General features: G+C 57.1%; 54 protein-coding genes and 7 pseudogenes (2 of these 61 running past the window's edge). 22 read left to right on the top strand and 39 right to left on the bottom strand.

Annotated elements, in window-relative coordinates; translation table 11 throughout:
• The 3 genes from PSAKL28_RS15495 to PSAKL28_RS15485 form a co-directional block, all read right to left on the bottom strand.
• On the bottom strand, positions 1-1,408 hold the 5' portion of the coding sequence (locus tag PSAKL28_RS15495; protein WP_038612123.1) for an aldehyde dehydrogenase family protein. The gene continues 56 nt to the left of window position 1, outside the view; only the first 1,408 of its 1,464 coding nucleotides appear in the window; it begins with the start codon at positions 1,406-1,408; its stop codon lies beyond the left edge, outside the window.
• Between the two features lie 89 nt (positions 1,409-1,497).
• A complete protein-coding gene (locus tag PSAKL28_RS15490) occupies positions 1,498-2,520 on the bottom strand; it encodes a hypothetical protein (RefSeq protein WP_038612120.1) in 1,023 nt (340 codons plus the stop codon).
• Positions 2,521-2,567: 47 nt separating this feature from the next.
• Positions 2,568-3,101, bottom strand: a complete 534-nt coding sequence (locus tag PSAKL28_RS15485) for a cupin domain-containing protein (protein ID WP_257011808.1) — start codon at positions 3,099-3,101, stop codon at positions 2,568-2,570.
• A 715-nt stretch (positions 3,102-3,816) separates the two neighbouring features.
• Between PSAKL28_RS15485 and azu the strand changes: the two genes are divergently transcribed.
• The 4 genes and pseudogenes from azu to PSAKL28_RS28570 all read left to right on the top strand — a co-directional run bounded on the left by azu (position 3,817) and on the right by PSAKL28_RS28570 (position 8,264).
• A complete protein-coding gene (gene azu, locus PSAKL28_RS15480) occupies positions 3,817-4,263 on the top strand; it encodes an azurin (protein WP_038612117.1) in 447 nt (148 codons plus the stop codon).
• A 999-nt stretch (positions 4,264-5,262) separates the two neighbouring features.
• A pseudogene (locus PSAKL28_RS15475) lies at positions 5,263-6,318 on the top strand (methyl-accepting chemotaxis protein); the annotation flags it as partial.
• A 306-nt stretch (positions 6,319-6,624) separates the two neighbouring features.
• Positions 6,625-7,146 (top strand): annotated as a pseudogene (locus PSAKL28_RS28230) (acetyl-CoA C-acyltransferase); the annotation flags it as partial.
• A gap of 336 nt (positions 7,147-7,482) precedes the next feature.
• Positions 7,483-8,264, top strand: a pseudogene (locus PSAKL28_RS28570) (AMP-binding protein).
• A 129-nt stretch (positions 8,265-8,393) separates the two neighbouring features.
• On the opposite strand, the gene istB reads toward PSAKL28_RS28570, so the two are convergent.
• Together istB and istA are read right to left on the bottom strand one after the other, a co-directional pair.
• On the bottom strand, positions 8,394-9,149 hold the full coding sequence (istB, locus tag PSAKL28_RS15465; protein WP_003290589.1) for an IS21-like element ISPpu7 family helper ATPase IstB: 756 nt from the start codon (positions 9,147-9,149) through the stop codon (positions 8,394-8,396).
• A 17-nt stretch (positions 9,150-9,166) separates the two neighbouring features.
• Positions 9,167-10,681, bottom strand: a complete 1,515-nt coding sequence (istA, locus tag PSAKL28_RS15460) for an IS21-like element IS1491 family transposase (RefSeq protein ID WP_019364253.1) — start codon at positions 10,679-10,681, stop codon at positions 9,167-9,169.
• A 228-nt stretch (positions 10,682-10,909) separates the two neighbouring features.
• Here istA and PSAKL28_RS15455 point away from each other — a divergent pair, with 228 nt between their 5' ends.
• Positions 10,910-11,443, top strand: a complete 534-nt coding sequence (locus PSAKL28_RS15455; protein ID WP_038612114.1) for an AMP-binding protein — start codon at positions 10,910-10,912, stop codon at positions 11,441-11,443.
• A 211-nt stretch (positions 11,444-11,654) separates the two neighbouring features.
• Here PSAKL28_RS15455 and mobH read toward each other — a convergent pair whose 3' ends face one another.
• On the bottom strand, positions 11,655-13,508 hold the full coding sequence (gene mobH, locus PSAKL28_RS15450; RefSeq protein WP_038612111.1) for a MobH family relaxase: 1,854 nt from the start codon (positions 13,506-13,508) through the stop codon (positions 11,655-11,657).
• Between the two features lie 292 nt (positions 13,509-13,800).
• Between mobH and PSAKL28_RS15445 the strand changes: the two genes are divergently transcribed.
• Genes PSAKL28_RS15445 through PSAKL28_RS15435 form a run of 3 tightly spaced genes read left to right on the top strand, consistent with a single transcriptional unit; the run spans position 13,801 to position 14,968 of the window.
• Entirely contained in the window at positions 13,801-14,121 is a 321-nt protein-coding gene (locus PSAKL28_RS15445) for a type II toxin-antitoxin system PrlF family antitoxin (RefSeq protein ID WP_038612108.1), read from the top strand.
• On the top strand, positions 14,121-14,579 hold the full coding sequence (locus PSAKL28_RS15440; RefSeq protein WP_038612105.1) for a type II toxin-antitoxin system YhaV family toxin: 459 nt from the start codon (positions 14,121-14,123) through the stop codon (positions 14,577-14,579). The genes PSAKL28_RS15445 and PSAKL28_RS15440 overlap by 1 nt, the downstream gene beginning before the upstream one ends.
• Before the next feature lie 29 nt (positions 14,580-14,608).
• Positions 14,609-14,968, top strand: a complete 360-nt coding sequence (locus PSAKL28_RS15435; RefSeq protein ID WP_038616728.1) for a DUF3742 family protein — start codon at positions 14,609-14,611, stop codon at positions 14,966-14,968.
• Positions 14,969-14,976: 8 nt separating this feature from the next.
• Here the strand turns inward: PSAKL28_RS15435 and PSAKL28_RS15430 are convergent, their stop codons facing one another.
• From PSAKL28_RS15430 to PSAKL28_RS27025, 6 genes and pseudogenes are all read right to left on the bottom strand, one after another.
• On the bottom strand, positions 14,977-16,500 hold the full coding sequence (locus PSAKL28_RS15430) for a conjugal transfer protein TraG N-terminal domain-containing protein (RefSeq protein ID WP_038612102.1): 1,524 nt from the start codon (positions 16,498-16,500) through the stop codon (positions 14,977-14,979).
• 15 nt (positions 16,501-16,515) lie between these two features.
• Positions 16,516-16,866: a hypothetical protein gene (locus PSAKL28_RS15425; protein ID WP_038612099.1), complete on the bottom strand. Its 351-nt coding sequence runs from the start codon at positions 16,864-16,866 to the stop codon at positions 16,516-16,518.
• Positions 16,863-18,254 (bottom strand): integrating conjugative element protein, encoded by a 1,392-nt coding sequence (locus PSAKL28_RS15420; protein ID WP_038612097.1) that lies wholly within the window; start codon positions 18,252-18,254, stop codon positions 16,863-16,865. Before PSAKL28_RS15420 ends, PSAKL28_RS15425 begins: the two co-directional genes overlap by 4 nt.
• A gap of 10 nt (positions 18,255-18,264) precedes the next feature.
• Entirely contained in the window at positions 18,265-19,200 is a 936-nt protein-coding gene (locus tag PSAKL28_RS15415; protein ID WP_038612094.1) for a TIGR03756 family integrating conjugative element protein, read from the bottom strand.
• Positions 19,197-19,616 (bottom strand): TIGR03757 family integrating conjugative element protein, encoded by a 420-nt coding sequence (locus tag PSAKL28_RS15410; RefSeq protein ID WP_038612091.1) that lies wholly within the window; start codon positions 19,614-19,616, stop codon positions 19,197-19,199. Before PSAKL28_RS15410 ends, PSAKL28_RS15415 begins: the two co-directional genes overlap by 4 nt.
• A gap of 194 nt (positions 19,617-19,810) precedes the next feature.
• Positions 19,811-19,969, bottom strand: a pseudogene (locus PSAKL28_RS27025) (JAB domain-containing protein); the annotation flags it as partial.
• 488 nt (positions 19,970-20,457) lie between these two features.
• On the opposite strand from PSAKL28_RS27025, the gene PSAKL28_RS28225 reads away from it, so the two are divergent.
• The 4 genes from PSAKL28_RS28225 to PSAKL28_RS15395 all read left to right on the top strand — a co-directional run bounded on the left by PSAKL28_RS28225 (position 20,458) and on the right by PSAKL28_RS15395 (position 23,718).
• Entirely contained in the window at positions 20,458-21,138 is a 681-nt protein-coding gene (locus PSAKL28_RS28225) for a site-specific integrase (protein ID WP_257011806.1), read from the top strand.
• Between the two features lie 6 nt (positions 21,139-21,144).
• Positions 21,145-21,717: a tyrosine-type recombinase/integrase gene (locus PSAKL28_RS28220; protein WP_306452931.1), complete on the top strand. Its 573-nt coding sequence runs from the start codon at positions 21,145-21,147 to the stop codon at positions 21,715-21,717.
• Positions 21,714-22,622 (top strand): tyrosine-type recombinase/integrase, encoded by a 909-nt coding sequence (locus PSAKL28_RS15400; protein ID WP_257011805.1) that lies wholly within the window; start codon positions 21,714-21,716, stop codon positions 22,620-22,622. Before PSAKL28_RS28220 ends, PSAKL28_RS15400 begins: the two co-directional genes overlap by 4 nt.
• Positions 22,623-22,701: 79 nt before the next feature.
• Positions 22,702-23,718 carry a tyrosine-type recombinase/integrase gene (locus tag PSAKL28_RS15395; protein ID WP_038612088.1) on the top strand — a complete coding sequence of 339 codons (1,017 nt, stop codon included), beginning with the start codon at positions 22,702-22,704 and terminating at the stop codon, positions 23,716-23,718.
• A 223-nt stretch (positions 23,719-23,941) separates the two neighbouring features.
• Here PSAKL28_RS15395 and PSAKL28_RS28215 read toward each other — a convergent pair.
• Positions 23,942-24,037 (bottom strand): annotated as a pseudogene (locus PSAKL28_RS28215) (JAB domain-containing protein); the annotation flags it as partial.
• Between the two features lie 53 nt (positions 24,038-24,090).
• On the opposite strand from PSAKL28_RS28215, the gene PSAKL28_RS15390 reads away from it, so the two are divergent.
• The 8 genes from PSAKL28_RS15390 (at position 24,091) to PSAKL28_RS27700 (ending at position 31,899) form a co-directional block, all read left to right on the top strand.
• A complete protein-coding gene (locus PSAKL28_RS15390) occupies positions 24,091-24,486 on the top strand; it encodes a recombinase family protein (RefSeq protein WP_038612085.1) in 396 nt (131 codons plus the stop codon).
• A gap of 5 nt (positions 24,487-24,491) precedes the next feature.
• Positions 24,492-25,763, top strand: coding sequence for a recombinase family protein (locus PSAKL28_RS15385; RefSeq protein ID WP_038612082.1), 1,272 nt, complete (start codon positions 24,492-24,494; stop codon positions 25,761-25,763).
• A gap of 497 nt (positions 25,764-26,260) precedes the next feature.
• Complete coding sequence (locus PSAKL28_RS15380; RefSeq protein ID WP_038612079.1) at positions 26,261-27,637, top strand: hypothetical protein; 1,377 nt, start codon at positions 26,261-26,263, stop codon at positions 27,635-27,637.
• Between the two features lie 17 nt (positions 27,638-27,654).
• The gene (locus PSAKL28_RS15375) at positions 27,655-28,098 is read left to right on the top strand and encodes a hypothetical protein (RefSeq protein WP_038612077.1); all 444 of its coding nucleotides are present in this window, start codon (positions 27,655-27,657) and stop codon (positions 28,096-28,098) included.
• A gap of 103 nt (positions 28,099-28,201) precedes the next feature.
• On the top strand, positions 28,202-28,561 hold the full coding sequence (locus PSAKL28_RS28420; protein ID WP_306452869.1) for a DnaJ domain-containing protein: 360 nt from the start codon (positions 28,202-28,204) through the stop codon (positions 28,559-28,561).
• A gap of 98 nt (positions 28,562-28,659) precedes the next feature.
• Positions 28,660-29,292, top strand: coding sequence for a hypothetical protein (locus PSAKL28_RS27705; RefSeq protein ID WP_157687039.1), 633 nt, complete (start codon positions 28,660-28,662; stop codon positions 29,290-29,292).
• 430 nt (positions 29,293-29,722) lie between these two features.
• Positions 29,723-30,649 (top strand): replication initiation protein, encoded by a 927-nt coding sequence (locus PSAKL28_RS15360; RefSeq protein WP_038612071.1) that lies wholly within the window; start codon positions 29,723-29,725, stop codon positions 30,647-30,649.
• A gap of 869 nt (positions 30,650-31,518) precedes the next feature.
• Positions 31,519-31,899, top strand: a complete 381-nt coding sequence (locus tag PSAKL28_RS27700; RefSeq protein WP_157687038.1) for a hypothetical protein — start codon at positions 31,519-31,521, stop codon at positions 31,897-31,899.
• A 238-nt stretch (positions 31,900-32,137) separates the two neighbouring features.
• On the opposite strand, the gene PSAKL28_RS15355 is transcribed toward PSAKL28_RS27700, so the two are convergent.
• The 12 genes from PSAKL28_RS15355 to PSAKL28_RS15300 form a co-directional block, all read right to left on the bottom strand.
• Entirely contained in the window at positions 32,138-32,719 is a 582-nt protein-coding gene (locus PSAKL28_RS15355; protein WP_038612068.1) for a hypothetical protein, read from the bottom strand.
• 26 nt (positions 32,720-32,745) lie between these two features.
• Complete coding sequence (locus tag PSAKL28_RS28725; protein ID WP_051939406.1) at positions 32,746-33,147, bottom strand: JAB domain-containing protein; 402 nt, start codon at positions 33,145-33,147, stop codon at positions 32,746-32,748.
• A 175-nt stretch (positions 33,148-33,322) separates the two neighbouring features.
• Positions 33,323-34,072 (bottom strand): DsbA family protein, encoded by a 750-nt coding sequence (locus PSAKL28_RS15345; protein WP_038612066.1) that lies wholly within the window; start codon positions 34,070-34,072, stop codon positions 33,323-33,325.
• A gap of 16 nt (positions 34,073-34,088) precedes the next feature.
• Entirely contained in the window at positions 34,089-36,953 is a 2,865-nt protein-coding gene (locus PSAKL28_RS15340; RefSeq protein WP_038612064.1) for a conjugative transfer ATPase, read from the bottom strand.
• The gene (locus PSAKL28_RS15335) at positions 36,953-37,387 is read right to left on the bottom strand and encodes a TIGR03751 family conjugal transfer lipoprotein (RefSeq protein WP_038612061.1); all 435 of its coding nucleotides are present in this window, start codon (positions 37,385-37,387) and stop codon (positions 36,953-36,955) included. The genes PSAKL28_RS15340 and PSAKL28_RS15335 overlap by 1 nt, the downstream gene beginning before the upstream one ends.
• Positions 37,368-38,804, bottom strand: coding sequence for a TIGR03752 family integrating conjugative element protein (locus PSAKL28_RS15330; protein ID WP_038612058.1), 1,437 nt, complete (start codon positions 38,802-38,804; stop codon positions 37,368-37,370). Before PSAKL28_RS15330 ends, PSAKL28_RS15335 begins: the two co-directional genes overlap by 20 nt.
• Positions 38,794-39,702 (bottom strand): TIGR03749 family integrating conjugative element protein, encoded by a 909-nt coding sequence (locus tag PSAKL28_RS15325; RefSeq protein WP_038612055.1) that lies wholly within the window; start codon positions 39,700-39,702, stop codon positions 38,794-38,796. Before PSAKL28_RS15325 ends, PSAKL28_RS15330 begins: the two co-directional genes overlap by 11 nt.
• Positions 39,699-40,391 (bottom strand): PFL_4703 family integrating conjugative element protein, encoded by a 693-nt coding sequence (locus PSAKL28_RS15320; protein ID WP_038612052.1) that lies wholly within the window; start codon positions 40,389-40,391, stop codon positions 39,699-39,701. The genes PSAKL28_RS15325 and PSAKL28_RS15320 overlap by 4 nt, the downstream gene beginning before the upstream one ends.
• Positions 40,388-40,789, bottom strand: coding sequence for a TIGR03750 family conjugal transfer protein (locus tag PSAKL28_RS15315; RefSeq protein WP_028622317.1), 402 nt, complete (start codon positions 40,787-40,789; stop codon positions 40,388-40,390). The genes PSAKL28_RS15320 and PSAKL28_RS15315 overlap by 4 nt, the downstream gene beginning before the upstream one ends.
• Positions 40,790-40,799: 10 nt before the next feature.
• A complete protein-coding gene (locus PSAKL28_RS15310) occupies positions 40,800-41,126 on the bottom strand; it encodes a TIGR03745 family integrating conjugative element membrane protein (protein WP_228392642.1) in 327 nt (108 codons plus the stop codon).
• 52 nt (positions 41,127-41,178) lie between these two features.
• On the bottom strand, positions 41,179-41,412 hold the full coding sequence (locus PSAKL28_RS15305; protein ID WP_038612047.1) for a TIGR03758 family integrating conjugative element protein: 234 nt from the start codon (positions 41,410-41,412) through the stop codon (positions 41,179-41,181).
• Positions 41,409-41,765 carry an integrative conjugative element protein, RAQPRD family gene (locus tag PSAKL28_RS15300; RefSeq protein ID WP_038612044.1) on the bottom strand — a complete coding sequence of 119 codons (357 nt, stop codon included), beginning with the start codon at positions 41,763-41,765 and terminating at the stop codon, positions 41,409-41,411. Before PSAKL28_RS15300 ends, PSAKL28_RS15305 begins: the two co-directional genes overlap by 4 nt.
• 377 nt (positions 41,766-42,142) lie before the next feature.
• Between PSAKL28_RS15300 and PSAKL28_RS15295 the strand changes: the two genes are divergently transcribed.
• On the top strand, positions 42,143-42,466 hold the full coding sequence (locus PSAKL28_RS15295; protein ID WP_024718120.1) for a helix-turn-helix domain-containing protein: 324 nt from the start codon (positions 42,143-42,145) through the stop codon (positions 42,464-42,466).
• Positions 42,463-43,752 (top strand): type II toxin-antitoxin system HipA family toxin, encoded by a 1,290-nt coding sequence (locus tag PSAKL28_RS15290; protein ID WP_038612036.1) that lies wholly within the window; start codon positions 42,463-42,465, stop codon positions 43,750-43,752. The genes PSAKL28_RS15295 and PSAKL28_RS15290 overlap by 4 nt, the downstream gene beginning before the upstream one ends.
• Before the next feature lie 15 nt (positions 43,753-43,767).
• On the opposite strand, the gene PSAKL28_RS15285 is transcribed toward PSAKL28_RS15290, so the two are convergent.
• The 14 genes and pseudogenes from PSAKL28_RS15285 to PSAKL28_RS15220 form a co-directional block, all read right to left on the bottom strand.
• Positions 43,768-44,517 carry a TIGR03747 family integrating conjugative element membrane protein gene (locus tag PSAKL28_RS15285; RefSeq protein WP_038612033.1) on the bottom strand — a complete coding sequence of 250 codons (750 nt, stop codon included), beginning with the start codon at positions 44,515-44,517 and terminating at the stop codon, positions 43,768-43,770.
• Positions 44,510-46,684, bottom strand: coding sequence for a type IV conjugative transfer system coupling protein TraD (traD, locus tag PSAKL28_RS15280; RefSeq protein ID WP_038612031.1), 2,175 nt, complete (start codon positions 46,682-46,684; stop codon positions 44,510-44,512). Before traD ends, PSAKL28_RS15285 begins: the two co-directional genes overlap by 8 nt.
• Before the next feature lie 10 nt (positions 46,685-46,694).
• Positions 46,695-47,246 (bottom strand): integrating conjugative element protein, encoded by a 552-nt coding sequence (locus PSAKL28_RS15275; protein ID WP_038612028.1) that lies wholly within the window; start codon positions 47,244-47,246, stop codon positions 46,695-46,697.
• A complete protein-coding gene (locus PSAKL28_RS15270; RefSeq protein WP_257011804.1) occupies positions 47,243-47,773 on the bottom strand; it encodes a transglycosylase SLT domain-containing protein in 531 nt (176 codons plus the stop codon). Before PSAKL28_RS15270 ends, PSAKL28_RS15275 begins: the two co-directional genes overlap by 4 nt.
• A gap of 35 nt (positions 47,774-47,808) precedes the next feature.
• The gene (locus tag PSAKL28_RS15265) at positions 47,809-48,546 is read right to left on the bottom strand and encodes a TIGR03759 family integrating conjugative element protein (RefSeq protein WP_038612022.1); all 738 of its coding nucleotides are present in this window, start codon (positions 48,544-48,546) and stop codon (positions 47,809-47,811) included.
• A gap of 9 nt (positions 48,547-48,555) precedes the next feature.
• Entirely contained in the window at positions 48,556-49,173 is a 618-nt protein-coding gene (locus PSAKL28_RS15260) for a hypothetical protein (protein ID WP_257011803.1), read from the bottom strand.
• A gap of 35 nt (positions 49,174-49,208) precedes the next feature.
• Positions 49,209-49,793, bottom strand: coding sequence for a PFGI-1 class ICE element type IV pilus protein PilL2 (gene pilL2 / locus PSAKL28_RS15255; RefSeq protein ID WP_051939405.1), 585 nt, complete (start codon positions 49,791-49,793; stop codon positions 49,209-49,211).
• Positions 49,794-50,019: 226 nt separating this feature from the next.
• A complete protein-coding gene (locus PSAKL28_RS15250) occupies positions 50,020-50,328 on the bottom strand; it encodes a hypothetical protein (protein WP_038612016.1) in 309 nt (102 codons plus the stop codon).
• 728 nt (positions 50,329-51,056) lie between these two features.
• Positions 51,057-51,884: a DUF932 domain-containing protein gene (locus PSAKL28_RS15245; RefSeq protein WP_038612013.1), complete on the bottom strand. Its 828-nt coding sequence runs from the start codon at positions 51,882-51,884 to the stop codon at positions 51,057-51,059.
• 248 nt (positions 51,885-52,132) lie between these two features.
• Entirely contained in the window at positions 52,133-52,684 is a 552-nt protein-coding gene (locus PSAKL28_RS15240; RefSeq protein ID WP_038612010.1) for an STY4534 family ICE replication protein, read from the bottom strand.
• A gap of 319 nt (positions 52,685-53,003) precedes the next feature.
• Positions 53,004-53,847, bottom strand: a pseudogene (locus PSAKL28_RS15235) (adenine nucleotide alpha hydrolase family protein).
• 143 nt (positions 53,848-53,990) lie between these two features.
• Positions 53,991-54,353: a DUF3085 domain-containing protein gene (locus PSAKL28_RS15230; protein ID WP_038612007.1), complete on the bottom strand. Its 363-nt coding sequence runs from the start codon at positions 54,351-54,353 to the stop codon at positions 53,991-53,993.
• Between the two features lie 83 nt (positions 54,354-54,436).
• Positions 54,437-55,208: pseudogene (locus PSAKL28_RS15225) on the bottom strand (GTPase).
• 308 nt (positions 55,209-55,516) lie between these two features.
• A protein-coding gene (locus PSAKL28_RS15220) for a DUF5983 family protein (protein ID WP_038612004.1) crosses the window boundary here: on the bottom strand, positions 55,517-55,731 show its 3' end. The gene runs 499 nt beyond the window's last position; the window shows 215 of its 714 coding nt (coding positions 500-714); its start codon lies off the right edge, out of view; it ends in the stop codon at positions 55,517-55,519.

The following is a 55,731-nucleotide window of genomic DNA, read 5'->3' as shown; positions in this document are numbered from 1 at the left end:
CCTCGGTATAGTCGTGAATGGCGTCGAAACCCATCTCCCGGCCGTAACCGGATTGACCCAGACCGCCAAACGGGCTACCGGGGCTGACGCGCTTGTAGCAGTTGATCCAACACATGCCGACGTTGATCTTTTCCGCTACTCGATGGGCGCGCTGCAGGTCGCGGGTCCAAAGGCCACTACCCAGGCCGTATTCTGTGCCGTTGGCAATCTCCAGCGCTTCCTCTTCGGTCTTGAAACGCAGCACGGTCACGAACGGACCAAACACCTCTTCCTGGGCAACGCGGTCACCTGGCTTGGCTTCAACGACCGTCGGCTCGACATAAAACCCCGAGGCCAAAGCCGGATCATTCGGCGCTTTGCCACCGGTGAGAATCCGCCCGCCCTGCTGGCGTGCGATGTCGACGAACGACAGCACTCGATCGCGATGCAGCTCCGAGGTCAGCGGGCCCATCTCAGTATTCGGGTCCAGCGGATCGCCGAGGCGAATCGACCGGGCCAAGGTGATGAAGCGCTCGAGGAACTCGTCGGCGATGCTTTCTTGCAGTAGCAAACGCGAACCGGCGATGCAAGCCTGACCTTGGTTGTGGAAGATCGCCCAGGCGGCGCCGTTGACGGCGGCGTCGAGGTTGGCGTCTTCGAAAACGATGTTGGCACCCTTGCCGCCCAGCTCCAGCTGTACGCGCTTGAGGTTGCCCTGGGAGGCTTCGACGATGCGGCGCCCGGTGGCGGTGGAGCCGGTGAAGGCGATTTTGCCGACATCCGGGTGTTCAGCCAGACGCTGTCCGGCAGTATGGCCGTAGCCTGGAACGATGTTGACCACGCCGTCCGGGAAGCCCACTTCTTTCATCAGTTCGGCGATACGCAGTGTCGAGAGCGGCGTCAGCTCCGACGGCTTGAGTACCACGGTATTGCCCGCTGCCAGAGCCGGGCCCATCTTCCAGCTGGTGAACATCAGCGGGAAATTCCACGGTACGATCTGCCCGACTACGCCGATCGGCTTGCGCTGCACGTAGTTGAGGTACCCTGCGTCGACCGGGATCACCTTGCCTTCAATCTTGTCTGCGATTCCGCCAAAATAGCGGAAGCAAGCGGCCGTGCGCGGTACGTCAAGAATCCTCGAATCACGGAGCGGATGGCCGGTATCCAGCGATTCGAGGCGGGCCAGCTCATCGCTGCAGGCTTCGATGCGATCGGCCAGCTTCATCAGCAGCCGACCGCGCTCGGCGCCAGGTGTGGCAGCCCAACCGGGGAATGCACGTTTGGCTGCGGCCACAGCCAGGTCAACGTCTTCAGCCAGGGCCGCAGCGATGCGGGTAATCAGCTCGCCATTGGTAGGGTTGACGACATCGATCTCGCCGCCCTCAAGGGCTGAGACGAACTGGCCGTCGATGAACAATTGGTTTTGCATGAGCAAAGACTCCCTGCAGTGCCGACAATGGCACTGTCAAATAAACGGTATGAAGAGGCGGGCCCGACCGGAAGCGCGGGCCGCGATGATCAGAATTCGACGGGGTAGGGCTTTAGCTCGCCGCTTTCATAGCGCTGCGGCAGGTTAGGCGTGGCGTTCTCCCAGACCAGCAACATCGAGCGCTTGGTCGAGTAGCCCTGGTGGCGGATGTCGGCGGTCATCGCGCAGATATCGCCAGCGCGCATGGTGATCCGCGCACGGGGAGTGCCATCGTCCTTGTCGCCGATGTCCCAGATGATTTCGTCGCTGAGCTGCAGGAACCATTCAATCCGGTCGTTACCATGGACAATCGGCAAGACGAATTCTTCGGTGGTCGGGCAGAACAGGCTGGCGCCGCACACTGAAGTCACCGACGGGTTCCAGCTCACGTCAGAGCGCGACAGGTACTTGAACAGGCTGAAGGCGTGCAGTTGTCCTTCAAAGCCCTCGGCGGCGTGCACTTCGGGCTCGTCCTGGGAAACATCGGCAAAATGGCGGTTGACCGGCAGGTCGTCGCGCAGTGGCGAATCCCCCTCCAGGCCTGGCATACGCCGGGTGGCAACGCGGAAACGCTCGATCGCCTCGATGTTGTCGCCATGCTTGCGGCCGAACGCCGTACCGGTTTCGGAAGGCGCGGCAAACGGGTCAAAGCCTGCGTTTGTCCAGTCGTGCAGGATAGCCTTGAAGGTAGCCATGATCTGCGGTGTTTCGAACTGCTCGGTGTAGTCGACACCGGCCGCTTTCAGCACACCGTTGAAGGTGCCCGCGTACATGTCAACCTTGCCGTACAGATTGCGAGTACCGAAGACGTGGTCGAAATTGACCCAACCGTAGAAAAAGCCCCACGCCACGTCACGCATGACGGCGCGTAGGAAAGCATCTGCCGGAATCAAGTGGGAACGGCGCTCGCCTTTGGCCGGCCATTCGATACGGGCGAAGTATTCGTCCCGGGAGAGCTTAAAGGCACCGAGGGTATAAGCCTTATAGCCGGTGATCGGGTGGGCCGCGCTGGCACTCACAAGGTTTTCAAAAGACAACGCTTTCTCGGTTTCAACTACTTCGAGCATAGCCATGATTGGCTCCTATTATTTTTGGATTGATGTCGAGGGCAGAACACGGATCATTTCAGGCAGATGTCAGCCCACTTCTCAACACTGAGGGCGCCTTGCACGGTTTGCTGCAGCAGCACGCAGGGAACGCTGGCTTCGAAGCGATAGGCGCAGCCGGCAGGCAATAGTGCCTGGTGCCCGCGTTTGAGCAGCACGTAGCCCATTGGCCGACCTTTTGGCAGTTCGCCAGCCAGTTGGGTGCCGTCACCTTGCGCGGTTGCCGCGTCGAGCTTGAGGAAGTCAACGCGAACACTGCCGTCGACCGAAATGACGAACTCATCGTGGGCACAGGTGAACCACGGAGAAGTGCCCTCAGCGCGCAACGTTTCGATCACATAGCCGAGATTGAGCCCCACGACGATCTTCTCGTAGGGTGCCGATTGCCCGGCGACTTCAAAAATATTGGAGAAGGCGTAGTGGCTTTTCTTACCGGTGACTAGTTCGATCGAACCTTTGGTGTAATGGGATAGCGAGCCAAATACTGTTTCGAATACTTCGGTCTTAACGGAGGGAATTTTTATTGCAGGTTGAGTACTCATCGTCATAGTGAATAGCCCTGTTATTTTTGTGTTTGAGTGGCTCAACGGTAAGGCGCGCGCTCATCTCTAACAATGCCATTATGGGCGAAATGACTGTTCGCGAAATGCGAACAAAGGTGCGCAATGGCTTCTAATGAACGCTATTAGAGAGCTGGAGTAGGCGAGTTGTTCGATTTCTGCGAACTGTGTTTTCGCTCAGATTGCACTTGTTGAACGGGGACCATGAACTTACCGTATGGGTACTCAGCACGGCAGAAGCCGCGAACAAGCTACAGCTACGATACAAGCACTTTTTTACTTTTGACGACTGATCAGTCTGACCCTGAAACGTAATTTCTGCTAGGGCCTGTTGACGTTTCGCGTAGACAGCCATAGAAACCCGCAGGCTCTGGCTACCATGCTCCGTAATTTCGTTTCGGCTTGTCGTTACAAAACGCCAAGTGCAGATCACGGTGATGCCGACTGGTCAAGGGAGAGTCGGGTAAATTCGTGGGCTCTACAATATGGTAGGTAAGAAGTCTTCGAAATAGACTGTTGAGGTCTATGGTCTGTCAAGTTGATCGTCCAACCATAATGGCTCAACACATTACTGATCGATTGGTTAACTTGATGGGGACCAGAGAGGCAAAGACACTGCTTGAGCATCCATTGATGCAGGTCATTGGACCTGCTCAGGTGTCTGGCGGACTTCATTCCAATAAATCCTGCTTGGAGATGTACCATGCTTACCAAAATTGTAACATTTTCCGTCTTGACCATTGCCAGTGGCCAGTTGCTGGCTGCTGAATGCAAGACCACCGTCGATTCAACCGACCAAATGTCCTTCAACACCAAGGCCATCGAAATCGACAAAAGCTGCAAGACCTTCACCGTCGAACTGACCCACTCCGGTTCCCTGCCGAAAAACGTCATGGGCCACAACTGGGTGCTCAGTAAAGAAGCTGATATGCAGCCGATCGCCACCGATGGCCTCAGCGCCGGTGTTGATAAGGACTACTTGAAGGACGGTGATGCACGTGTCATCGCCCACACCAAGGTCATTGGCGCCAAGGAGAGCGACTCGGTCACCTTCGACGTATCCAAGCTGGCTGCAGGCGAGAAGTATGGTTTCTTCTGCTCGTTTCCTGGCCACATGTCAATGATGAAAGGCACGGTCACCCTGAAATAAAGCTTCAAATGGTCGCTGTAGTGCTCCCTCAACCTACTCTGTCCCGAAGAGCATGGGATCTACACAACTCAGATCCATCGGCCGGGTTATCGGCCGATGGCCTTTTTTGCTATTGCCTGCTGCCCTTTCGGTGTTTACTGCTGAAGTCACACAGAGATAGCAGAGCGCACAACCCACCCAGCAGGGTCTAGACGGTGACAGCTTGGATTCCGGCGCCGGGGTTGTTGCCTCTCCGGTTTTTCTAACCAAGCAATTCGGGGTCGGCAAGTGATGGTCGGGCCGTATTACTCTTCTGAACGTAAAGCCGCACTGCTGTTGGCGCTGACGCCGAATTGACCCAGTGGCCGATGCCACGCTGACCCAGTACCCAGGGGCAAAAATGCAGCCGTGGTAAAGCCTCACAAAGTTGGAGCTTGGGTCACTGAAATTTCGGTGACTGGGTCAATCTTGCGCTGGCGATAACACGCAGGATCAAGTACGCGGTGCAGTTGAGCAGCTCATTCGGCATTTTGATGACCTCCCCCGAAAAAGTAGCGCTGAGATCTCGATGCGCGATGCGTCCAGTGATTATTTAAACAATTTCTGAGTTATGCCGAGTCTCTTCAGCTAGCACGAGAGGCTCGCTTGCGCATGCAAACACTGGCGCAGACAGCGGGAGAAAGCTTCACGATGGTTTTTCTCGACCAGTTGGACACATTGAGCGCGCAACAGGAACAAGGAACCCCTCCAGGCAGCGGAAAACTGTTGGCGCTGGAGCAGACCACCGCTCTGCGTGACAAGCTGGTCAAGCTCCGTGACAGCGAGCTCTACTATTCGTTGGATGGTGAGGAGCACTTCCGTAGCGATTGGGAGATGCGCATGAGCGACCTGCTGTCTTCAATGCAGGTGCTCAATCTCGATGATCAGGAAGAGGTTTCGCTTCAGGCTGCAAGCAATGCATTGGGAGATTATCGAAAAGCCTTCGAACAGTTTGTCGCCAGCCGTAAACAAAGCGCTCGTAGTAGCGAAGCGATGAACACGCAAACCCAGCAAGTCAGCGAGTTGTTGGATAAGGCCAACCAATTTCAGAGTCAGGCGATTCAACGCGATGGTCGCAACGCGTACAGTCAGCTTGGCCTAATTAGCTTGCTGGCGTTAGCGCTGGGTATTGGTGCGAGTCTATTAATACGTCATTTGATACTGCAGCCGTTGCGTCGGGCTGTTCATTTGGCTCAGCAGGTTGCTGCAGGTGACCTGAGTTGTGCGCCTGATGGTGCAAGCGTTCGGCACGATGAGCTCGGGCAACTATTGGATACTGTCAATAGCATGCTTGGTAGCCTGAGAGGATTGGTCGGTCGAATTGGTACCGGGGTAGGCCTGCTCAACGGAACGGCAGGGAGCCTGGCCGAAGTCATTCAGCGCAGCAGCCAGGGAGTCGAGAGACAACGACAGGAGACTGAAATCGCCGCTACCGCGATGCAACAGATGACTACGATGGCCGGCGAAGTCGCACGTAACGTCAAGGACGCTAGTGCTGCAGTAGCTCTTGCAGATGACCAGGCGCGCGAAGGTGACGATTTGGCACGCCAAGCGGGCTCCAAGATCAACCAACTGGCTTTGGAAATGACAGGCTGCGCTGATGCAATGCAATCGTTACTGGCAGAAAGTACGGCTATTGGGGGAATTCTTGATGTGATTAAAGCTGTAGCAGAACAAACTAATTTACTGGCATTAAATGCGGCTATAGAAGCAGCGCGAGCAGGTGAACACGGTCGTGGATTCGCGGTAGTAGCTGACGAAGTTCGTGGTCTGGCACGCCGCACGCAGAGTTCTACCGCCGAAATCGAGGACTTGATCAGTCGCCTGCGTGGCGTCGCCCAGCAGGCAACTGATCGGCTACAAGGTAGCCATGCACTGACCGGTGAAACAGTGATCCTTGCCGGTCAGGCATCTCAGGCGTTGACACGAATTACTCGCGCCGTATCAAGTATTGAACGGATAAACAAACAAATCTCCGGTGCCGCGGAGCAACAGCGGTTTTTGGCGGAACAGGCTAGCCAGAACATCGTTCGAGTGCGCGAAGTGGCAGAGGAGAGCGCCCAAGAAAGTGTGAAGTTGCAGCTGTTGACGCTCGAACTCCAGCACGTGGATGGAGAGTTAAATGCTGCGGTTGGGCACTTTCGTACCTGAATTTAGCTTGCGAAGCTCGTCGCGCGATACTGGCCCAGTATGTTCCATGCCTCATTTTTCTCTTTGGCATATTCATAATGTCCATAATTTGAGGCGTACTAATGACATCCCCCTCTTATCCCCTTACGGGACATTCGATTCATGCTGGTTGATTGGTTGAAGGCCGACAGGCTGTATGGCAAGACACCGTTCGAAGAGCATTCCCGGGAGACTGCCGAAGCGGTGCTCAACCTGGCTGAGCAGTTGGCAGCCGACTGCTTCCTTCCGCATTACAAGCAAGCTGGCATCAACGATGCCGCTTCTGCTGTCGTATTGGCCACCAGTGAGGCGGTCCGTCGCTACGGCTTGCAACCCTTGGCGCGGCTGATCTCCTACGGCTTCGCTGGTGTGGATCCGGCACACATGGGGATCGGCCCGGTGCCGGCTACACGCATCGTGCTAGAGCGCGCGGGGCTGCATGTAGGTGATCTTGACGTCATCGAATCGAACAAGGCTTTCGCTTCGCAAGCGTGCGCAGTCATCCGTAGCCTGGGGTTCGATCCGGATTGGGTCAATCCCAATGGCAGCGGTATCTCGCTTGGTCATCCAGCGGGTGCGACTGGCGCCATCATCACTACCAAACTTGTGCATGAGCTGCACCGCAGCGGCGGCCGCTATGGACTCGCAACCATGTGCATCGGTGGTGGCCAAGGAATCGCAGCCATCTTCGAGCGCTATGAATTTTCAATTGAAATCGATTTTCGAGAACGGACAAATGACGATAAAACACAAGGGCGACCTTGCTCCGGAAGAGCGGGTTTTGGAGAGCAAGAAGAACACGCGCAGCCACTCTACCTGCGAAGCTAATGCCCAGGCGTTCGCGGAGTCGATTTTCGCAGTGATCAAAAGCCAACTTCTCGGTGAGCGTGTGCCTGCAGGCGCTATGCATACCACCCCGAGGTTTAAAGCGGGCTGGTGTGTTGCCGGCTTTGGTGTGGGAGGGTGATCGCATGTCTTTTCTTCGTGGATTGATGCAAGGCTGGCCATTAACGACTGACCACTTCATCGAGCATGCGGCGTACTCGCACGGCCATCGCCAGGTGGTCTCCCGTCTGCCAGACGGTACTATTGGACGCAAGACCTATGCAGAGGTCCAGCACGATGAAAAAACGCCAATCCAGTGCACTGATTGGCGCCGGAATAACACAAGGTGACTGTGTAGCAACGCTGGCGATGAATGGTGTGGAGCACCTTGAAGCGTGGTACGCAATCAGCGGTATAGGTGCCGTCTGCCATACGCTAAACCCGCGTTACACTGACGAGCAATTGGTTTACATCGTGAATCATGCCTCTGACCGTATGGTGTTCGTCGATGCTGCGTTTGCGCCGATTTTGGCGAGAGTGCTGCCACAATGTCCGACCGTAGAGAGTGTCATATATTTTTCTCAACCGGATGAGATCCTGCCACTTCCCGTGCGACAGACAACGCTCGCTCGATTCCTCGAGGGTTACGGACCTGAGGTGCAATGGGGTGGGTTCGACGAGCGTAGTGCTGCGGGACTTTGCTACACCTCGGTACCACCGGTAATCCCAAAGGCGTCCTGTACTCGCATCGCTCCAATTATCTCCATGCGATGACATCGTTGCAGTCCGACGTCTTCGGATTCAGCGTTCAAGATACGCTGCTACCGGTGGTGCCGATGTTCCGTGCCAACGCATGGGCCATGGTTTTTTCCGCACCTGCTGTCGGAGCTCGCTTAGTACTACCAGGTGCCCGGCTCGACGGAGCGTCTCTGTTCGAACTTATCGAACAGGAAGGCGTGACGGTCTCAGCCGGGGTACCGACGGTCTAGCTGCGGATTCCACGCCATCCGGCCACCCAGTCCGCTCTCATCTGGCCAGGCATTCCAGGGCCATCTGGCCACCTGTTCCACGGCCATCCGGCCGGGCAGTCGGAGCGCAGCGACGCAGGGGTGGCATTGTTAGTCCGGGTTGGCTGGCGTCGTCAATTTCTGCGTCCGTTTGCGCATTGATTCACCCTTCAGATTGATCCGGTAAGCGTTGTGCACCAGGCGGTCGAGGATAGCGTCGGCCAGGGTCGGATCGCCGATCAGTTCGTGCCAGTTGTCCACCGGCATCTGGCTGGTAACGATGGTCGAGCGCTGGCCGTAGCGGTCGTCCAGTAGCTCCAGCATGTCGCGCCGCTGTTCGGCGGTGAACGGGGCCAAGCCCCAGTCATCGAGGATCAGCAGGTCGGTCTTGGCGTAGCTGCTCATCAGCTTGGCGAAGCGCCCGTCGCCATGGGCCAGACCCAGTTCTTCCAGCAAACGCGGCAAGCGCAGGTAACGCACGCTGTAGCCTTCTCGGCAGGCCTGGTGGGCCAGGGCGCAGGCCAGCCAGGTTTTACCGACACCGGTGGGGCCGCCGATGATCAGGTTGAGGCCGTCGCGTAGCCACTGGCCGCCGCTCAGTTGCAGGATCAGCGCCTTATCCAGCCCGCGCGGGCTGCGGTAGTCGATGTCTTCGAGGCAGGCGTTGTGCTTGAGCCGGGCCTGGCGCAGGCGGCTGCTCAGGCGCTTGTCGTCGCGTTCAGTCAGCTCGCGGTCGACCAGCAGGCCGAGGCGTTCCTCGAAGCTCAGGCTGTCGATGTCCGGGGTTTTCAGTTGTTCGTTCAGCGCCTTGAGCATGCCGTGCAGGCGCAGGGTTTGCAGCTTGTCCAGGGTCGGATGGGGCAGCATGGTGGGATTCCTTGTGTTCAGTGGTAGTAGCCGGGGCCGCGCAGGTTGGCGTGGTCGTCCGGCAGCAGGGGCAGGTGCTGCTGGGCCAGCGGCAGGTTCTCCAGCCCCTGGCGCAGGATCGATTCGAGGCTCTTGTAGCTGCACGTGCCGAGGCTGATGGCGCGACGGCAGGCCAACTCCAGGCGCACTTCGCCGTGGGTTTTGCCCAGGCGCAGGATGCCCAGGCAGGCCCGGTAGCCCTGCTGCGGATGGATGCGCCGTTCGAGGATGTGCCGGATCACGCCGGCGGTGTTCGGCCCGGTCTGCTCGGCCCAGCGGATCAGCCGTTGTGGCGTCCACTCGGCATGCTCGCGATGGCTCTTGGGCATGTGCTCGGCCTGCGTGCTGTGCCGGCCCTTGTGCATTGAGCGCAGGTGGCTGGCCACTCGCTGGTTGGCGTGGAAACACTCGACGGTGCGCGCCGTCAGGCGCACCTCCAGCTGCTTCTTCACCAGTTGATACGGCACCGAGTAGTAATGCCCATCGACCTCGACGTGGTAGTCGATGTGCACCCGCGCTTTCTTCCACTCGGCGTAGACGTAGGGTTGCTCCGGCAGGGGGCGCAGCGCCGGACGATCCAGGCTGTCGAAGGCCGTCTGGCGCGAGCCCGGCAGCTTCTTGAACGGGCGTTGGTTGAGCCGCTCCAGCAACACGGAGATGGCGCTGTTGAGTTCGTCCAAGGAGAAGAACTGACGGTTGCGCAGGGCCGCGAGGATCCAACGCTCGACCACCTGCACGCCGACTTCGGCCTTGGCCTTGTCGCGCGGTTTGCGTGCCCGCGCCGGCACCACCGCCACTCCGTAGTGCTCGGCAAGGTCGCGGTAGCTGGGGTTGATGTCCGGCTCGTAACGATGGGCCTTGCTCACCGCGCTGCGCAGGTTGTCCGGCACCACGATCTCCGGCACGCCGCCGAGGAAGGCGAAGCAACGGGTATGCGAGCCTAGCCAGTCCGGCAGCTGCTGCGACCAGGTGGCTTCGGCGAAGGTGTAGCTGGACGCGCCGAGCACCGCGACGAACACCTGCGCCTGGCGGATCTCGCCGCTGTGGCGGTCGATAACCGGCACCGTCTGGCCGGCATAGTCGACGAACAGCTTCTCGCCGACGCGGTGCTCCTGACGCATCACCACGTCCAGCTTGCCCTGCCAGGCCCGGTAGTGCTCACAGAACCAGCTGTACTGAAAGCCCTGCGGCTGGCTCAGGCGGTACTCCTGCCAGAGCAGCGCCAGGGTCACCCCGGGGCGGCGCAGTTCGGCATGCACCCATGCCCAATCGGGTAAAGGCCGCTTCTCGCTGGCAACCGCCGGGGCCGGCGGGAACAGTTGCTGCTCCAACTCGGCATCGGACAACGAACAGGGCCAACTGAGACCACTGGCGGCAAAACGATTGAGGTAGTCGCCGACGGTGACACGACCGACCTGCACGCTGACCGCAATCTGGCGAGCTGATAGTCCGACCTCGAACTTGAGACGTAGTACTTCGCGAATCTTACGCATGGATAAACGCTCCACGACGACCTCTCTGCTTCGAAAAAGAGGTCGATGGTAGTGAAGAAATCCTGCGTAGCTGCCTGCCCGGTTGAGTGGCCGGATGGCCGTGGAATCAGTGGCCGGATGCGCGTGGAATGGGTGGCCGGATCAGCGTGGAATCGGTGGTCAGATGCTCATGGAATGGGTGGCCAGATGACCGTGGAATCCGCAGTCTAGCTCGGTCTACTGCAATACATGTCCGAAAAGGGTCTGCGCACCTCCAAGCTGCGCAAGGTCATTATCGGAGGGGGCGCTTGCCCTGAACGCGTCATCCGTGACTTCCATGCCTTGGGGATCGAGCCATTGCATGCTTGGGGGATGACGGAGATGTCGCCCATTGGTGGCGTGTGCACACTTACTCCTGAAGTGGCAGCCCTACCTTTTGAAGAGCAGATTCCTTGGCGACTGCGCCAGGGACGCACGCCTTGCGGGGTCGGCTTGAAGCTGCTTAGTGATGATGGGCATGTCGTATCCCATGACGGCGTCACTCCCGGCCGCTTGTTTGTGAAAGGGCCTGCCATTACTTCTTCTGATTTCAAAGATGAGCGCCAGCTTCTCAACGACGAGGGTTATCTGGAAACCGGAGATATCGCGACCATCGATAGTCAAGGTTTCATGCGCATAACTGACCGTGCCAAGGACGTTATCAAATCTGGGGGTGAGTGGATCAGTTCGTTGGATATTGAGATTCTTTCTCAAGTCCCTGCCGCAAACGTCAACAGGCCCTAGGAACATGGTTTGATAGCGGTTCTTTTTCGGACTGCCCTTTGCTGTTCAGTCAGTGATCCAACTTCAGCGCTACGGGCTTTATCCCACCTGGGTGATCCAGCTTAATGAGTGCTGGTCAAATCCATGCAATTGGCTGGTCAGTTCAGGTGCAATCAGGTGGTCAATAATATGCAATTACGCACCGGCCGAACAGCCTGCGAGAACCAACCATTCATATTGAGCCCGTGTGCTGCGCTGCAGAGTTTATCGTTGACAACACCGTGAGATAGGGGTTGTTCATAGGGACGTCATTGAACAGTCGACGAGGATCATTCAGCAGGTAACCATGCAGTCTGCGTGTTTTACGCGGGCCAATGACTTCACAGGTCCAGATGTTTAGGCCGTTCTCCTGCTTTCGGTGCAAGTCCAGCTTCTCGAAGCGCTTTTGCACCCACTGCCAGTCTGCCACCTTATCTTCTTTGGCGAAGACGGCTGACTGTGGGTGTTCCTGTGCGTAACGTTGAAACAGCCCAGGACTCACCAGATAGACGGTATTGGCCACGGTATGCACAAGTGCCTTCGCGTCATTGATAATCAGCTTTCGGTTCTCAATGTGCTGGCGCAGCCAGACCATGAAATGCTCGCCTGACGGCGGCGGTCGTGAGCCTCGTTCCTGTGAGGCAGGTGCCGATGACGTAGCAGGCACATCAGTTTTTTGTTGAGTTGGCTCTTGTTCAGAGGCGGCGTCCGGTGGTGGCGACAAAATTGGTGCGGTATTCGGTGTGGTGAACAATTCCAGTAGATCGTCTAGGCCATGCGCAGCAGTCGCGGTTGCGGCTGGTATCACTGGTGCGGATGAAGGCCTTCCGTTCACCGTCATCGCAGCGGCTTCACCACTGGGCGATGTGCTGCGGCCGGACGTTGCTGAAGCAGTTTCTTCCTGTACGACCTTCACTGTGCCGCTAAACGGCGGGGGCCGCTCCCCGGTTTCCCAGAACAAGGCTGGAGCCAATCGCAGCAAGGTGAACGTATGCGACCATCCACCCTCGCTCGTGATGACTGCCTTCCAGATGGCCTTGTCATCGGCTGTTGGCTGAAGCATGCCGTGATCTTGCAGAACGTTGAATACTGCGGTGTTACTCGACGGGATCCCTTCGATGCCTTGCGAAAGCAGGTGCGCGCGCAGCTTGTCTGAGACGGTCTTGCTGACGAGCCATAAAGCGTCCTGTGTCAGCCAGCCGTCCGAGGCCTGTGGCTGGTTCAACCTCAGCTCTTCCTTGAGCAGGAACCGCAGGCCTTCCAGCAGTTTGCGTTGCAGTGCATGTTTCGGCGCAGCCATCGCCCTGGTCGGATCGCCCCCCAGCTCCTGAGCGACAGACGCACGGTCGGCCTGGGTGACGAGCTCACCGAGCACACCGGCATGTTCGTACTGGCCTGCCAGCACATACAGTAACGACGACCACAGAGCGGGATAGTCGCTGAGCCAGTCCAGGATGTGACCATCAAGCAGGCGGTTGTAGAGTAGCCCGGTTGCGGCACTGTGCAGCCGGTACTCACGTTCCTTGCGATAGCGGAAGCGGTACGGATGCAACAACGGTCCGTGCCAGGGGTGCCAGGTGTTGCCGTCGGCATATTCCACATGAAGGTCGACTGCGATCTTGCCAATATCGTGCAGGAGCGCTGCGTAGGCAATGGCGGCTGTCCAGGCTTCGGCTTGTGCCACTTGGTCCTCGGGCGTCGTCCCGGCAGGAAGTAAATGTGACTGCCGCAGCTTCAGTGCATAAGCGACGATTTCCAGCCCGTGGTCGAGCATGCCGCCTGTATAGGCATGGTGATGGCTTTCCGACGCGGGGAATTGCTGGACCAGCTCGGCGTAGCGTTCCAGTGGTGCGAGATACAGGGACCTGAACTGCTTGCGTGAGAGCGAAGTACGTTGCCAGATGTGTTCCAGCAGCTTCTGCCGGCGGGGCGTCGCCAGCAAGGATGCGGCCGACTCCGGCCGCGTCAGCCCCTTACCTTTTACAGCCGCTTCCGTGGGCGCCATCGGTGCCGACGACGAGCGTTTTCGTTGGAACAGCGCGAACATGATGCCACCTGAAGTTGCGGTGGACGGGAGAGCCTTTTCCTTTTCCGGGTAGAGCCTTTCCCCTTGCCCCCATTCCATTGACCCTTCCCAGCCCTTTGATCTTTATCGAAGCCTTTATATGTAGCTCGGTTCGGGGAGTCGCTCTACAAGCTATCCGACACGGGGTCAGTCCTTTTTTTGAGGTCAGCGCGATCCGCCTACCGGCGTCTGAAGATCTCGCCAATCTGTCTTGACGATGAAAGGAATATTCCTTACCATCGGAGAAACTGTCATCCAAGGAGCACGCCACGCCATGCCAGCCATTCATGAACTAGCCACGCTCACATCGAAGGGCCAGATCACGCTGCCCAAGCCGATCCGGCAGGCGTTGGGCGTCGATACGGGCGGCAAGGTAGCGTTCGACTTGGGCGAGGATGGGCAGATTGTCGTCACCCGCGCGAATGCCGAGCACGAAGATCCGGCCATCGGCGCGTTTCTGAGTCTGCTGGCCCGCGATATCGAGGCTGGCCGGCATGTTCGCGGGTTGCCGGACGAACTGGCTCACGCCATGCTGATGCAGGCTGGGCATGACGTGAATCTGGCCGACGAGATTGACGGCGAAGTGGCGCTCTGATGCAGCGGCATGGATGGACGCTACTCTTCCACGACTGTGTGATCGAGCAGATGCAGAAACTGTATGCCGCCGCGCAGCGCGCGGAGCAGAATGACCCAATAGGATTTGCATCCAATGCCAACGTCAAGCTGTTCCGAGCCCTGAGCCAACTGATGCTTGAAGTCGTTCCCGGTGAGCCGGCGCGCGATGAGTACCGTCAAGGCAACACACTGGGGCCGGAATACCGCCACTGGCGACGGGCCAAGATCGGGAGACGATTTCGGCTGTTCTTCCGTTACGACTCGAGGGCCAAAGTGATTGTCTATGCTTGGGTCAACGATGAGCAAACGTTGCGTTCCTCGGGAAGCAAGTCCGATCCGTATGCGGTGTTTGAGAAGATGCTGGGTCGTGGAAATCCGCCAGACGACTGGAACGCGTTGGTGACAGCCAGCCGGCAGAATTGGAGCAAACTGGAGTAATTGTTCAACGCGCTTAGCAGGTGATGACTATGAGCACAAGAACTCGCATCAGCAATGCAGAACGCTTTGGCCGCTGGCTCGGCCGCAGATGGCGTGCTTATGTGTGCAGAGAGCGGCGGGTATCGGGATGGCTGATTGGGCAAGGCGTGCCTACGCCAGCGGCGGCTGTGTTGATCTGGGGCGTCAAGCTCGCGGTACTGGCTGTGCTGCTCTATACCGCGTTCTGGCTGGCCCTGCTGCTGATATTCGGCGTGGTCATCTCCCGGGTGGCAAATAACGCAGAAGTAGATGAAACGTCTGAGCCTGGGTGGAAAAACGGACCAGCCGGCTTCGGACTTTACACGTATGATGGCTATCGCATCGATCCGCACGTTCATGATGACAATTGACTACCCGCTCATTTCTTTGAAACGGCCTTCATCAATGCATCGGGTCCCTTTCCACCGGCGGCTTTTGCATCTCCTGTAGCGCCAACAAGCCCCTGAAGAATGTTCCCTGCTTGGATACCCGCCCAAGATAGCGTCATCACCCAGAAGGTTGGCAGCACAATGAACATCGTCCCCATGACGAAGTTCAGCAACAGATCGCCAAAGGCGTTGTTCAACCCCATCACTGGATCGAAATTAGTGACGGGTCGGTTCCAACCCCATCCCGAGCCGTAGAGCGCGTCGAGGATGGTGCTGTCGATCCAGCGAGCGAGCTGGAACCAGAAGTCGACGAAGAACAGCGCGAACTGGACCACGCTGATGGTGACCACGGTCTTCAGCTCGTAGGTGCCCATCAACAGCACCAGCGGGATGCAGATCACCAAGGCCATTTTCAGCAGCGACAACACCATTGGCAGGGCCTGGCGCACCACGTCCATCGCCGGAAATGCAGGAATGGCTCCCACCGCAAGTCCCACGTCGCCCGCCGTGCGGGTAACGATGTTCGGCAAGGTCTTGTCGATCTGGCCACCATAATCGGTGTAAACCGTTCCCTGGTTGAGCTTCTGTTGGCGCGGGGAGGCGATTGCGCGGATGACCGAGTCGTCGACCTCGCTGCGGCTCAGAAAGCCTGCCCAGCCGGCCAGGCGTGTAAGCAAGCTGGGATCGACCTGGCCCAGCAGACGTGCCCGCAGACCATTGCCATTGTCGCTCCACCATTGCTGGCAGGTCGGGTAGCCGCCCCCGCCGGACACCTGCGCAAGGCCCGCGTCGCGGTCAGTGTCATAGGGCCAGGCATCGCGCGGCGTGCGTGAGTGGTAGGTGTCATAGTAGCCGCCAGTGTTGACGAAGTAGGTCGAGCCGATCCAGGTCACGTCATGCATCTGCGCGTCGTCGAGTGGGGGGCGGTTCATGAACAATTTCGCCCTGGCGGGTCCATAGCAGTCGTGGGTAAAGTCCGCCACGTCCTGCGCAAGGACAGGGTCGTCAATGCGCGTGGCGTTGATCTCCATCCTCATTTGCCGCAGATCTGTTCCGCACGGGATCGCTGCCACCGAGGCCCCCGTCACCGCACGCGAGAGTGCATGCATGAAGGCCCACCACACCGGCACCTTGGCGCTCTGGTTGTTGAGCGTGCTGAATGACTGCGACCAGCCGGTATCAGTAGGTTGCGGAACATTAACCTGGCACTGTGTCGATCGCGCCTGGTCGTACTTGATCGTGCCGAGGTCAATATCGATAAACGGGATGCCGGCGAACATCAGCACGACGATGGCCACCCAGATGCGGTTCTCGATGCGCATCGAGGACAATACGCCTTTGTTGCCTTCGTCGGCCCCTTCAGTACGTGCTTTGAGCCATTCCTGGATAATAATGGCTATAAAGGGAATGGCGAACACGCCGCTGGAGACCAGCACCGACCAGATGCCGTTGTGGACGATCCAGGCAACCAGCGTCAGGTAATACTCCAAGTAGTCGGTAGTGAAAAGCGTCATGCTCCAGGTCTCCCGCTAGACCGCCTGCATCAGCAGGCTGGCCTCCAGTGCGATGATCGCGATGACGCCGGCGATCTCGGTACGTAGCAGCCGGCGCTGTGTCGAGGCATCCGACTCGCGAGCCAGCAACCGACGGCGCATCCACACCCAGCCATAGACAGTTGCCCCGTAGAGGCAGAGCCGCCACAGCAGGAAGTAGCCAGCCGCGTTCGCCAGCCAGCGTTCCCAGCCGGCAATGCTGCCGACCAGATAGAGCCCAGAGATGTTGGCCGCCACTGCCAGCGCAACGAGCAGCAGCGTCCATAGCAATGCCCTGGCGACGTGGCTGTTGAGGAGCCAGCGCGGTCGTAGCCATGCTGCGTTCATGGCGTGCCTCCTGGATGGGAGCGCTGTAACTGGTCGAGGCGATCCGGCACCGGGTCGCCCTCGTAGATACCACGCGAGCCTGACGCGCGCGTGCCATGGCGCTGAATGATCGTCATCGGCGAGTTGTTTACCAGCTCGCGCCTGATCTCCAATTCGGTTTTGAGGTTAAGGATCTCGCGGTCGAGTGTGTCGCTTTCGTGATTGACCGCTTCGACGGCCAACTGGTTGGCTGCGACGTTGGGTTCTTTCTTGCCGGTCAATAGTGTGCGCTGAAGCAGCAGAGCCTTTTCCAGTACCGACGCCAGCGCTACCTCGGACGCTAGGCGGTGGGCGAGGACATCTTGGTCGGGCTCGTCACGTAGGGCTTCGATAACGCCGCGGGTAACCGGCAAGGATGTACTGCCGGCTGCACGCAAGTTCTCAGCGGTGGTATGGCGGGCGCCGCTGATCAATTCCTGCAGCGTTTCCAGCTTGGTCTCGTACTCTTCCTGAATCAGCGGCGTCAACCCGACGCCTGGCACGGTTTGGGTCTTGGTACAGGTCTCGCAGGTGCGCTGCTCTTGTTCGCCGAGCACGCGTGTGGCCCAGTCGGTGGCCGCTTGCGGCGACGACCAGGTCTGGCAGGCCAGGCTATTGCAGCTCGCCGGGTCGATGGATGTTGGGTCGGTTGCACTGCGGCCATTGACCAGGTTGTAGCCGGCACGCGTTACGTCGTTGATCACTTTGATCGACGGCTGGCCGGCTCCGCCAGCATTGCCGCCGCCCACCCAAGGCACGCCATCCTTGCCCCGGCTGGTCTCCGCCTGTTCGATGGCCAACACCGCGTCAGTGCTCGCCACCGCCTGGCGCAACGCCATGCCCTCGGCGAGTTGATTCCAGCCCATCTGGCCGCCTGCTGTGTCGGCCATCTTCTCGGCCATCGCGCGGCAGGTCAGTTTGGAACGATCGAAATCGAGCCTGGCCTGAAGAATACCGTTGGTCAACAGGTTGTAGAGGCCGGGGTCTGCCCGCTGAATGATCAGCGCCGGCAACGATGCGACCGCGCTCGTCGCGTTCTGGATCACGCTGCTCATGATGTTCTGAAAACCATTGGTGAGGCCGTTGAGCTGGTTCTGGATTGTGGTGCTGATGTTCATGTCACCGCACATCAGGTTGCTGTTCCAGCCCGCGCCCACACCGAGAGAATGCATGCCGGCCGCGCGGCTCATGGACACCGCGCTGCCGCCACCAATCGAATACATGAGGTCGTCGCCAATCACGCTGCCGTTGTTCTGGAAACCGTCGGGTTGGGCCGATACCAGGTTGCTGACCAGCACCAGCGCGCTGGCCAGAAGGGTTACCTGCCACCGCAACGGCAATGGGTGGAAGAGGGTGACAGGACGCTTCATTGTTTTCCTCTCAGTTGAAGTCTGTACTGCCGAGGAACGTCTGCCCGCGGCGTTCGCAACAGCTGTATGGGCGCCAAAGCGCCCAGGCATAATCACCTTGCTGGGCCTGGGCCAGCGGTTCGCTGTGGGGGAACACCACGCAGCGGTTGGAAAGTCGCGGCGTCAGCTCCTGCCACTTGCCGGTCGAGGCATTGCTTTCCTCCAGCGCTCCGGCCGGCCAGTAACCGGGCTGCGAGTTCGCGAGCAATGGCTGATAGACATGCAATTGCCCCCGCCGGGTGACGATGTCCCCGGCGCGTTGGGCGACCACGGCGCCGGCCTTGTAATCGTCGACCTGATGCAGAAATCCGCCGCGCGGATAGACGGCGCCCCACAGGTTGAACGTGCTGCGTGTGCCGATCTCGCGCTCGCCGGGCGTCAGTGCTTCGGGGTACACCATTTCGGGGATGTTGTAGCGCCACGCGATAGTGTCGAGCGTGCTCAGCAGGTATGGCATAAACGCGGTGCCGGCACCTTTGCAGGCGTAACCTGTGGTGCTGGCGAATTGGCCGAACACATGGCCGCCGGGATGGCCGATCACGTCGGCGTTCTTGAACTTCGCCATGTTGCTTTCATTGTCATGGTTCGTCGTGCCGTCGCCGCCTGCCTGGGCCGTCACGTTGGGGGCGCTCATGGCCCGCACTTCGATCCACGGGTTCTCACCGGTGTTGGAGTAATTCGAAACCACGGCATCCGGAATGTAGTGGCGCACCTTGGTGGACGTCCGCACCGAGCAGCCGAACGGCGTACAGAACAGCCAATAGCAGATCCCTACCACTCGGTATTCCAGGCACGATGGGGACAAAGTGGAAGACACGATGGTCGCGGTGTTGAGCGCGAACGATGACGATGCGGTCGCCAATAAAATGGTGGCGATGCCGGTACGCCGAAGGCGGGCACACTTCATGGTTGAGTCCTCCGGTAGGCCTCGATGCGTGCGATCGCCTTGGCGACGCCCGGCTCGCCATAAACTACGTAGCGTTGATCCACGACGATGGCGGGGAGAGAGGTAATGCCCAGGCTCCAGGCATCGGTCACGTCCTGGTAGGTCCTGGCCAGACGCTGCTCCAGCGCGGGGCCGCCGTGCTTGAGGCGCTGCTGTACCAACAGTGACGCTTGCTGGACATCACTTGGAAGATCGGTCGACAGTTCGGCTTCAATACGCGCGGGTGCATCCAGCTCGATCAGTCGGTCAGGTGTACCTTGCACGGGATGTTGGCGGTCGGTGATGACCCAGATATCCATTGCACTAGCCGCAGAGGCACACAGCGCAATGGCCAAGGCCAGGCACCTGATCGGGCCGGGCGAAAGAGAACACAACATGGCGCAGCATCCGGTGGTTCATGACCTCGGTAGTGCAACGCATCGCGCTTAACGCGACAACAAACAATCGGAAATGGGAGGTGCCCGGTTTCCATGCGCCTATGAATCGGGGTATTTCGTGGACAGCAGATACCCCATCGAAAGCATCGCTTCCGATGGGGGGTTGGAGCGTCAGCAAGCTGGCGCGAAGAGGATCAGATCAATCCGTGTTCGGCGAACGAATAAGGATCGCCTTTCCCGATGATGAAGTGATCCAGCAGACGGATATCGACCTGTCCCAATATCTCCTTCAATCGCTGGGTCAACGTTTCGTCCGCCGTACTGGGTTCTGTACAGCCGGAAGGGTGATTGTGGCAGTTATGTGCCCCGTTTTCTTATGTGCCCGAAGGTAGCCACACCGGCGTAGATCAAGGATTTCGGCCCAGCATCAGGGCACATAACCGCAGTCCAAGCGCAGCATGACATCTCCTTCGCTTTTCTAGAGAGATCACCCAGCCCTTCCGGGCTGCGCTATCGCGCAGCAAACAGAATGCGCATGACGTCAGATCTCCACTGACATCGAGATCTAGAAAAGCATTCGCCGACTGATCCGGGTAGGTCAGCCGCCGAATGCTTTGCTATGGTTCCCAATGCGCGGGAAAGAGGCCGTAGACCGCACTGGTGTGCAGCTTTGCTCCCGAATGAGAGAGTGGCCCAAATGGCATCGGCGTTAATCCCTGTCGGCACAGCTTGCTGTGACCACGTATAGAAGAGTGAACACTTCGCCGCCATTGACCCGCGCACCTGTTTTTTCGTCAGGAAAAATAGTGGGTTATCTATTGTTTGATAGAAGGTGGTTGTCATGTTGGAACATCACTTTCGGTCGTTCAAGGCGATTGACCGCATCAAGGCCCTGTGGCTGGGCCCGCAGATCGAGCGTTACGTCCAGTCGCTCGACGAGCAGCACACGTCCAATGCCACGGTTCGGCAGCATGTCCGGGCGCTCGCGCACTTCAACAATTTCGCCATCGCAAGAGGCGCTACGCAGTTGCAGGAACTTCCTGATCATGTCGATCCTTTCGTCGAGCGATGGAAGGCCGAACATGGCGGCTGGTGCAAGAACGCCCAAGACAGGGCGGCAGTTGTCGCGCATAGCCGTATTCCTGTGGAGCGGATGTTGTGCGTGGCCTTGTCCGGTTACACGCGACCGAGCAATAAGCCCGCCATGCCGTTTTCCGTCTCCGCCCCAGGCTTCTTCACCTTTCTGGTGGAGGAGAGGGGGTTGCTCCGTACCACGCTGCACAACTACATCTACACGCTGCGTCCATTCGAGTCGTACCTAGCGCAAGCCGGTATCGCCTTGGCCGGGCTGACGCCTGCTTGCATCACCGATTTCCTCAGCGAGCGCGCAAAAAACCTACACAAATCCGGCATGCTCAACAGCGCAGGGGCCTTGCGCGTCTTTCTCCGCTATCTGCACCGAGAGGGCATCGTGGTCACGGATCTCGTGCGCAGTGTGCCGCGCGGGCGCAGCTACAGGTAGGCCTCCATTCCTCGCGCCATTCGCTGGGAGGATGTCAAGCGACTGCTTGCCAGCATCGATCGGCGCTCGGATCTGGGCAAGCGCGACTATGCCATTCTGGTGCTGCTGGCCAGCTATGGGCTGCGTGCCAGGGAGATCGCGGCCCTCTGCCTGGACGACCTCGACTGGAAGCACGCCCAGGTCAGTATTCCCATGCGCAAAGGCGGGAACTCGACTCGCTATCCACTCTCGGCGACAGCCGGCGAAGCGGTCATTGAGTATCTGCAGGTTCGACGCACCGACGTGGTACATCGCCAAGCTTTTCTCACGGTCAAGTCGCCCTACACGCCCATGCAGCACGCCACGGTTTCATCGATGGTCGGCATTCGGCTGCGAGCCGCCGGCATCCAGGTATCCCGAGCGGGATCGCACACCCTGCGCCACGCCTGTGTACAGCATCTCGTCGAAGCCAATGTCCCCTTCAAGGTCATCGGCGACTATGTTGGCCACCACAACCCGGCTTCCACATTGGTCTACGGCAAGGTGGCGCTGCACAAGCTGCGCGAACTGGTCATCGCAACCGCGGAGGACGTGTTATGACTGCTCACTGGAATGGCTTTCACAGCCCCCTCGCATCTCACATCGAACAGTACTTGCGCGCCAAGCGGGCCATGGGATGCAAGTTCGCCAACGAAGACCGCCAACTGCGTCTGCTCGACCGGTTCCTGGATGAACAAGGCATCGACAGCATTGAGGCGATCGATGCCGGATGCCTGCAGGCCTTCCTAGTCTCCCGCCATCGCACCAACCCACGCAGCTACAACAACTTGCTGAGCCATGTGCGACGACTGTTCGACTGGATCGTCAGCCAGCAGCTGCTCGCGGCGTCCCCTGTACAAGCCAAAGCGCAGCCGCAGACGGCCCGGCGGTTGCCTTTCCTGTTCCCGCCCGAGGCCATCCGGCAACTGCTGGCCCATGCCAAGGCATTGCAGGACAACTCGCGCGCGCCGCTGCGGGGCGCCACCTACGAGATGATCTTCGCCTTGCTGGCCGGTCTCGGCCTTCGGGTTAGCGAGGTAGCCCGCCTGCAATGGGGCGATGTGGACCCGGAGCGCGAAGTCCTGGAGATCCGAAACACCAAGTTTGGCAAGGACAGGCTGGTGCCATTCGGCCCCAAGCTGGCCGCCAGGCTGCGCGGCTATTTGGTCCTACGCGAGGCCCGAGGTTATGCCTGCGCGGGTGCCTGCTTCCTGTTCTCCTGGAATGGACGAGATCCCATCAGCACGAACAGCATCCGCAATACGTTCCGCGATGACCTCCTGCCGCAATTGGCTCTGGATGTCCCGGCCGGCGTCTTCGGACCGCATGTCCACGGACTGCGTCATTCGTTTGCAGTCCGAACGCTGCTGAGGTGGTATCGCCAGGGAATTGCGCCTGCCGATCGCCTGCATCACCTGCGACCTTCCTCGGGCACCTCAACCCAGCCAGCACGGCCGTGTACCTGACCATCACCAGTGACCTGCTCAGTGCTGCCAACCAGCGCTTCGAGGCCTTTGCACCCTTGCTTGGCGAAGAGGTGGCACCATGAAACTCCAGAGTTTTTCATCGGTCATCCATGGCTACATCCTAGACTACCTTCCCCGGCACAAGGGCTTGCAGCCCAGCACTATCCGCAGTTACCGCGACAGCCTGCGCCTGTTTCTGGTCTTCGTCGCCGGAGTGCATCACCGGGGCGTAAGCGAACTGGAGCTGGAACATCTGGACTACCACGCGGTGCTAGCTTTCCTGCGCAACATGGAGGTCGAACGTGGCAACGCCATCAGCACGCGCAACCAGCGCCTGGCGGCGCTGCACGCGCTCTACGAGTACATCGGCCGCACAGTCCCCGAGATGCTACCGTCCTGCGCAAAGGTCGCGGCCATTCCGATGAAGCGCTGCCCTCTGCCGGAGATGAAGTTCCTGGCACGCGATGAAGTCGAAGCCTTGTTCGCCAGCATTCCCGCTCAGGACAGGCTTTCGATACGCGATCGCGCGCTCTTGATGCTGCTGTACAACACGGGGGCACGGGTCTCCGAAGTAGCCCAGTTGACGGTCGGCCAGCTCGATTTGCAGTCGCCCGCCCAGGTTCGATTGCTGGGCAAAGGCTTGAAGTGGCGGACCTGCCCCTTGTGGAGCCAGACAGCGAAGGCCTTGCAAGCCTTGCTGGACGAACGCGCCGCCTCCTTGGGGCCCGCCGAGCCGGTGTTCGTCGGGATCGGCGGAGCGCCGATGACCCGCTTCGGTATCTACAAGCGCATCCGTCACCTTGCGCAGGCCTGGGAGGCCTCGGCCAAGCCCTTTTCGCAGGTCCGGGTCACGCCGCATGTGTTTCGGCATACCACCGCGGTTCATCTGCTCGAAGCTGGCGTCGAGGTGAATGTCATTCGGGGCTGGCTGGGGCACGTCAGGCTGGAGACGACCAACCGGTATGCCGAGATCACCATCCGCATGAAGACCGATGCTCTGGAGCTGTGCGAGCCCGTCGCTGCAAGCCGGGGACGCTCGCGCAAACCCGCGTGGCAGGACGATGCCGCAATGCTGGCCTGGCTGTCGTCCTTGTAGTCACGACCCGCGGCTGGGCTGGACGACCTGCTTTCGCTTCGCGTGATCGTCCAGCCTCACAACAACCATCCATCTGCCGATCGGGCGGGGATTCGCCATCTTGGCGGCTCGCCCGTTATGTCTCCTGCGACTGGGCCGAAATCCTTGATCTACGCCGGTGTCGCCGCCTTCGGACACATAAGAAAACGGGGCACATAAGGTCCATTTTGTGGCGCGCCACAAAATGACAAAGCACCAGAGCGGCGGCGTTATGGTCCAGGCAGCGCTTGAGCACCACCCGTGGATAGACGCTGGCGCTGTCGATAGTGCCTTGGAACAACGGACGGGTATTTTCTAATAAACTACATCGAGAACCTACCCGGAGCCGTCATCATGTCCAAGGCATACGCCTACGTCCGTTGGTCAACCGCCGAACAAGGCGAAGAAGGCCGAGACAGCCACAGCCGTCAGATCACACCGCTGCAAGCATTCACAGAGACCACAGGCGTCCCGGTAGTCGAAACAGTCATAGACAAGGGTGTAAGTGCGTTCCGAGGTGCCAACGCTCGCACAGGCCAGCTTAAAGGCCTGCTGGACAGAGTAGCCAACGGAGAGATTGGGCAAGGCGATTACATCATTGTTGAATCCATCGACCGACTAACCCGGCAGAAACTCACCGATTCCGTTGATCTTATACAGTCGATCCTAAAAAAGGCGTCAGGCTCCACACAGTCTTCGATGACAAGACCTATTCCTATGACGATCCTAGCCGCGATCTCGAAACGCTGATCCTTGTGGGTGTCATCGCCAAACGAGCACACGAAGAGAGCGACACGAAGAGCAAACGCCTCAAATCCTCATGGCTTAAAAAACGAGACGCCGCCGAAACGACCATCATCCGTAAACAATGCCCCTACGGCTTTCGTTACGACGAAAAAACCCAAGCCTTCGCAATCGTAGAAGACGAAGCCCAAGAAATTCGCAGAATTTTTGACCAGCTCAAACACATGGGAATATTGGAAAGCATCAAGCGGGTCAACCAGTATTCAAAACGACGATGGACTAGAAAGCACATTGACGAACTTATCAAAAGTAAAAGCCCCATCGGCGTTTTGTGCCTCAGAAGGCGTAACGAAGATGGAACAAAGACATTTGACCGTTATGTTCCCGGCTACTTTCCAAAACTAATAGAAGAAAGCGAGTTCGATGCAGCCGTTACGGCCATTAGAAACCGCTTTAATGAGAGAAAAAACGGCAGAAGGTCACCAAACAACTACAACATTTTCAGGCACTGCATACAGTGCGAAGAACACAAGGTTGGGATGTTGTTCAACCTTCAAGGACTAGGAGCAGAAAAAAAACGTTACGCCTACCTTGTTTGCTCCAACAGAGCCGAGCGTGTATGTGAATGCGATAACCGAATCCGCTTTGAACTTGTATTCGGAGCATTCCTTGCTTTTATCAAAAAAATATCAGAAAACCGTTACATTGACGAACGAACACACGAGAAACGAAAGGTATTCACTTGGTTTAACCAAGAGCAATACAAACAAATGGACACAGTAAACGACGCATTCAGTCGCTTCTTTTCTGTTCGTGACACTTCCGCACCAAAAGAAGAAATAAGAGCAAAAAAAGCAAAATTAAACACCGAAAAACACACATTGGAAATGTTAGACGCTTCCCTTGCTCAGTTCGATGGCGTAATTCCTAAAACCTTTATCAAACGCATAGCAGATAGTGAAGCTAAAATTACGGACCTCGAACGCGAAATCCAAAGTATCGAGGGTCAGTTAAATATCGAATCGGAAAATCTAGAAATAACCACCTATCAAGATATCCTTTCTCTCTACGAGACAGAAGAAGGGCGATTAAAACTTAATACATTCTTCATCAACAGAGGTATTATTTTTGAAGTCAAATACTACAAAGAGCCAATAGCAGTCGGGTTAGATGTAAAAATAAAAAATGAAAAAGGCAACCTCTATACGCATGAGTTTTTTTATTCAACCAAAGACCCTTTAAATAAATTTGGCCTACCAGACTTGTCGCACGTCATCAAGTAGCTCTTGACCCCTCTAAAACTTTCGTTGTTGGAGGGGGGGTTACACATTAAAAGAAAAGCTCCAAAACCACCAGAACAGCTTTTGACTTTCTTAAAAACGCCACCCTTTTTCCACAAATCGCCTCGCATAATGCACGCCCCTGCACACGCCTCATGTCTACGCACGCACACGCCTGCGTCTTTAGTTATCAATATATAGATATCAAATATATTAGATAACAATAATAAAGATTACTACACCGCACGCACGCATACGCAAGCACAAACAGCCCACACATTTGATCAAAATTTAATCTATGGTAAATTATAAATAAGGGCAATGAGCAAAGCGATATGAAGCATTTATCAACCCTTTGGTTACAACTTCACACTTTTGCTTCGCAAAAGATGAGAAGTGGTAACGTCGGGCCAAAGGGTGCCCCTTTGGATACCCAAGAGCAAAGCAAAAGCATCTCGCTGAAATTTAGGAGTAAAAAAACAATAACTACTGAGGGTTAAATGAGCAATGAAATCAAAAACACAACCATGCTATATAAGAGACTTAACTTTTCAGTCTCCACCGTCAGGAAACTAAGGAAATCCTTAAAGCATTCCTTGCGTGTTCACAGCAAAGAAGAAAAGAAAATACAATGGGACGAAGACCTATCCCATAACAACATATTCATAATTAACGGAAATCGCGTCTCGATGAATGAGGCGTCCGCCTTGTCATTCATTAAAGACACGCTAACACCCTTTCATCTGGTCAATAGAAGCAAAGAGCAGAGAAAAGAAGACGTAGAAACTAAAGGCAAATATAAATACAAAATAAAGAAAATCATTAAAGATGAGGCAGGCCAACCCATAGCTGCCTACCTTGATGATCTGATCGAGCGTGGCGATTACATCGACGGCGAACAGGTCAAAGAAGATTTTGAAGCCTTCGAGGTCAGCAGGAAGGCCCAGAAGCTCAAAAGCGTCCAAAACTACATAGACCTACACAACACTATCACCCAAGCAGAAAAACCGCTGGATGGCCGTAAAACAGTTATCCAAGAGGCTTTCTTTAAATTCCCCATGCACAACCAAGTAGACCTACCGGCTAAGTTTTACGTTTCTGCAATTCAGGACTTCTACGCCAAATATTTTCCCGACTATAACGTCCTATTGACAGTTTACCACGGCGATGAATTAGAGGGAGGTAAAAAGAAGGTTGGCGACCACCCTCATATTTTTATCGACTGTAAAAACAAAAGAACCGGGGAATATGACCTGACAGAACAGCAAGCGGTGCTTGCCAATAAAGTCATTAAACATGTTGAATTTTTCAAGGATTACACGCCTGTAAACACCAAGCAACAGACCTATCAGGAGAGCCAAATAATAGGCGAAGCGTTACAGGAGCTATTTTACAAGCACATAAATAAAAAATTCAAAACTGAAAGTATTCCACTTGTAGCTAATAGAGTGGAAAAAACCCAAGAAAACCTTGAACTTAGAAAGAAAATCAGGCTTGAAAGTAAGAAAGCCAAAGAAGATAGGGTATTTAACCTTTATACAATGCGACAAGAGCAACTTGATGATAAACAAAATAAACTTGAGGAAGTCTCAATAGAAATCGAGAACAAGCAACAAACAAAAGGCACGATTGACCAAGAAATACGCCAAGGGAAACAAATCAGCCTTAATTTACAAATGAAGATTGAAAAGGCCGAAACACATTGGAGCAAAAGGCTCGCCCAGTTTGACAGCAAAATCAAAGAAAACACGACAACCCTTAGCACCCTAACGCAAAAACGAATAGATATTCAGCAAGACATTACACAGCTACAAAATAAAAAAGTTGAGTTAGGCAAAAACTTCAAAGAAGAAAAAGATAAATTACAAAAAATCTAAATAACTTAAAAGAAAAAGTGACCGCCGAATCCGCAAAGCACAAAAGAATTAAGCAAGCTATAACGATACTTGACGAAAAACTAGAACCACTAATCCATAAGTTTGATGTAAAGGTGGATAAGGTACTACTCGCCAAACGAATGCACGAGGACACCGACACCCTGTATCAAGAAATGAAAGAAAACATCTTACAAACCGCTAAATACATGGGAAAAGAAAAGCGACACGACTATCTATGGTCTGTAAAACAACAGCTTGAAGAGAAAGGACTAGACCCCAACAAGGTTGCATTTGGATTTAAAGAGAAAGCTCAGCTATTCGTATCCGACAAGTTCACCAACACGCAAATAATAGAATTTGACAAAGAAGAAGCCGAGCAAGCCAAACAAGCCAGAAGGAGAAGATTTTTAAAACCTAAGCCCCCAAGCCCATTCCGAGACCCTTACGACCCCTATCAATAGCCGCAATGTAGCGGCTTTATAGCCTCTATCCCCTTCAACGCCATTCTTGGATTGATGGCATCTCAATGGTAGAATGCCAGCATTGAACGCAACGGATATGCCAATGAAAATCCGCACCCATTACGATAACTTAAAAGTTTCACGGGACGCCCCTCCAGAGGTTATACGTGCAGCTTACAAGTCGTTAACACAGAAATACCACCCTGATCGTAACCCCGATCCGCAAGCAGCTAAAATTATGCTACATCTCAATGAAGCATATGAGGTTCTCTCTGATCCAGAAAAACGAGATAACCATGATAAATGGATAAGATTTGAAGAATGGAAAGCTGCTCATAGAGTTGATCCAAAAAAGAACAGCCACAGCCACAGCCACAGCCACAGCCACAGCCACAGCCACAGCCACAGCCACAGCCACAAGCATCGGCCTCTTCAGATAAGTGGCGGGAAAAAAAGCCGGTAGAACCCACCAGTTCAAAAAAACAACCGTTTCAATGGTCAAGGACAATACTACCTTTATTGATACTTCTAGGTTGGGGGTACACGCTTACTCCAACAGATATGAAAAATAAGATTGCCGGATACTGGGATCACTTTTTAGATTATAACAATTCTAAATCAACAACAGAAAATAGTGAAACCACGAAAACATCGCCATTTCAGCAAGCATATAATTTAACACCGGAAGAAAGTAAAAAGCTTTTAACACAAACTAATATCAAACCAACAGGCACTCAAGCACCGACTGTTAAAGCTCCTACAAAGCCAACAGCTCCTACCATGTGCTCTCCAGAAATGACAAAAGCCCCTAATGGACAGGCTTGGCCCGCTCGTGCTGCCTATGTAGGGCCGATCACTAGAGCCAATGGTTATTCGACTATTACGATTGACAATACTAAAGGCAACTCAAACATTTACATTAAGCTTGCTCGCCCTTCTGATGGAAAATCTTCTGGAATCCGAGAGGCGTACATTCCAGCAGGTAGCACATTCAAGATGAATAAAATTGAACCGGGCAACTATGTAATTAAATACAAAGACATTAAGAATGGGTGCAACTCAAAGTCAGACCCTTTTGACGTTGAGCAAATCCAAACAGCTCAAGGCATTCAATATAGCGATATATCCCTGACAATCTACACAATGCTCAACGGAAATATGGACTTCGAGAGGCTACCAGAAAATGCGTTTTGAGTTCTCAAACACAAGCTTAAGAAATGCCATCATATTCACTTTAACGATTTTTATTTTGGCAATCTCTTACAACTTATTCGTAAGTCCTAGAAATTTTGAAGATTGTGTTTTATATAACGCAAAAAATGGGGGCAGCAAATTTTATGCACAAATAGCCTACGACATGTGCAAAAGAAAATTTCCCAAAGAATAAAATAGAAAAGCCCGCAAGCAAGCGGGCGGGCTTTTTAGCATCCAAGTTTGACAAACCTCGAAAGTATGGCAATTTGAAAGGAGCAGAAAAAGAAAACCACCTTGGGGAAGGTGGCCAGATACTACAATAAAATTTTAAAAAAACTTCAATCAACACACCCATTTAATCATTATAAAAATTATTGTCAAGTCATCTCCCAAGGTTTTCTTTTTCTAAACAACTTAGAAGAGGATAACAATGGGATGCGTAAAACTATTTGAGGACTACTTACCAAGAAGACCTTACCACACCGATGATTTAATCAGCGGCTTAAAAATCAACAAAAAAGAAAAAGCAAAACTTGCACGACTTATACAGCCGAACGGCCCAACGCATAGATATTGGATGGTTTTTGACTTAGACCGAACCGATGCCGGTATGCACTGGGATAACGTAGGGGCACCAGCTCCAAACCTAATAGCTCGAAATCCAGCGAACGGGCACGCTCATTTACTCTACCTGCTACGGACACCTGTACGAACCGCTATCGACGGTAAAACCGCCCCTTTACGCTACGCAGCAGCCGTTGAGGCGGGCTTGCGGAATCGCCTAGGAGCAGACAGAGGCTATTCCGGGTTGATTTGTAAGAACCCGATCAATTCCCACTGGATAACCCACCAGTGGCAGGCCGATCCATACACGCTGGACGACCTAGCCGACTACATCGACCTAACCCCGGAAAAAGCCAGAGAGAAGCCCGTAGAGGACTATGGTTTGGGTCGCAACTGTATACTTTTTGACCAACTAAGAGCTTGGGCATACAAGGCGATACGTCAGGGTTGGCCGACCTATGAACAATGGTTAAACGCTTGCCTAGACCGTGCCAGAGGCTACAACATTAATTTTACTACGCCGTTGGACATTTCCGAAGTAAAGCACACGGCCAAGAGCGTAGCCAAGTGGACGCATAGGAACTTTAACCGTGGAACCTTTGACGATTATGTCGCCAGAACCCACACAAGCAGAATACAGGCAATAAGAGGCAAGAAAGGCGGCAAAGCCAACGGAAAGACAAAAAGAGAACAAGGCATCCTATTACTAAAATCAGGAGCAGCAGTACAAGAAGTTATGAGGCAGATGGCTGTCGGACGAGCAACCGCATACAGATGGTCAAAGCAGATATAACATTATAATCTGTCTCAAAAGCCTATATCAGATAATAGCACCCGGTGAGGGTGTTTCTTATTCCTCATCCCCTCCCCCCTTCCTTCCCATCCGAACCACATACCTACACCTAAGACCTATATACCGATAGCCATAGAACGCACGGAAATAGTCCAAAGCGGCTTGAATTTACTCGATTGATACGAAGACACCACAAAGTTAAACGACCAACTTAAAACACGTAATTGCGTGCCCAACCCTATACCTCAGCTTACTATGCTTCGGAGATATATCCCCCAAGCTATATGTATGTATACATACATATCCACTTTCTTTCCTGATGAAAACTTCACGCTGTTATCATTCATCAAATTCGGTGAATGATATCCACTGAGCGAATGAGCCCATATATCCCGAAAGCCTCGAGGACCAGTAAGAAAAAACGCGTCTTGTTGAAAATACAATTTCTTTAAAAATACGCTCAAAGAATTTTACAAATTTATACCATGTTTGTGATATATCGCATTTTTCGACCATCGAATTATGGCTTACAAACAGCAAAACACCATGTCAATAGCAAAATGAAAATAAATATAAGATTCAACCTTAATCGTTAAATAGGGTTCAACTCTAAGAAAAACACTTAGTTGATATTTGCCACAAAGCAGAAGAAAAAACGACGACAGAAAAACTCAAAAATCGCTCTCAAATGAATTTCACAAAAAAATGTATGGTATTGGTCACGTTCAAAATTGAAAATAATGAGAACATCCAATTTCCTACATCTTATATCCTCGAAGCAATGTTATAGGTTCGGAGATATAACCCTGAAGCATTGACTTATCAAAAACTTATGTTAATTGTATTGTAACAACATAGGGGTTTCTATTATGAACAAGGCGGAATATGCAGGAAAAATAGGTGGTCTAGTAGGCGGTTTCAAAAGAAGAGAGCGTCAAGCGTTCTTGGTTAGTTTCTTAAAAATCTTGGAGATGGAAGAATATCCAAATTTAAAATTGACTTCATGCCTTGCAAAAAAGCTTATAGCTGAATTTTCAGGCTACAAATCAATATCAAACGATGTTTTAGTAAGGGAATTCGGAACACCGGGAAACAAGACAAAAAAGCAAAACCTCAACGAAACCGTGCTTATATTGACCGAGCGACATAGGGAAACGTATAGACATCTTTGGGGAGCAGCAAAAATTAAGATTGATGTAGACGCAGATGAATACAAAAAACGCATAACCGAAGAAATGCGACCTCGATAAATTCAAAACATGCATCACCAGACAATTAAATACTTATATCCTCGAAGCTAATTTTTGCTTTGCGGATATCCACCCTCCTGCCGTTAAAACTTAGCAGCCATAGGTTCAAGGATATATCTCCGAACCATTAGCTATCACCCACCCTCGACACCTTCACGTTTATTATTTTTCTCTTATATTAAAGCCCCACAGCGGGGCTCCATTCTTCAACACAAATACTAGCCCCACCCCTCCAAAACTAATCAAAGTCAACAACCGGACTAATAAAGCACCGCGAATACGGCTTACACTTACAATTCGTCTTAATTTTTTCCATTATATTCATATCGAATTCTTTACCATTACTTTTCTTGCACCATTCACAGCTATCACTAGAAGCCCCTTCTAGTTTATATTTCTTAACACCAACCTTCAAAGCCTTAGCAAAACCATCATCCCGCATCTTCTCAATAGTAGCCTTGTAATAAAGATCTTCAAGCATTTGCTTTGGATTTCCAAGAGCCATACCTTCATCCGTTAAAACTTCTATAAACTCCTTAGTAATTGATAGTCTTGGGTTAATTCCCAATTCTTTTTTCTCACCTGCTGTTAACTTGTTATCTGTTTTCAGGAGGCTAACTTTTTGACGCAAATGGTCTAAAACCTTATTGCGAGCTTCGACTTTAATGTACGGGCACGCTTCTAGCTCCTTTAAAAAATAGTCCCCGTCTCCCGTCTCCACAGGTTCATCGGCATCCTCAACAACAAACGTTTGACATTCCTCCCCGCCTGAAACCCGATCATTCTTTTTTGAAAAAAACGACTTAATTAAATCGAACATTCCTTATTCCCCTGCGAGCCAACAAATTAGATGAAAAAAATCCGACGATTGATACTTAACCAGAAAAATTGAGGGCCTGAAACCTTCTTTCTCGCATCCGGCCCCCAAAGCCACGGGTACAAGTCCCCGCACCTTTGGCGGCCTTGATCAAAATTATTAGAAAACGCTAGACCGCTGAACAAAGGCTCGTAGGCCAGCACCTGATGCTTCGAATCGAGGAACACGGCGCCAAAGACTTCATGCGGCTGTGCTGCGATTTTCAGCTGCAGGTAATTGCGCACATCCTCCGGGCTTTGCAGCGAGGGGCCACGAGTGAACACTCGCTGCTCAAGGATGACCAACGCCTGTTCGATGATTTGGTCGTCGTCCGGTGTGCCGACGGGATTGAGTGCAGCATTACCACTGATCATGGCGAGGGATGTGGACATGGGAACCTCCTTTAGGAATTGGAGGCAGCCGTCCCTGGAGGGCGGACCCTCCGGAGACAGTGACGATAGGCATCCGCCACCGCTTGCGCGGATGACCGTTCGCTCGGGGGATGCGTGGCGAACTGGCGTGCAGTCAACGCGGTCGAAACCGCGCCATAGCCTTGAAGACCGCGGGCTATCTGGGCATGTCGCCGACAACGTCGGCAGGCATTTGGTGATGAAGTTGTGCTGCGTTTGGCGCTGTACCGTTGGACACCAGTAGGTCCAATGCCGACAGCAACGCGTCGCCTTCGGCCGGGCCGGCCAGGGTCAGTGACTGGCCGCTGTGGTGGTCGATCAGACGCAGGGTCGGGGTGGCGCTCACGCCGCCATGGCGTGCTTCGTTGGCCTGCCCCTGGATGATGGTGTCGGGCCGCTCACTGGCGAGGCAGGCTTGCACGGTTGGGTCCTGGCCGTGGTACTCGGTGTCGGGCGGCAGGCCCTGGCCGTCGCTGCGGGTGTGCTGGTAGATCCAAGTGATGGCTTGCCAGAACGCGTCATGGCCGTGGGACTCGCCGATGCATTCGGCCAGACGCGCCTGTCGGGTTGCTGCCGGCTCGTGCATGGCTAGCGGCAGGTGGTGCCATTGCAGATTCACCTCCGGGTGCTGGTCGATCCAATGCCGCAGGATGGGATCATAGGCCTTGCAGTAGGGGCATTCGAGGTCGGCGTATTCGACAATGGTGAAGCGCGCATTCGTGCGTCCATAGCGCCAAGGTGGGCCGGCCGGGTGCTGCGCAGCGGTGGCATCCGACGTGTGGGTTGTCTCATGCGACTCGTCGGCCCACGACCAAGGCCAGAGCACGAGCAGGCCAGCAATCACCCACCCCAGCAGCCAGACCCCGCACGGCCACCGACGGTAGAGGAGAAGAGTGGGCGAAGGCATGGCGGAATCCTCGACGTCAATCAAACAGGTCGTAGCGCAGCGGCTCGATGCCCCGCGCCCGGTCGATCTGCTCGGCAACCCGTAACGCGGCTTCCAGTTCACTGATGCCGTGCTGCTGCATCAACTGAAAACGTTCGGCTTTCTCTTCGGGTTCCGTCATTGCTAGCGCCAGGTACAGGCTGGGCGGTACCGCACGGAACAGCAACTCCATTGATTTTGACAAAATCACCCCTTCGGTGAATTTTCCGGCTTCCTTGCGCGCGGACAGCATCAGGGCCTTTTGCGAGGCGTTCAGTTCGCGAAACCGGGCAATCTTCTCCACCTCGTCCGGGGGCATGCTCAGGCAAATCCACCACTCGATCATGTTGAGCATGGGTTCGGCGGCTTTCGGCAGGTCGTCCAGGTTCTGCGTGGCCAGCCAGTACCAGGCGCCCAGTTTGCGCCACATCTTGGTGATCTTGACCACGTAGGGCGCGAGCAGCGGGTTCTTGGTGATGATGTGGCCCTCATCGGTGACATTGATGATCGGGCGGCCGAGGAACTGGTCGCGCTCGGCGATGTTGTTGACAGTGTTGATCAGCGAGATGTAGGCAATCGACAGCTGCGCGTTGTAGCCCTCGCGCGCGAACGTCGCCAGGTCGACAACCGTGATATCGGCCTCCGGCCAGGGTGTACCCGGCCTATCGAACATCTCGCCATCGACGCCTTGGCAGAACATGTCCATCGCATCGGCCATTTCCAGCAGACGGGTACGACGTGTCTCGGGCAACGTCGAATCACGACCGCGTTCGCGCAGTGCATTGCGTACATCACGGGTCAGTACGGTGCGTGTTTCTATCACACAGCGATGGGCGGCCTCGAGGATGCACTGGCGGATCAAGCTGCGATCGGCGCGGGTCATCCTGGCTTCTTCTTTGTCCTCCCCGCCGGTGATCATCAACCGCGCGGTGATTTCCAGTTCACCCAGCACGTCGCGTTGCTCGTCAGCACTGGCATCGCCCTCGGCGGATTCTTCATCGAGCGCGTCGGCGTCAAGTGTCTGGACCTGGCTGGGTGTGTCGACCAGACGCCAGGCGTCGGCGAAGGGCGCGAGGCTCACGCCTGCACCGGGCGAAAGCCTGACGCGATGCACCGACAGCCCCAGGCGCGCGGCGAACTCACCATAGAGACCAAAGCTGTTACCGGCTTCCACGATGAACAGGCGTGGCCGGTAGATGGCGGTGACCTGGTTGAGGATGTTGTTGAGCGTGGCCGATTTGCCTGAGCCTGTGGGGCCGAACAGGAACAGGTGCGCATTCATCTGGCGGTCGAGTCGGTTCAACGGATCAAAGGTAATGGTGCCGCCGCCACGGTTGAAGAAGGTGATCCCGGGGCGGCCAGTGCCGGCACTGCGGCCCCAGGTCGGTGCCAGATTCGCTACATGCTGCGCGAACATCAGTTGGGTGTACCACTGACGTTTGTCTTTGCCCGGGTCATAGACACAGGGTAGCCAGCGCAGGTAGCTGTTGAGCGGCGCGACTTCATCCTCTTCACGTACCGGTTGCAGGCCGGTGTTGAGCAGGACGTTGCCCAATTGCAGGCCACGGGTATCGAGGTCTGCCACGTCCTGACCCCGCAGGTAGAATGCCAGTGAGGCGCGATACAGCTTGTGTGCACTGCCAATCAGGCCGCGCGCCTGCTGGATGTCCTTCAAGGCCTGTTCCGAGGCCAGGGTTTCACCGACCGCCTTTTTCGCCAGATGATTCAGGTGCGCCTCAAGAATGTCCTGCGGCGTGACGACCATCGTCAGGCACATCACGGTGTCTTCGGGCATCTGATCCATCAGGGTATTGATCGCATCACCACCCTTGCGGGTTTCCCCGGTGATGTGCCCGGTGTTGGGCGGCGTGCGCAACCGGTCGACAACAACGGTTCGGTGGGGCAGGTCGTCGAAGTACCACAGGCCGTTTTCGACGTCAGAGCGGGGCTGGCCGAAAAACAGACGCTGCGCGAAATCCGTACCACTGGCCAGTTCCAGCCCGCCGGGTTCGGACTCCGTCGGATAGGCCGTGAGGCGGTAGAAGCGCTCGCGGTCTTCTAACGTGGGGCCGAGCATCGTTGGCCGCGGGTTGAACCAAAGCACCAGCCAGGCATGAATATCTGCCGCCTGCAGGCGACGGGCGCGTATGCCCGCATTGGACAGGCCGCCGAGCAGCCGGTCGCAAATGACATTCAATGCCTGCTCGGGGGATTGCCCGCGTCGGGCGGGCGCACTCCCAGCACGCCGATACACCACCAGGCGGACGCGGCGCGTTTGGCCGCGCCAGGGTAGCTTGGTGACTGTGCGGTCCTCGAACAGGCCACCCTGTTTGGCAACGGCCCGCAGATGGTGACCGAAAAAGCGCAAGTAGAACTTGCTGAAGGCGCTGCCCTGTGCCCGTGGCTGGAGATAACTGCGCAGGGAGGCAAGGTACGGGTTCCAGTCGGTCTCGTCCTGAGCGTAGAGCTGCATCACCCAGGGCGATTCATCCAGTTCATCGAAACTGTCCTGTAGTGCGTTTTCCAGGGCGTCGCGCGCCTGCGCAAGCCAGGCCGCCTCACGGCCCTCCGTACCCACGGGCATCAATTCAAAAAATGCCGCGACGGAGACGCCGTCTTCGAGCAGCATGCATTTTGAATCGGGCAGGTATTCGACCCAGGGCAACAGATCAGCGAATGAGGGTACGACGTCATAAAGCGCCTGCTCGTCGGCCTGTGTTGCAGGACGCCGCCGCGCGGTACAGGGCTTGCCCGGCGCCGGAATGCCGTGAGCCTGCAGTTCGGCAATATGGCGCTCCCAGGCATCCGGGGTTGGCCTGTCTGCCTGAGCCGCCTCAGGTACGCGGGAGAATGGCCAGCGCATCAGTAATCCTCAACCCGCTCACCGGGCATGGCGTACTGGACTCGCTGGTACAGGGGAAAGACGGTCGTGTACCCGGGAACGGGAGTGGGATCAGTGCCTGCCAGATGGGGGAAGACGTACATCACAAGGTCCGGATTGGGTAGGCGGTGGAACTGCCGGTAGATCTCGTTCTGTGCGGTACGGGTATAGCTTGCGTTGATATTCGGCGCCGCGTTCACATCGTCTTGCGTGAGTGACTGGCGCAGCGACTGCCGGGCGTCCAGCAACTGCTGGGCACTCTGCCCGCCACGCGCGGCACCGCCGGTCTCCTCGTTCCAGATATCGAGCATGGTGTTGCCGTCATGCGGCAGCACCTTTTCCTTGCTGGTCGAGCAGCCGGCCAAGGCCACGGCCACCATGAGGACCGTCAGGCCGTTAATCCAGATCCTGCGCATGGGGAGCTCCTCCTAAACGGTGATCGACGCGACGACCTTTGGGGTCATAGTCGATGCTGAGGGGGTGTTCGAGATGGACGGCGACCTGGGCACCGGGCTTGACGTAGACGGCTGCGAAGGCCTGCCCGTAGAGCTTGTTCACCCACTGCGACATGTCCTGCACACCGCCCGCGAGGATGCGGCCCACCGCTTCGTTGCCGGTAATACCGACGGTGCCCATTGAACCGTTGTTGTTAGCCACCACAGCGACGCTGTCGTTGTCCGATTTGATCAGCGATGCGATGCCGGCACCCGCCGCCGTAATCAGCGCCTGACTGCTGAGGTACTGCTGGGCGTTGCTGCGGCGTTCACCTGAAACGCACGGGATGCCATAGGGATCGCTGATCCAGCCCAGGCCCTCCTGGGTAGCGTTGCTGCCCCTGTTGTCTTGCTGCTGGTTGCCACCGCGCTCGCCCTCTTCGGGCACGGTGCGGATGGTGCCGTCATGGAACACGAACGTCACACTGCGGACCTGGCCGCGCACGCAGGACAGCGTCCAGTCGCCTGATGCGGTACCGCTGACCACCGCACCGGACACCTCGGGGAGGTCGATGCCGTTGGCGGTGAGGTTGTCGGGACCAATGAGGACCTTGAACGGGTAGGGGTCATTCACCGTACCGTCCACTGGCACGCGCCCGATCAACGCAGTCATCGCAATCGAGCCCATCAGCGTCGCGTTGGTTGGTACGGTGTAAACTGGCGTTGCGGTGGATACACCCGCCGCCTTGCTGCCAGCTTCCACGACGGTCTCCCGGGTCGCTTCCAGCGTCTTCTGCGCGGGCCCGAAACGGGTGGGGAAGCTGAAGCTGTCGCGTTTGCCGGAGGCGCTACTTTTGCCATCGCGCCTGGCATCGTCCGGTTCAATCCAGTGAATACCGTCACTGCCGAGTCCATCGCCGTCCCCGGGCTTCAGGCCCAGACCGATGGGAAGGTCGGCATCGCCACGCTGACTGGACAGCCCTTCGATTTGGCGCTGCAGGTCTTGCAGCAAGCCCTGAGCTTGCTGCCGCTCACTGGAGACCTGTTCACGGTCGTTGCGCAACTGGTTGCGTTCAGTCTCCAGCGCACTTTGGATGCGCCGGTCAATTGAGCCTTCACGCTGACGTAACCGCTCGTTTTCAGACTTCTGCGTTTTGTTGTCCGCCATCGCACCCTGCAATTCGGTACGCAGTTGTTTGACCTGACCTACCAGCGTCGCCACGGTGTCGCGAGGCGTATCGCCTTCGATACCCAATGCTTTTGCCTCTTGTGACGTCAGTCGGGGAGTGCCGTCATTGACCGGTTGGCCGTTACCGCCGGAAAACAGCTTGATCCCGACGAACACCAGCAAGAGCGCCATGGGCACCATCAGCCACTTCAGCAGACCGTTACCTTTCATGACGACCTCTGTCCTTCGGGGGCGGCGTTGAGGGGGGCGACAGGTTCAACGCCGCATTGATCGGGCTCACTCTCGGCAGCAGAGATTCGGCCACGCCATGCCCTCGGGTCACCAGGTAAACCACCGAGGTGTCTTCCGGGGTACCGGCAGGTCCCAGCGTTGAATGCTGAAACGCTGCGGTCATGAAATCACCCTGCAGTTCGCGCGGATCCAGGGCGAGCCAGCGGGTCGACTTGTTGGCCAGCCTGATGGCGGTTACCCACAGATCATCCAGCCGCCAGGCGGCGATGGCTCGGGCCTGAACGGGCAGGGTGGGCAGCAGCGTGTCCAGGGGCAGATGGCGGCGCAGGTTCACGCGCGTCACGTCGGGAACGGACTCGACCGTGCGCAGTGGAGCGTACAGGTTCTGCGCGGCGTAGCGGGTCAGCACCACGGGCACAGGCGTTTCATGGGCGGCGCGAGGCGGGGCGGTTGTGTCGACACTGCCATGACTGCCCTGGGGTGTATCCGTCTGGCCGTAGCGTTGAGCAGGGCCCTCAGCCTCAACAATACGTACGGGCTCCATCGCCGCCTGGCCTGCCTGAGCGGGCTCGGCCGCGATGTCCAGCAGGATCAGTGTCCCGTTGTCAGCATCCTGCAGTTGCAGGCGTGTTGGTTCGATGGGCTCACTGGCGCGCAGATAGAGTGCACCACCGGCACTTTGTACCCGCAGGCGTCCGGCGAGCGAGGTAGGCACCCCCACGCGGACGTTGCGGTCGATGAACACGATCCGCTCCTGATCCACGACCAGGGAGACCGCCAGGGGCAGGCGTTCCCAGTGCAGGATCTCCACGGCGCGGGCTGCTGGCGACAACACAACGGTGAGCAGCAAACTTAAGGCACAGAGCAGGTGTTTCATGGCGTCTCTCCCATAGCGCCACCCAGCCCGCCCGGCGTTGTGCTGGCAGGTGTGACGGGATCGGGGCTGATGATGCGTTGCGGCGCGCCGCTGTAGCAGTCCAGGGCCAGGCCGAAAGGGTTGCGCTCGGGGTCGACGTCCACCCTTACGACCTTGAGCGGGTAACGAACCAGCGCTCGCTTGACCTGTTCGGCGCTGTAGTACTCATCCGCCGTCACATCAAGCGTGACGATCCAGTCGCGGTCGGAGACGACTTTCACCCGCTGGGTCGGGTTCTCGCCGTAGCCGCGCCCCGGGATCTCATAGAGGCCTCGTACTCGCTGACGCAACTCACCTGCCGTACGGCGGTATTCATAGTCATTGCGTAGAAAGGTCTGGCAGGCGGGGGTGAAGTAGGGCGCCAGTACATGAATGTTGCGCGCATAGTCTTCGTCACCGTTGGTGGGCCAGCGCTGGAGTTGCTGCCAGATGTAGAACGAGAAGGCGTAGACGCTTTCGGGTGGCACTTCCCACCATTTCCGGGTACTGCCGGAGCGCAGGTCGGGCGGGACGTGCACGGTCAGGTCACGCGGTGCGCTCCACCAGCCGCCGCCCATCACCAAGGCGATAACAAGTAGTGCGCCAAGCCCCAGCCGCAAGGTCTTGATGTGCGACTGGAGGTGAGTGATTTCGTTCTTGAACCGGCTCACGCTGCCTTGCTCCTGCGCGTGCTCCAGTAACCCGATCGGATCACTAACGCGTGCGCGCCCACAAAAGACGCTAAGGCTGGATGACGCTGTGCAATACGCCACTGCAGTTGGCGATACAGCCAGGTATCGGGTCTGCCACGTTTCTGGCGACGCAGCATGCCTCCACCTGCAAATACCCCGGCAGCGATGCCCAGCATGATGGCCGTGGGCACGATGGCGATCGTCGAAAATACAAAGGCCAGCGGCACGCCAACCACCAGGCTGCCTGCCGCCGACAGCCCGGCGCAGATCCACAGCTCATCCGCGGTAAGGCCGCGGACGACCACGGGGTGACGGTTGAGACGGTGCGGAAGAAACACCACCGTCCCGTCAGGCCGAATGTCCTGATGCGTGCTCATGGCATGACTCCTAGAGCACGCCGGTGGCTTCAGTGAGCAGCCAGACACCAACGACCAGCAGGACGGCGCCCACGGCCACCGTCAGGCCGAATTGCCCCCAGGTTTTGCGGCCCGTGTGGATTTCCGCATAGGTACCGTAGGCGTGGTAGCAGACACCGACAAACATCGAGGCGACCACCAGCAAGGCAACGAGCATCACGATGTCGTAACCGTAATTGCGCAGCGTCTCCATGATGCCGGAGCCGGTGCCCCTCGACGGATCTTCCAGGGTTGGGAGGTCGGCCCGGGCAAACGTCGGCAGCATGGCGAGTGTGGATGCCGAGGCCAGGACGGCCATACGTGCCGAATGCAAGCGATACGAAAGCAGGTTCATGATGTGAGCCTTTGCGTTAGGAGAGCAGGAAAAAAGTCAGCACCACGTACATCGCGATAAACCTCACCGCAACGCCGACGAACTGACGCTGGGAAATCCGCTGTTCCGACCAGCCGACATAGGCTGTGCGCAGGGCCCATACGCCCCACAGCAGCAGAGTTGCGAACACGGTGCCGAGCAGTACGCCGGCGACAGCAGAGGGGGTGAAGCCTCCATTGGCCTGAAAGGCAGCAAACTGGTTGGCGTTCATCGGTCATCCTCCTGTTCGGCGTCCTGGCGGTAATCGCCAAGCAGTGCAGAGGGATCGCGTGGCTGTGCACGCTGGGGCGTCAGGTAGTCGTTGATGCCCGACTGCATGCGCTGCAGGTCAGCGTCCAGACGCCGATAGTCGAAGTGATAGCGGGATCGTGACTCGGGGGCGGTGCTGGCGGATTGTTTGGCCAGACGGTCAAGCAGGTCGAGCTGGCGGGCGACGGCCGCCAGGTGTTCACGCTCATACCCATCGTCAGCTGCGGCGACGAGCTGAGTGATGAAGATACTGGTGAGCAGCAACGCTACGACAGGACGTCGCCATGCGTAAGCCGAATTGTGAAACCTTGCCATTACGCCATTTCCGATGGACTCGAATGGCTCGATGCTGCGGGGATGGCTGGTGGAAAGCCGCAAACAATGGGGAGTTACTCCTCACCACTTTCCTTACATACATTTTTTCGGTGGTGTTGCGTTGTGCATTCTGAAGAGAGTGGCAGGGGCGACTGTTTCATCGCAGAACAGCTATCTCTTCATCTGTGTCTCTGCGTATCGAAATCGTGGACGCTAAGGGCTGATATATTGTCAGATTTCACTTTAGCATTCTGATTGGAGTGCTAATCGCTTACTAGCGCTCCCATGGGATGTTTATTGACAACAGTAACGAGGCGTGAGGTAATTGTTCTCATGGGAACTGAAAATAGCCTTAAGCGTTCCTATGAGGATGATAAATGAGTACACCACTGCCGTTACCCGTCGAGCGGGCGCTCCGCAAGCTCGGCAGCGACATTGAGCTTGCACGCAGGCGTCGACGGATTTCACAGGCCTCGCTTGCAGAGCGAATGGGGGCTTCTGTATCCACTGTTCGGCGCATGGAGAAAGGGGATATGCGGGTGCCTATTCATTTCTTCGCCCGCGCCTTGCACGTGTTCGGTGAGGTACAGGCGCTGGCCAACCTGCTGGATACGGCGCACGACGACATCGGGCTGACGCTGATGGATGAACAATTGCCTAAACGTGTACGCAGTAAACCGCCGGCATCGGGGGCATTATGAAATCGGTTACTTCAGTTCGCCAGCAAGTCCAGGTCTGTCTTGGTAAGGCGGGAATAGCTGTTGGCACTCTTATTTACGTCAAGCAGGGGCGCCGCGAGAACACCACCTTTGCCTACGAGCAGGGATGGTTGGGGAATCAAGAGGGGTTCAATGTTTCTGCCGATCTCAGCCTGATCTCGGGTTATCAGCCACGTAGAGCTCCCTCCGCTCACGATTCGGTCTTTCATTTCGCCATTGCCGATACGACACCGGACGCTTGGGGACGCCGGGTCATCGCACGTGACCATGCCAAGCGTCGTAAGGGTAATCCATCGCTCGCGTCGCTGACAGAGATGGACTACCTGCTGGCGGTTGACGATTTCAGCCGGATCGGCGCGCTGAGACTGCGCGATCAGAACGGACATTATTGCCGGACGATTGAAGATGGACGGCGCGCTACACCGCCACTGCTGGAATTGCAGCGCATCTACCAGGCCAGCCGGGCAGTTGAGAAAGGTCAGGAAAGCACTGAAGATTTGCGTTACCTTCAGGGCAAAGGCACATCGCTCGGCGGGATGCGCCCCAAGAGCACGGTGGTCGATGAGGATGGTGCACTCGCCATTGGAAAATTCCCAAGCGTGGGCGACACCCGTAGCGTGACGCGCGGCGAAGTGCTGGCCTTATGCTTGGCTAAACAAGCAGGTATCAATGCCGCGCCGGCCCGTATCATAGAGCTGGATGGCGTACCGGTCGCTATCATCCGCCGTTTCGATCGCGATGGTGCTGATGGGCGTATTCCATACCAGTCCGCCGCGTCTTTGCTGCAGGCGTCGCGCGAAGAGGATCGAAGCTATACCGAAATTGCCGATGCTATCCGTTCCGTGGGGCATGCACCGACCGCAGATGTGCAGCAGCTGTGGCGGCGACTGGTTTTTAACCTACTGATCACCAATGTGGATGACCACCTGCAGAACCATGGCTTTCTTCATGTGGAAAAGGGGCTCTGGCGGCTGGCACCGGCATTCGACGTCAATCCCTTCCCGGACAAAGAGCGAGAGTCGAAAACCTGGCTGTCGGAGGAGGATGGACCGATCACCGATCTTGAGATGCTGCTGGCGCGGAGCACCTATTTTTCGTTGAGTCGGGAGGATGCGTTGGCCGTGCTGGCAGAAGTGTATGACGCCGTGCTGGACTGGCGGCAGATTGCGCTCAGTGCAGTGGTGGGGTTGCAAGCGAGCGAGTTGGACGATTTTGCTCCAGCGTTTGAGCACGAGCAAATGGAGGCGGCGCAGGCATTACTGGCCTGAAATACCGGTCAGCACTTATAGGTATTTTTTGAAGCTGCCTGCTGCGAGGTCTGTTGCGGCACCTAACAGAATTGCGCAGGGAAGCAAGATAAGAAGCGGGTGTGCGCTGACGGGTAGGGTCAGGTAAAGGACCCAAGGCATGACGGCGAGAGGCATCAGACTGGCCTTTGCCCGGTGGTAGACAAAGCCTGACTCACGGCCCGCACCAAAGCGCCTGATGTCCCGCCGCACCAGGCCATCGACCAGTCCGACGAAAGCTGCCATCAGGAATAGTGGGATGGTCAGTACCAGCACCAGCAGCCGGACGAGGAACACCAGTAGCGTGTACGCACTGGCGATCAGATAACTCTCCAGATACACATAAACCTGACTCAGATAAAAACGAAAATCTCGACCCGTTCCATGGCTGGGTGAACTGGCCTTGATGGATGCATTGCGCATCCAGTCGATGAGCCCGCTTTTGACGAACACCCATTGGTAAGCCGTTTCCACCAACCAGGACGCCGTTCGTCCCGGCTCCTGCACCACGGCGCTGCGCATGAAGTGTTGTGAGAGCTGCGTCAGTTCGTAGTCCAGCATGCCTTGCGCGTGCCGCCAGCCTTGATCGGCCCAGAACAGGTGCATACCCACACATTCGATCACGATGGACAGAAACAAAGACCCCAACAGCACGGCCACAAACCGGAATGGCAGCGTGATGATGCCGGTGATCAAACCCTGCTGTTGGGTCTGCTGGCGCTGCGCTGTGTTGGCCGGGTCACTCACGGTTGCGCCTCTCAGCAGTCGTTTCGGCGGTCGCCATATGCCGGAACCCGTCAAGCAGGTCATCAGGTAGGGGGGCATCCTGCAGGCCCGGTAGTGCTTTGCTGTCCCACCAGTCACCCGCCTCGACATAGTGTTGGCGCATGTACCCAGCAAGCTGCTGCAGGTCCCTGGGCATCACTTCGTCAGGGGCGGATGCCGGCAGCGGCATGCGAATCTTCCAGAGGTTGCCGCCTTCGATCAGTGCAAAGCACTGCCCCTTGGGCAGGCCAACAACATGGGCGGGTTCGATCAGGGGCACACTCGTCGTAGTGATGCGGTCCTGGGTGTTGCTGGTAAAATCGGTCTTGCCGTGAATGTCTGAGCTGTCGGTGGCGCCGCTCATCAGCGAGGTGGTGTACACCTCGACCTTGGGCAATTGTTTCGTGAGTAACTCGGCGGTCGCAGTTTCCCGCACCCTCAACATAAACAGATTGTTGAAGTTGCCGACCACCTGACCGGCTTTGGCGCGGTTGCCAATACGCGCTTCAATGTCACTGAGCGTTTGCGTGTAGGCGGTGACCTGGAGACCGGCACCGCCGCCTTTGTTGACCATAGGGATGAACTCATCACCCATCAGTTCGTTGAACTCGTCGGCGTGCACGTTGATCGGTACTTTGACCCCAGACGCCGTGCCGGGTAGACCATCGTCAATACCGAACTTGTATATGTGTCCAGCGACCGACACCAAGTCGCTGAACATGCTGTTGCCCACGGCGGCTGAAACCTCGGCATCCGAGAGCGCATCAAGGCCCACATACACCACGGCCTTCTTCCGGATAATCTGCATCCAGTCGAAAATGGGACGGGGGTCGGCCAGATCGGCATAGTCCGGGGCCAGCAACTGAGAAATCTTGCCGGTCGTGAGTTTTTCCAGCAGGGGCAGCAACGAAGCGACGATCTTGTCGAAGTAGGTGCGGTCATAGCGTACCGCAGATCTGAGCCCGTCCAGCACCGGATCGTAGACCCTGACCTGTGACAGGTATTGTTCGAGCGCAATGACGCGCTTCTCGCGGCCGATCATGTTGCGGGGAGTGTTCTTGTCGTTGAGCCTGGCCTCGATCTGCACGATGACTTCCCAGGCCTTCGGTTCGTTGCTCGCGAAGTAGTGCTGGGCGTACTCGATGAACAAGGCATCGATGTTCACCACATGCCGCTGGATCAGCAGGTAGTCGGGCCGCTGCCCCAGCTCGACGAGTGCACGGGCGATGATGTTGACGAAACGCCAGGCGAACTCGCGAAACGCCGCAGAGTTGCCCTCGCCGGAGAGTTGGCCGGCAATGCGCGTGGCCACCTCGCTGATGCGGCCAAACCGGCCCACGGCGTTGTAGCGCGCACTGATATCCGGCCAGCCAAGATGAAAAACATAGAACTCGCCCTCGCGCCCGGCGCGTTGGGCCTCGACATACATGCGCTTGAGCAGGTCCGCATCGCCTTTGGGGTCGAAGACGATGACCACTTCGTGCTCGCCAACTGCGTTACGCCGCCGGATGTCCTGGGTGATGAACAGCTCGGCGAGTCTTGTTTTGCCCACCCGCGTGGTGCCCAGGACGAGTGAATGCCCAACCCGTTCCCCCAGCGGCAGCGTGACGTCCACCTCATGCGGTTCAATGCCATGCAGGCGCGGCATGCCACCGACTGGAGGTAGCGGCCGCGCCGGATTAAATGGGCTGTCCCAGGCCGTCAGTCGGGCAAGTTTTGAGAGTGGAAAGGGTGCGAATTCCAGCCGCTCTTCCAGGTAGCGGGCGATGCGGTAGGCAGCCGTGGGTTCCACATAGCGACGAAACTCAGGGCGGTACGTTTGCATCAGCCGATGCGTGTGCCGTTGATCCCAGCGAAACCCCCGACCGATGAACAGGCGCTGCTGACTGACCGGCACAGCGCGGCTGGTCATCACGTACTTCGGCAGACGGCGGATGTTGCGCCGATAGCGCAGGATAAACCGTGCCTCATGGAGCCGAATAATGCCAAACACCAGGAACGCCAGGGTTGATCCCAGGCCCAGCAGTGGATTTAACGCGAGCGACCATGGCGCCACCAGGCACAGAAGCGCGGCAGCGGCGCAGACGGCCACGGTGTACAGCTCCACCGCTGGCCGTAGCAGGACTTCCACCGCATGAGGCTGGGCCATGGCGAGTGGCTCACTGCTCAATGCCGGTGGCAGTGACCAGTACGGGGTAATGGCGCAACCCCAGGCGTTCAGCAAGATCGTCGCCCGATACCGGCGACAGTGTCAGGCCCGGGACCAGCCCGCGCAAGGTGGCAAGGGCGTCGGCAGATGCCACGTTGACGACCAGGCCGACCGCATTCAATTCGCCCAGGATTACTGCACGCTCGCGTAACCATTGGCGCGAGCGGTCGTCATCGCCGATCAGAAACATTGGCCGCAGCCCGGGGGCCTGGATGACCCTGCGCGGCTCCTCCCCCGGCGACAGGCGTCCGGAACGAACCGGCAGCATGTCTGTTTCGCTGAAACGTTGCTGTGACGGATGAGGTGCGGCGAGGGAAGGGGCTAACGGCTGGTCCTGGCGTGGTCGTAGATTCAGTGATTGGTAGTAGGGCCATGCCGAAACACCGCCACGGTCTTCGACCACGATCAACGAGGTGGCGTCTGCGAGCGCTCCCCCGGTGGCCAGGCATAGCAGGCCGAACAGCGATGGGGCGGCGATTCGTAGAGGAGAATGGAGCTTCATAGTGGTGTTCTCCTGAGGGAGTTTTCAGCGAGGGCGCCGCCGAGCACGCGCTGCAGGTGCTTGTGCACACTCGAGCGGTAGCGGGCGGCCGCTACCCCTCCTGCCGGACGGTGATAGCGTCCAATGGCGAGCAGCCAGTCCTCGCCGTCGGTGTGCTGTTCGCGCAGAATTTCCGCTGCGATAGCGAGGTTGCGATACGGGTCGAGCAGATCGCAGGGCTGCGGGTAGCGGTGCTTCTGATAACCCAGATTGACCTGGCCGAGGCCGGCGTCGACCCGTGTGGGGGGAACCTCCCGCAGCGCCTTTTGCAGACCCGCACAGGCTTTGGCGCGGGAACTGAAACGGTGCGGCGCGCCCGCCACATTCAGGGTCCAGGGCCACGGCACCAGCCGGCCATCGCGTTGCAGCCCGCTCTCCTGCAGCGCCACTGCATACAGCACCGTTGAGGGAATGCCAGCCTGCTGCGCGGCGATCTGATACGCCGGAGGCGGTACGTCCTGCGCGCTGACGGGGACGATGATGGCCATCCACCCCAGTACCACGAGCCGATGACGCCAGCGGGTCACTGCCGTTGCCATTGGCCACTGACCTGTCGCACAACGGCAGGCAGGTCCCCCGGCAGGCCCAAAGACAGCCAGCGACCGGCATCGTGGTTGAGCGTGATTGAACCGTTGCGTACGCGATCTGGATTGATACTAGCGCGTTTTGCCCAGTCGCGAATGAGCGCGTCGTTGGCGCGGCTGCCAACCATGTAGAGGTCGAAGCCGACATCGGATACCAGCAACTGCTGAACCGCCAGGCCACAGGGCGCGCAGCCGTCCTTGATGAACACGGCGATGCGGTCGGTGCTGTTGGCGGTGGTGGAGGAATTGCCTGAAGTATGGCCGGGCAGGGTGATACGTTGCATGCCCGGGTGTAGACGTTGCCAGGCGGTGTCGTAGGCCCGCTGGTATGCCAGCGTCTTTTCGACGCGGCGGGCTTCAACCTGGACCTGCAACTCGGCATAGCGGTCGCGTTCTTCCTCGGAGCGCGCTTCGATGCCGAGTGCGGTCAATGGGTCGAGGTTGGGCGAAAAGATGCCCAGCGGTCCCTGCATTAATTGGCGATAGCGAGCCCATTCCTCCGTGCGCAACCCCCAGTCACGAGCCTGTTGTTCATCGCTGACGCGTGAGGTCGCTGTTTGTTCCTCGCTGGGCGCGACGGTGGAGGCAATCGTGAGAGCGTTCTGTGCGATCACCGGAGAGTTAAAGAAGGCGATCAGGCTCAGCGTTAAAGCGCGGAAAACAAGATTGCTGTTCATCCGGAGCCCCTATGGCAGCGTCAATCGATGCGTCTGACCGTCGTTCTCGCGCTGGAACACGGCGGTCTGGCCATCGATGGCTTGCAGACGCCAGCCGCTGTCGGTCTCACCGGGACGCAGGACGCGCATTTCGGAAAAGGCGGCATTGCCGGTTGGCAGGATCGACAGAAATCGTTCGTCGCCGCGAAGCTCGATCCCCATAACCGTAAAAGGTAGGTCCGCTGCTTGGGTCGGCTTTGTCGGGTGTGTCACACGGCTGCGCACCGGTACTGGAGTCGTCTGGTTGGGTTTGTCCAGACGGGTGGTCAACTGGTCGATGCGTGTTTCCAGGGAAGACAGGCTGGCTGCTGTCAGACGCTGCTCGAGTCCGATTTCGATGGCGGTCATTCGTTGCTCAAGTGTTTTGCTATCAGTCTCATAACGGGCTTGTGTCAAGGCAACAGGCAGTTTTAGCAGGGCATCGAGGCGCTGGCTCAGATCAGTCAGCCGGGCTTCCAAGGTAACAACCTGGCTGCCCTGAGCGCTGGCGCTGGTCTGGGTGGCCAGACTCGACAGCGAGACGTGGTTGACGATCGTGGCTGCGCTAATCAGGATCAGCCATGCGATGCTGGCCGCACGCAACAGCATGCTGTGGGAGTCGCCTGGGGTGGATTGAAATCCCCTCATGGCCTGGCCTCCGTTTTCAATGGAGGCCGCGCTATGTCGACAGGGGATACCGGCCCGGATTGGGGAAGTGCACTACCGGTGGTGGGCTGCACTGCGCGTGTGAAGCAGATCCGGCGTGCGCCGTCGTCGACCTCCAGATCCCAGGCAGGACCGGCCAGTGTGAGCAGGGCATCACGCAACAACAGCGGGCCCAGTCGGTAGTGCGAAGCCGGTAGCGGGAGCGCATTCAGCGCTGCGATATCACTGCTGGAACACAACTGGTAGCCAGAACGGAGCAGGACATGACGCAGGGCGTCCCCAACGGTGGCTGTGCGTGTGCCGGGAACGGTCACGTCGACGACCTGAAGCAGCAGGTCCTGTTGCGCTGATACCGGAGCCAACTCGACCAGGGTGTACCGGCCATAACGCACCACTGAGATGAACTCCGGCACCCCGCGCGCGGACGCGCTGGGACCTTTCTCTGCGGGTTCAACCGGAGTGGGTGGAGTCGGAGCGGATGCCGTCGTGCAACTGGCCAGAGCGGCTGTCATCAGTAGGCAGAGTAAGACCCTGCTGGGGTGATTTTGGCTGAATGCTGGCATCGGTCGGTTCTCTGGAGCGTGGAACCGACACCATCGCCTCACAAGGTCGGTGTATCAGCAAACAATAGGATTCGCCGAGTCACCAGATTGATCATGCCTTTGGCCTCGCTCGGAAACTCTGCCTTAGGCCAAGGGGGACAGGGGCCGAGTTAGGCCCCCGGGCGGTGAAAAAAGTGACTGACCGGTACTGGCGACCGGAAGTCGGTAGATAATCGCAAGAGCGGCCTCAGCGTTCTGACAGTAGCCGGATCATGGTGGCACTGCGGTCGGCCTCGGACATGATGCTAAGGCTGATTTCGCGGGTGACCACGTAGAATGAATTGAGCTGCCCGTCGATCTTCAGCGCGGCGCTGTTGGCGTACCAGGTCTCGTCGGAAACCTGGCCCCAGTCGCCATGCGCATGACGTTGAAAGAACGGCATTGGATCAAGGCGACCTTCACGCATCAGGCGATCGACGCCCTTGCTGAAGATCAACGCGCCAACCGGAAACAGCAGCTTGGAGTGGCGGCGGTGGTATCTGGATGAATGTGCCATGGAAGTCTCCTTGTTGAGGACCGCAGCACCCTTGGGGATGATGGGCCCCGACAGGTGGATAAACCGACAATGTCGGCTTTCAGGGTGCAACTGCCTCGACGAGTAATTGAATGATCATGAGACGGCGTTGCTCGTCAGTGATAACCACCCACGCCAATCGTGGCGTCACTTGATAGCGTGAGGCCAATGCCCCCGGACTCAAGAACAGCACTGGTGGCAAGGCACTCAGCCTCATCAAGTTCGCTCCAGTCACCGTGCAAATGGCGATGCAGAAAGCGTTGGGGGGCAATCAGTCCCTTGCTGTCCAGCGACTGCATTCTGTCGCTGAGCTTCAGGGGGCCGCTTGAAACCTGGGGGCGGAGGAGGGCCGCGCGGAGCGCAGACGTGGAAGGTATCGAAGGCTCATGGTAAAGCTCCTTTGGGATGAAGAAATCGATCGCTTACCCTTGAACAGGCGGTTGCTTCCGATTGTGGATTGAGGCGGCACGAGGGCTGCCGGCAGACAAACATCACTAGCACAGCCGTCGGCCATCAGGTCTGGGTATTCGTCGATGCGCAGTAGCGGTTGGATGACGGATGCATGAGGCATGCTGATGTCCTTTCGAAGAAGCAGGGACGGCACCAGCCCGCGAGGCCAGTACAGCCCCTTGGGGATTGAAGAACGCTCTGGCAGGAACGATGTGTGAGAACCGCAGACTCTGCCCGGAGTGGGCGCAGTCGGCGTACGGTCAAGCTTTGAGTTGCCGCAGACCTTCGGCCAGCAACCACAACGCCCGATTGAGGCGCACGTTCTGGTCGATGCCTTGCACAGGGCGTGTGCGTTGATGGCGACCGTTGGTGGTCCGACTAGACAGACCTCCTTTGACCAGATTTTCCTGTACTCGGTTAAACACCGACCACAGATCCGTGCGTTGGTCATCGAACCGGCGTGTCGCCAACACCTGGCTTTCAGTGATCGGCAGCACCTTGTCCGGGCTGTCGTACTTGAGCATCAGTGCCGAGCGCGCAAAGACCTCTGCTTCGCCATCGTCGAGCGTGATAGCTCGCATGGCTTCGTGGGAGTCCTGTACCTGGTCGAAGCCACGCAGGACTTCATAGGCGCCCTCGATGACATGTTCCGTCACGTTGCCCTTGTGAGGCACACGGACGTCGCCGACGATGTTGCCGCACACCAGACCGTTTTGGCAGACGAAGCGGAACATGCCAGCCAGCATCTGATAGCTGCTCGTGCCGTCGTGACTATTGAGCAAGATAATTTCATTGGCCTCTTTGCCATTGATCTGGCTCGCATGACGAAGCCGGAGCATGTGCTTGGTGAATTCACGACGGTCTTCGTGACGCACGCGGGTCTGGCATACCATGAAGGGCTCGAACCCTTCATCGCGTAGTTTCGCCAGTACAGCGCAGGTCGGTATGTAGCTGTACCGTTCGGAACGGCTTTTATGCGGGTTTTCCGCGAATATGGACGGGGCGACTTCGTGGATCTGGTCATCCGACAGCGGATGATCAGCACGTAGCACTGGGGAACGTGATGCAAAACGAGAGGCAAGTTGCATGACAAACTCCTTGAAAATTGAGCAGCCGACAACGACTGGCTAGGAGCCAGACGAGCACGAGTGCATAGGACAAAAAGCCCCGCGATGCAGGGGCTGGACGAAAATTGGCAGGAAGAAGCCCATCTGCACGTCGGTCGTACCGATGTGGATGGATACGCCATTTAGGCAACGAAGGAAGGCCGGGGCTTATTTCGGCCCGAAGTCAACCCCACGAGGGTTGAATCGAAGGACCACCCCGGCGTTACGGATCAGAACGACTCGGCCAGTGCCGGTGTTTGTGCATCGGTGGCTTCGTCGACAGGTTCTGCAACAGGCTCGGAGCTTTCCGAAGCGGGTGCTTCCTGGCTGACAGGCGCTTCGGAAGCCGCTGGGGCTTGCGATTCGCTTTCATCGGCCTTGGTCGACTTCGGCTCGGCCTTGTAAACCAAAGCGCCGTCGATTTTGATCCAACTGATGAACAACAGGCGGGCCTTGAAGCTCACGCCCTGTTCGCCAGCACGCTTACCTTTGGAATAGGTGAACGTGTCGGCCCACAGGTCGCTGAGTCGGAACCCGATCATCACTTTCTTCTCAGCCTCGACAGCCTCGATGCAGCGACGAACCAGATTTTGTGCTTCCGAGCCCGAAACGCGCGTATCAAAACGCACGTACGAGACGTCGTCGCTTGGACCATTGAGCGCTGCGATATCGCAGGCCAGGAACGGATCACCTTTCTTTGGCTTCACTTCGCGAACGCGATTGAGATAACCGAGGCCGGTGATGTGAAGATCGAAAAAGGTTTTTTCGGATGAAGTGGTCATGGTGAATCTCCAGACTTGAAGGACAAGAGTGCGGAGACACACCGACCCGGACGGGAGGTGTGTAACCCCCGCGTGGGTCGATGGATCCTGAGATCCTGTACAACTAGATTGGCATCACCATCGATGGCTCGATGGGCATTCGCATCTGGGATGCCGGGTGCGAACTGGATCGATCAACGCGGACGGAACCGCGCCATAGCCTTGAAGATCATGGCTATCTGGGCATGTCGCTGACAACGTCAGCAGAACATGGCTGTAGCGTGGCACCCGTGCGATGTCCCCGCTACCGGAAATCGGTACTGGCGCGTATTCCCATTGATCAGTCGCCGCAAAAACAGGCGATGGACTCTTCGTCGGAGTCGAACATGTCGCGCTGGTGGGCGGAGAATCGGGCCAGGTCGGCGTAGGTCGGGCCATCGTTGCGAAAGCGCGCGCCGCTGGGTTTGCTGGCAAGATTCAAAGACTCCATGCGCATCCAACAGACGGCGGACTCTGGTTTGGCCTTGATCAGTGCCAGCCGCTGTCCCTGTGGCTTGAGAAAGCACAGGTCGCAGTTGCCTTCGAGCGTGCGGCCGTTCACGGTCAGCAATTCCAGGTCGAAGGGCTGAGCCTGCCAGAAGGCAGTCACCTCGCGCACGCTCACGCCAGCCTCGGCCAACGGCATGCACATTGTCTTTCTGCTGGACTCGGTGGAATGGCCGCGCGCGCTGATCTTCGTCACGCGGCGCTGCTCGTCAGTCCGGATGCCGATGAACTGGTCCCAATCGGTCCAGCCCAGGCTGCGTACGAACTTGTGCATCGCGCGGATCTTCAGGGAGGTGGTGCAGCCCCGAGCTACCGGGTTGGGCAGGTACTGGCGCTTGCGGATTAGCGCCTCAAAGGGTTCGCCTTGCCGGCTGACGCTTGCGAGATCGACCACCGCGAAGCCGGGCAGCGCATCGCGGTATTCGAGCCATTGGATTGACACCTGCCACCGTACGCTGCACTCGCGCCACGAAACGCAGTGTGGCCTCCACATCCTTGCCGGTGTTGGCGAAGCAGACCATGGTATCCGCAGGCAGGCCCGCATTGGCTTGCAGCACTTGCCACAGCATGTAGGCGCTGGTGCGACCGTCGCTGAAACTGATACAGGTGGGTTGGTCGATCTTGAACGGGGTGCGCATGTGAGCTGTCTCCAGGCTCGCGTACCGGCGGGCACCGACGGTAGAGGGAGCTCCTTGTGAAAGGAACGAGAGACAGGCATGCGGTCACATGGCCGCTGCTCAGAAAAAGCCCCCGGATGGAGGCTTTGTGATCAGATGGTGAGCTAGCCTTTACCTGGCTTGGACGCAACGGCTCGCAGCGAAAGCTGTATCGGCGTGGCCGACAATTCAAGATCGTCTTCACTGTTGAGGATGCGGGTGAAGACAGCATCGTGGGGATCAAGATACTCCCCGAAGTCATCCCCGCCAAGCTCGGTGCGGGCGAGTTCCCACCAGTTATCGAACGGATCGGTGTCAGGATCGCAGCCGACGGCGTAGGCCAGCATCTTTTGCTGCCCATCGGGTGTACGCTCGCCGAACTCGGCCAGGAAATACACCCCATGATCCTTGGCGAGGATGAGGCGGCCCTTGTGAGCGATAGCCTCGGCCAGCACAGGCCGCAAATTTTTACCTTTGAATCGCAACATGGTGATCTCCATTGCTTGAGGAAAATGCTTCCCGCCAAGAAGGCAGGAAGCTGGACAGGTAAGGAGTGGCGTTGGCCGACTGATCAGTGCCGAATCGGCTTGCGCCCGTCCGACAGGATTTCCACCTGGATCTGCCGCCAATGCCCGTCGTCGATCAGGTGTGCCAGCGTTTCGCCGAGCATGTCGAAGTACACCTCGTCCACGCGCTGGATGAGTTCATCAGCGTGGCGCAACTCCACGGCGTAATGGTCGCCAGCACGGTCATAGAGCACCGTGACGCGGCCCGGGAATTTCACCGTGGAGATCGTGAAGCGAGGTAACGGGTCGACCCAGGTGGAAATCCCTGGCCTCGGCATCCACCAGGAGGTGGGTGATGCGCCGGAAACCATCGGGAGCGGGCAGTTGCTCCAGTTGATGAACGAGCTCCGGCAACTCCGGGCAACGCAGTTTAGGAACCGGCAACTTGGCCGGTGCTGATCCGAGAATGTGTGTCTTCACCGTGTATGGAGTGCCGTCCGAGGCCACTTCTGTGCGCTCTTCGGGCGTATCCGCGCGAAGACCGTCGAAGCGGCGACGAACATAGGGTTGGACTTGTACCTTGGTGCCTTCGTCGGGTTCCTGGCTCACCTGGTGGCGATCCAGTACGGCGAATTCGGCACGACCGATCTTGACCACAATGACCTGATCGGTCTTGGCGACAACTTTGCCCTCGAAGGGCTGCGGGTCCATACGGACGCCGAGTGAGGATTCCTGCGGAAGGTCTTCGTAGATGCGGAACTTGAAGCTGCGAACATTGCGCGGAATATGGTCCGACACCAACGTCGGCATCTGCGTGCGAATGGTTGAATGATCCATGGGAGACTCCTTTGAGGAAAACAAGAGACTCCTGCCCGCCAGGGAGGGTATCCCTTGTGGGTTGGGTAAATAGAGGCTGTGTGCATCAGGGAGCACAGTGACCAATGCGCAATGCCGCACCGAAGTCTTGAAGGTCTCGACTACCTGGGATGTTGCCGGCTAGGCCAGCGAACAGGCGCTCAGAATGACATCGCCACATGGTAGTAGGCCCGCGTCAATCGGCAACCGGCGTGCCCCGCATTTGTCGTTTCATCCGGGCAGAAAAAAGCCCCTCGGATGAGGGGCGAGAAGGTATGTCGTGGCAAGGGTCATTCTTCGTACAACGGCAGGCCGTCGAGTACCGGTGCATCGGCATCGAAGATCAGGAAGCGAACGTCAGCTAACGCTGCCAGATGCAAGACCTCAAGCAGGGACTCTGGCATACCTTTGTCCTGATGCTCCCGCCGCAACTGCTCGGCGGTGATGTCTTCGACGTACTGCAGGTTGGCGTCGGTCCAGGGTGTGGTAATCACTTTGATGCCGA

It is taken from the genome of Pseudomonas alkylphenolica, from assembly GCF_000746525.1.
GTDB lineage: Bacteria > Pseudomonadota > Gammaproteobacteria > Pseudomonadales > Pseudomonadaceae > Aquipseudomonas > Aquipseudomonas alkylphenolica.
Note: the sequence above shows the minus strand (reverse complement) of the source record. Positions and strands in the feature narration are given on the sequence as shown.

Excerpts from the sequence above, each read along its gene's own strand:
- PSAKL28_RS15490 (WP_038612120.1), bottom strand. The coding sequence starts at position 2,520 with ATGGCTATGCTCGAAGTAGTTGAAACCGAGAAAGCGTTGTCTTTTGAA.
- PSAKL28_RS15485 (WP_257011808.1), bottom strand. The coding sequence starts at position 3,101 with ATGACGATGAGTACTCAACCTGCAATAAAAATTCCCTCCGTTAAGACC.
- azu (WP_038612117.1), top strand. The coding sequence starts at position 3,817 with ATGCTTACCAAAATTGTAACATTTTCCGTCTTGACCATTGCCAGTGGC.
- istB (WP_003290589.1), bottom strand. The coding sequence starts at position 9,149 with ATGCTGCCCCATCCGACCCTGGACAAGCTGCAAACCCTGCGCCTGCAC.
- istA (WP_019364253.1), bottom strand. The coding sequence starts at position 10,681 with ATGCGTAAGATTCGCGAAGTACTACGTCTCAAGTTCGAGGTCGGACTA.
- PSAKL28_RS15455 (WP_038612114.1), top strand. The coding sequence starts at position 10,910 with ATGTCCGAAAAGGGTCTGCGCACCTCCAAGCTGCGCAAGGTCATTATC.
- mobH (WP_038612111.1), bottom strand. The coding sequence starts at position 13,508 with ATGTTCGCGCTGTTCCAACGAAAACGCTCGTCGTCGGCACCGATGGCG.
- PSAKL28_RS15445 (WP_038612108.1), top strand. The coding sequence starts at position 13,801 with ATGCCAGCCATTCATGAACTAGCCACGCTCACATCGAAGGGCCAGATC.
- PSAKL28_RS15440 (WP_038612105.1), top strand. The coding sequence starts at position 14,121 with ATGCAGCGGCATGGATGGACGCTACTCTTCCACGACTGTGTGATCGAG.
- PSAKL28_RS15435 (WP_038616728.1), top strand. The coding sequence starts at position 14,609 with ATGAGCACAAGAACTCGCATCAGCAATGCAGAACGCTTTGGCCGCTGG.
- PSAKL28_RS15430 (WP_038612102.1), bottom strand. The coding sequence starts at position 16,500 with ATGACGCTTTTCACTACCGACTACTTGGAGTATTACCTGACGCTGGTT.
- PSAKL28_RS15425 (WP_038612099.1), bottom strand. The coding sequence starts at position 16,866 with ATGAACGCAGCATGGCTACGACCGCGCTGGCTCCTCAACAGCCACGTC.
- PSAKL28_RS15420 (WP_038612097.1), bottom strand. The coding sequence starts at position 18,254 with ATGAAGCGTCCTGTCACCCTCTTCCACCCATTGCCGTTGCGGTGGCAG.
- PSAKL28_RS15415 (WP_038612094.1), bottom strand. The coding sequence starts at position 19,200 with ATGAAGTGTGCCCGCCTTCGGCGTACCGGCATCGCCACCATTTTATTG.
- PSAKL28_RS15410 (WP_038612091.1), bottom strand. The coding sequence starts at position 19,616 with ATGTTGTGTTCTCTTTCGCCCGGCCCGATCAGGTGCCTGGCCTTGGCC.
- PSAKL28_RS28225 (WP_257011806.1), top strand. The coding sequence starts at position 20,458 with ATGTTGGAACATCACTTTCGGTCGTTCAAGGCGATTGACCGCATCAAG.
- PSAKL28_RS15400 (WP_257011805.1), top strand. The coding sequence starts at position 21,714 with ATGACTGCTCACTGGAATGGCTTTCACAGCCCCCTCGCATCTCACATC.
- PSAKL28_RS15395 (WP_038612088.1), top strand. The coding sequence starts at position 22,702 with ATGAAACTCCAGAGTTTTTCATCGGTCATCCATGGCTACATCCTAGAC.
- PSAKL28_RS15390 (WP_038612085.1), top strand. The coding sequence starts at position 24,091 with ATGTCCAAGGCATACGCCTACGTCCGTTGGTCAACCGCCGAACAAGGC.
- PSAKL28_RS15380 (WP_038612079.1), top strand. The coding sequence starts at position 26,261 with ATGAGCAATGAAATCAAAAACACAACCATGCTATATAAGAGACTTAAC.
- PSAKL28_RS28420 (WP_306452869.1), top strand. The coding sequence starts at position 28,202 with ATGAAAATCCGCACCCATTACGATAACTTAAAAGTTTCACGGGACGCC.
- PSAKL28_RS27705 (WP_157687039.1), top strand. The coding sequence starts at position 28,660 with ATGAAAAATAAGATTGCCGGATACTGGGATCACTTTTTAGATTATAAC.
- PSAKL28_RS15360 (WP_038612071.1), top strand. The coding sequence starts at position 29,723 with ATGGGATGCGTAAAACTATTTGAGGACTACTTACCAAGAAGACCTTAC.
- PSAKL28_RS27700 (WP_157687038.1), top strand. The coding sequence starts at position 31,519 with ATGAACAAGGCGGAATATGCAGGAAAAATAGGTGGTCTAGTAGGCGGT.
- PSAKL28_RS15355 (WP_038612068.1), bottom strand. The coding sequence starts at position 32,719 with ATGTTCGATTTAATTAAGTCGTTTTTTTCAAAAAAGAATGATCGGGTT.
- PSAKL28_RS28725 (WP_051939406.1), bottom strand. The coding sequence starts at position 33,147 with ATGTCCACATCCCTCGCCATGATCAGTGGTAATGCTGCACTCAATCCC.
- PSAKL28_RS15345 (WP_038612066.1), bottom strand. The coding sequence starts at position 34,072 with ATGCCTTCGCCCACTCTTCTCCTCTACCGTCGGTGGCCGTGCGGGGTC.
- PSAKL28_RS15340 (WP_038612064.1), bottom strand. The coding sequence starts at position 36,953 with ATGCGCTGGCCATTCTCCCGCGTACCTGAGGCGGCTCAGGCAGACAGG.
- PSAKL28_RS15335 (WP_038612061.1), bottom strand. The coding sequence starts at position 37,387 with ATGCGCAGGATCTGGATTAACGGCCTGACGGTCCTCATGGTGGCCGTG.
- PSAKL28_RS15330 (WP_038612058.1), bottom strand. The coding sequence starts at position 38,804 with ATGAAAGGTAACGGTCTGCTGAAGTGGCTGATGGTGCCCATGGCGCTC.
- PSAKL28_RS15325 (WP_038612055.1), bottom strand. The coding sequence starts at position 39,702 with ATGAAACACCTGCTCTGTGCCTTAAGTTTGCTGCTCACCGTTGTGTTG.
- PSAKL28_RS15315 (WP_028622317.1), bottom strand. The coding sequence starts at position 40,789 with ATGAGCACGCATCAGGACATTCGGCCTGACGGGACGGTGGTGTTTCTT.
- PSAKL28_RS15310 (WP_228392642.1), bottom strand. The coding sequence starts at position 41,126 with ATGGCCGTCCTGGCCTCGGCATCCACACTCGCCATGCTGCCGACGTTT.
- PSAKL28_RS15305 (WP_038612047.1), bottom strand. The coding sequence starts at position 41,412 with ATGAACGCCAACCAGTTTGCTGCCTTTCAGGCCAATGGAGGCTTCACC.
- PSAKL28_RS15300 (WP_038612044.1), bottom strand. The coding sequence starts at position 41,765 with ATGGCAAGGTTTCACAATTCGGCTTACGCATGGCGACGTCCTGTCGTA.
- PSAKL28_RS15295 (WP_024718120.1), top strand. The coding sequence starts at position 42,143 with ATGAGTACACCACTGCCGTTACCCGTCGAGCGGGCGCTCCGCAAGCTC.
- PSAKL28_RS15290 (WP_038612036.1), top strand. The coding sequence starts at position 42,463 with ATGAAATCGGTTACTTCAGTTCGCCAGCAAGTCCAGGTCTGTCTTGGT.
- traD (WP_038612031.1), bottom strand. The coding sequence starts at position 46,684 with ATGGCCCAGCCTCATGCGGTGGAAGTCCTGCTACGGCCAGCGGTGGAG.
- PSAKL28_RS15275 (WP_038612028.1), bottom strand. The coding sequence starts at position 47,246 with ATGAAGCTCCATTCTCCTCTACGAATCGCCGCCCCATCGCTGTTCGGC.
- PSAKL28_RS15270 (WP_257011804.1), bottom strand. The coding sequence starts at position 47,773 with ATGGCCATCATCGTCCCCGTCAGCGCGCAGGACGTACCGCCTCCGGCG.
- PSAKL28_RS15265 (WP_038612022.1), bottom strand. The coding sequence starts at position 48,546 with ATGAACAGCAATCTTGTTTTCCGCGCTTTAACGCTGAGCCTGATCGCC.
- PSAKL28_RS15260 (WP_257011803.1), bottom strand. The coding sequence starts at position 49,173 with ATGCTGTTGCGTGCGGCCAGCATCGCATGGCTGATCCTGATTAGCGCA.
- pilL2 (WP_051939405.1), bottom strand. The coding sequence starts at position 49,793 with ATGCCAGCATTCAGCCAAAATCACCCCAGCAGGGTCTTACTCTGCCTA.
- PSAKL28_RS15250 (WP_038612016.1), bottom strand. The coding sequence starts at position 50,328 with ATGGCACATTCATCCAGATACCACCGCCGCCACTCCAAGCTGCTGTTT.
- PSAKL28_RS15245 (WP_038612013.1), bottom strand. The coding sequence starts at position 51,884 with ATGCAACTTGCCTCTCGTTTTGCATCACGTTCCCCAGTGCTACGTGCT.
- PSAKL28_RS15240 (WP_038612010.1), bottom strand. The coding sequence starts at position 52,684 with ATGACCACTTCATCCGAAAAAACCTTTTTCGATCTTCACATCACCGGC.
- PSAKL28_RS15230 (WP_038612007.1), bottom strand. The coding sequence starts at position 54,353 with ATGTTGCGATTCAAAGGTAAAAATTTGCGGCCTGTGCTGGCCGAGGCT.